The organism is Pseudomonas sp. p1(2021b), from assembly GCF_020151015.1.
GTDB classification, from domain to species: Bacteria; Pseudomonadota; Gammaproteobacteria; order Pseudomonadales; family Pseudomonadaceae; genus Aquipseudomonas; species Aquipseudomonas putida_K.
The window spans coordinates 4,547,298-4,604,774 of record NZ_CP083746.1; the positions used below are offsets into that span (position 1 = coordinate 4,547,298).

Consider the following 57,477-nt stretch of genomic DNA (forward strand, 5'->3'; position numbering starts at 1 on the left):
GCCAGGCCGGCGCGGTTGACCAGGTGGGTACCGCCGAACATCTTGTAGTACATACGGTTGGCAAAACGCGCCGGCGACACGAAGTCGCCTGGCTGGAAGCGCTCGCCCAGCAGCTGGATGACGTTGGTCTTGCCGCCGCGCACGTTCAGCTCGATGCGCCCGCCACTGGCCTTGTAGAAGCCGGTGAGGCAGTTGAACACGGTGGTCTTGCCGGCCCCGTTGGGGCCGATCAGGGCGAAGATCTGGTTGCGCCGGACCTTCAGGCTGACATCGCTGAGCGCCTTGATGCCGCCGAACTGCATCATCAGGTTGTCGACCGAGAGAATGATATCGTCGCTCATGGCGCCACTCCTTTACGCGGGACTACACCGGCACGGCTGATACGGATCAATCCGCGAGGTCGCCAGATCATCATCAACACCATCAGCACGCCGAACAGCAGCACCCGGTATTCCGAGAAGCTGCGCAGCAGTTCCGGTGCCACGGTCAGCACGAACGCTGCGATCACCACGCCCACGGTGGAGCCCATGCCACCGAGCACCACGATGGCCAGGATCAGCGCCGACTCGAAGAAGGTGAACGAGGATGGGTTGACGAAGCCCTGGTAAGTGGCGAAGAACACCCCGGCAAGGCCCGCGGTGGACGCGCCGATGGTGAAGGCCGAGAGCTTGACCAGCACATGGTTCAGGCCCATGGAGCGGCAGGCGATCTCGTCTTCGCGCAAGGCTTCCCAGGCACGGCCGACCGGCATGCGGGTCAGCCGGTGCTTGATGTACAGCACCGCCAGCACGACGATGAACAGCACCGCATAGATGAACACGAACTTGAGGTTGGCGTTGTAATCGAAGCCGAAGAATTCATGGATCGGCACGCCGCCGTCCTTGGCCCGGCGGCCGAACTCAAGGCCCAGGAAGGTCGGGGCCGGTGCCGGCATGCCGTTCGGGCCGCCGGTGAACGACAGCCAGTTGTTCAACACCAGGCGGATGATCTCGCCGAAGCCCAGGGTCACGATCGCCAGGTAGTCGCCGTGCATGCGCAGCACCGGGAACCCGAGTATGCACCCGGCCAGCGCCGCGGCGATCGCCGCCAGCGGCAACACGCTCCAGAAGCCCAGGCCCAGGTACTGGTAGCCAAGGGCCAAGCCGTAGGCGCCGATGGCGTAGAACGCCACGTAGCCCAGGTCGAGCAGGCCGGCCAGGCCCACCACGATGTTCAACCCCAGGCCCAGCAGCACGTAGATCAGGCCGAGGATGACCACCGTGAGCAGGTACTTGTTGGCGAAGATCGGGAAGACGATGGCGATGACGATCAGCGCCGGGATGATGTAGCGCAGCCGCGACTTGTAGTCCGGCGCCAGCACATGTACCCCCGAGCCGCCGCTTTCGAAGCCTTGGAGCATGCGTTGCCCCGTCGGGGACTGGAGGAACAGGCTGAGGATGAAGCGCCCGATCATCACTCCCCCGACCAGCCAGGCCACACGACGAGGCTCGGCATTGAAGCTGTAGCCATCGAGCACCACGCCGACCACGGGGCCGAACACGATCAGGGCGAGCAAGCCGGCGACGATGGTCTCCAGCAGGCTGCGCTTGATGTCGAAACCGGAAGAAACAGTATTGGGCGAAACAGGATTGGCAGCAGACATGTTCACACCTTAGCCACGAGCGGGCGACCCAGCAGGCCTTGGGGACGGAAGATCAGGATCATCACCAGCAGCGAGAAACTGAACACGTCCTTGTAGTCGGAGTTGATCAGGCCGGAGAACAACGACTCGGAGATCCCCAGGATGATGCCGCCGAGCATGGCGCCGGGGAGCGAGCCGATCCCACCGAGCACCGCGGCGGTGAACGCCTTGATGCCGATGATGAAGCCGGCATAGAAGTCGAAAGTGCCGTAGTTCATGGTGATCAACACGCCAGCCAGGGCGGCCATCACCGCGCCGATGACGAACACGTAGGAGATCACCCGGTCGGTGTTGATCCCCAGGATCGAGGCCATCTTGCGGTCTTGCTGGGTGGCACGGCACATGCGGCCGAGCTTGGTGTACTTGATGACGTAGGTCAGCAGGGCCATGCCGATGAAGGCTGCCACCAGGATGAAGATCTTGGTGTAAGTCAATTGCACGAAACCGGTGCCCACTTCGACGCGTACAGCACCTTCGAGCAGGGTTGGCACGCCTTGCTGGCGGGCGCCCTGGCTGATCTGCGCGTAGTTCTGCAAGATCAGCGAAATGCCGATGGCGCTGATCAAAGGTGCCAGGCGGGTGGAGTTACGCAGGGGCTTGTAGGCGATGCGCTCGATGGTGAAGCCGTAGACGCCGGTCACGACGATGGTGAACAACAAGGTTCCCAACATCAGCAGGGGAAACGACTCGATACCGAAATAGGCCAGCAATGCCAGACTGATCGCCGCGAGGTACGCGGAGATCATATACACCTCGCCGTGCGCGAAGTTGATCATGCCGATGATGCCATAGACCATTGTGTAGCCGATGGCGATCAGACCATAGACAGACCCGAGGGTCAGCCCATTGATCAGTTGCTGCAGGAAAATACCATCCATAACGCAATCTCACCTGATTGAGATTGCACGAGCGCCGACCACGGCGGACCACGGATGAAGCGGCCCTCGCAGCGCAGAACTGTGCAGATCTACGGATAAAGACAGGTACCGCGGGGCAGCGGCCCGGGGCAGTGCACGCCCGGGCCAGCAGCCATTGTTGTTATTTTTGTTTTTCCAGCTGGTGGTACTTGCCGTTGGCATCCCACTGGTAGACCACGTAGTCGGAAACGGTCAGGTCGCCCTTGCTGTCCCACTTCTTCTCGCCCATGACGGTCTTGACCGGGTTGGCCTTGAGCCATTCGGCGGCGTCTTCCCCCTTGTTCGACTTGGCGCCGTTGAATGCGGCGGCCAGCGCCTGCAGGGAGGCGTAGGCGTACAGGGTGTAGCCTTCAGGCTCGGTGCCGGCCTTGCGGAACTCCTCCACCACGGCCTTGCTGTCGGGCAACAGGCGCGGGTCGGCGCCGAAGGTCATGTACACGCCATTGACGTACTGGGCGCCGCCGGCGGTAGCCACCAGTTCGTCGGTGACGATGCCGTCGTCGGACATGAACTTGACGTCCTTCAGGCCTTGCTCGCGCAGTTGGCGTACCAGCGGGCCGGCTTCGGGGTGCAGGCCGCCGAAGTAGACGACGTCGGCACCGGCGGCGCGAATCTTGGTGACCACGGCACTGAAGTCCTTCTCGCCACGGGTCAGGCCTTCGTACAGCACCGGCTTCACGCCGCGCTTTTCCAGCTGTGCCTTGGTGGCGTCGGCCAGGCCTTGGCCATAGGTGTCCTTATCGTGCAGGACCACCACTTTCTTGCCCTTGAGCACGTCGACGATGTAGTCGCCGGCGACGATGCCTTGCTGGTCGTCACGGCCACACATGCGGAACATGGCGGTCAGGCCGCGCTCGGTGACCTGCGGGTTGGTGGAGCCTGGGGTGATGGCGATCACGCCCGCTTCGTCGTAGACCTCGGAAGCGGGAATGGTGTTGGAGGAGCAGAAGTGGCCCACCACGCCGATCACCTTGTCCTGGTCGACCAGGCGGTTGGCCACGGCCACGGCCTGCTTCGGCTCGCATGCGTCGTCACCCTTGACCAGGACGATCTTCTCGCCGTTCACCCCACCAGCGGCATTGATCTTGTCGGCCGCCGCCTGTGCACCTTTCATGTACTGTTCGCCAAACGCTGCGTTGGCACCGGTCATCGGGCCCGCGACGCCGATCTTGACGTCGGCTTGAACAAACGAAGAGACACCCAGTGCCGAAGCGACGGCGAGCGCCAGGAAACCTTTCTTGTAGAACGTCTGCGACATGAGGTGGTGCTCCTTAGAGTTTTTTTGGTTGGCACTACAACTTTCAGCATCAAGCTCAGAGCAAGCGGCGTGCCAGAGGTTTTGTCTTTGCGCAAAACGCACCCATGCGGCAGGCCAGAGGCGACCGGCGGCCTTTTCTTTATTGAGCGTGCAACCGTCTGCCACAGGCGTGGCGCCACCCTCTCCCCTAGACAAGGCGCAACCACATAGTGCCATCATCGCAACCACGGCAAGTGTTTACGTGCAACCGACCTGTAACCGCGAACGTCACCGAACTGCACACTGATAGTGCGCGACTGCTACAGCCGGCACCGTTTCAAGGCTAGCCAAGAGGTCGACTTGCGCCAGCCTGTGGGAGCGGGCTCGCCCCGCGATCAAGGGCGAAGCCCTTGCCGTCACCGTGACGGCAGGAAGGGCCAAGCGCGGGACAAGCCCGCTCCCACAAGCCCACCGACACCACAACCAGCAAAAGGCTGGCACAATGGCCCGCATTCCGCGCGTTCGCCCTCGTTACGCGAACGCCGCCACCTGGAGCCTTTCAATGAGCGAGAGCGCATTTGCCGAGCGCATCGTGCACAACCTGCTCGACACCGACTTCTACAAGCTGACGATGATGCAGGCCGTCCTGCACAACTACCCGGATGCCGACGTGGAATGGGAATTCCGCTGCCGCAACGGCGAGGACCTGCGCCCCTACCTGGGCGAGATCCGCAACCAGATCGAACGGCTCAGCGACCTGACCCTCGATGATGGCCAGCTGGAGTTCCTCGAACGCATCAGCTTCCTCAAGCCGGACTTCCTGCGCTTCCTGCGCCTGTTCCGCTTCAACCTGCGCTACGTGCACATCGGCATCGAGCATGACCAGCTGTACCTGCGCCTGCGCGGCCCGTGGCTGCACGTGATCCTCTTCGAAGTGCCCCTGCTGGCGATCATCAGCGAGGTACGCAACCGCCACCTGCACCCACGCATGCGCCTGGCCGAGGCGCGCGACCAGCTTTACCGCAAGTTCGATTGGCTGCGCGCCCATGCCAGCGATGAAGAACTGGCCGCCCTGCAGGTCGCCGATTTCGGCACCCGCCGGCGTTTCTCCAGCCGCGTCCAGGAAGAAGTGGTGAGGGTACTGCGCGATGACTTCCCGGCGCGCTTCGTGGGCACCAGCAACGTCGACCTGGCCTGGAAATTGGACGTGAAACCCCTGGGCACCATGGCCCACGAATGGATCATGGCCCACCAGCAGCTCGGCCCACGGCTGATCGACAGCCAGATCGCCGCGCTGGATTGCTGGGTACGCGAATACCGTGGGCTGCTGGGCATCGCCCTGACCGACTGCATCACCATGGATGCCTTCCTCACCGATTTCGACCTGTACTTCGCCAAGCTCTTCGACGGCCTGCGCCACGATTCGGGCGAACCGGTGGCCTGGGCGGAAAAGGCCATTGCCCACTATCAGAAACTGGGCATCGACCCGATGACCAAGACCCTGGTGTTCTCCGACGGGCTGAACCTGACCCGCTCGCTGGAAATCTTCCGCGCCCTGCGCGGTCGCATCAATGTGAGTTTCGGCATCGGCACCAACCTGACGTGCGACATCCCCGGGGTGGCGCCCATGAGCATCGTGCTTAAAATGACCGACTGCAACGGCTCGCCGGTGGCCAAGATCTCCGACGAAGCCGCCAAGACCCAGTGTCGAGACGCGAACTTCGTCGCCTACCTGCGTCACGTATTCAAAGTCCCCAGCAAGGAGTAACCCATGCAAGCCGTCCAGCGAGAGATTGCACAGCAACTCAAGGTGCAGCCGCCGTTCGCCGATGCCGCTGCGCTCAAGGCCGAAGTCACCCGGCGCGTGGCCTTCATCAAGCAGTGCCTGGCCAATGCCCGGCTCAAGACGCTGGTCCTGGGCATCAGCGGCGGAGTCGACTCGCTGACCGCTGCCCTGCTTGCCCAGCGCGCCATCAACGAGCTGCGCGCCGAGACCGGCGACGATGGCTACCGCTTCATCGCCGTGCGCCTGCCGTACCAGGTGCAGCACGACGAGCATGATGCTCAGGCCTGCCTGGAGGTCATCAAGGCCGATGAAGTCCATACCGTCGATATCGCCCCGGCGGTGCGCGCCCTGGCGAACGAAACCAAGGCGCTGGAAGGCGGCTCGCCGACCTTGGTGGATTTCGTGGTGGGCAACGTCAAGGCACGTATGCGGATGGTGGCCCAGTACGCCATCGCCGGCGCCCGCGCAGGGCTGGTGATCGGTACCGATCATGCGGCTGAAGCGGTCATGGGCTTTTTCACCAAGTTCGGCGACGGCGCCTGCGACCTGGCACCGCTGAGCGGCCTGGTGAAAAACCAGGTACGCGATATCGCCCGCAGTTTCGGCGCGCCCGAGGCGCTGGTGGAAAAGGTGCCGACCGCGGACCTGGAGGACCTTGCGCCGGGCAAGCCGGACGAAGCCTCCCACGGCGTGACCTACCAGGAAATCGACGCCTTCCTGCATGGGCAGCCGGTGCGCCAGGAAGCGTTCGACATCATCGTCGCCACCTACCGCAAGACCCAGCACAAGCGCGAGCTGCCGTTCGCGCCTTGAAAAGCATCGCGGGACAAGCCCGCTCCCACAAGGTCATTAGTGATCCCTGTAGGAGCGGGCTTGTCCCGCGATTGGAGGGCAAGGCCCTCCCCTAACCTCTTACTTGACGATGACCTTGCCCTTCATCATCGAGATGTGGCCCGGGAAGGTGCAGAAGAAGCTGTAGTCACCGCCGGCTTCCAGCTTCGACGTGTCGAACTTCACCTCGGTTTCCTTCTCCGGCGCGCCGATCATCTTGGTGTGGGCGATGATGTTGGCGTTGTCAGCCTTCAGGTAATCCTTGTCCAGGCCCTGGGACATGCCTTCGGTAGCGATGGCCTGCATGTCGGCAGTCTTGCTGATCACCAGGTTATGGCCCATGACGTTCTTCGGCAGGCTGCCGCTGTGGGTCAGCTTGACGGTGAATTCCTTGCAGCTCTTGTCTACGGTGAATTCCTTGGTGGTGTAGGACATCTGGTCGGTGGACTCGACAGTCACCGAGCACTCGGCTGCGAAGACAGAGGCGCTGGCGAGGGTCAGCAGGGATACCGCTACAGCTTTCGCAAACATCGTGAATCTCCTTGGCAGGGTTTTATCAATTGCGAGACTGCCTGAAACCTGTTTCCTCCTCGCTGATATGGGTCAAGGAGGATCGAGGGGCCAGCCAGTAGATTTGTTCAATGGATTGTATACAACCAATCTAAGTGCACATCATGCCCTCTTGAAGGACGATGGGACAACCTCTCATTACAGGAGCCATGACAATGTTTCTCTCGACCTTCATGAACAGCCTGCTCGCCGCCTATGCCCACGGGGCCACCGGCGCGCTGTGCGAGTTCTCCCGCCCGGAGTGAATCCGGCCTTGGAAGCGGCGGGCATGCGCCTTACCCTGTCAGCGCATGTGATTGGAGATAAGCAATGCCTGTACGTTCCGTTTGTGTCTTTTGTGGCGCCAGCACCGGCGCCAACCCAGCCTATCGGGAAGCGGCCGTGGCGCTCGGCCAGGCCATCGCCAAGCGCGGCCTGACGCTGGTGTACGGCGGCAGCGCGGTCGGCCTGATGGGCGCGGTCGCCGATGCGGCCATGGCCGCGGGTGGTGACGTCATCGGCGTCATGCCGCAGAGCCTGATCGACGCGGAAATCGGCCACAAGGGCCTGCCACGCCTGGAAGTGGTCGATGGCATGCATGCCCGCAAGGCGCGCATGGCCGAGCTGAGCGATGCCTTCATCGCCCTGCCCGGCGGCCTGGGGACGCTCGAGGAGCTGTTCGAAGTCTGGACCTGGGGCCAGTTGGGCTACCACGCCAAGCCGCTGGGCTTGCTGGATGTGAATGGGTTCTACGAGAAGCTTGGCGGGTTCCTCGACCACATCGTCGAGGAAGGTTTCGTGCGGCCCCAGCACCGGGCGATGCTGTTGCTGGGCAAGCAGCCCGATGAGCTTTTGGATGCGATGGGTGAATTCGTGGCGCCGGTGCTGCCCAAGTGGGTCGATAAGACGCCTGATTGAAGCTGGGAGCTTCGGGACCGCTTTGCGGTCCTTTCGCGGCACAAGGCCGCTCCTACAGGGGTATGCGCTCTCCTGTAGGAGCGGCCTTGTGCCGCGATGGGCTGCAAAGCAGCCCTAAAAAGGGATCAGTCAGCGCGGAATGACCGGCTGACGCGGCTTCCTCTTGCCCTTGCCGCCCTTGGCCGCTTCCTTGCGCTCCTTGGCCGCCTGCTGGTTGCGGGCGAACGCCTCGGCCTTGGCCTTCTCGCGCTTGTCCCACGGTTTGCTGCCATCGCTGGCACGCGGCGGTAGGCCGGTGTGCTGGGTGAGGATCTTCTGGTCCTTGCCCACCTTGTGGCTGCCGGCCGGGGTCGAGTTCTTGCGCCGGGCACTCTGGTAACTGTCGGTCTGCGGCTGGTGCAGCGGGATCAGCTGGTGCTTGCCCGGCCCGATCAGGTCGGCACGGCCCATGCGCTGCAGGGCCTCGCGCAGCATCGGCCAACCCTTGGGGTCGTGGTAGCGCAGGAATGCCTTGTGCAGGCGGCGCTGCTCCTCGCTCTTGACGATCTCCACCCCTTCGCTCTTGTAGGTGACCTTGCGCAGCGGGTTCTTGCCCGAGTGGTACATGGCCGTGGCCGAGGCCATGGGCGAAGGGTAGAACGCCTGCACCTGGTCGGCGCGGAAGCCATTGCCCTTGAGCCACAGGGCGAGGTTCATCATGTCCTCGTCGGTGGTGCCGGGGTGCGCGGCGATGAAGTACGGGATCAGGTACTGCTCCTTGCCCGCCTCCTTGGAGAACTTCTCGAACATGCGCTTGAAGCGGTCATAGGTGCCGATGCCCGGCTTCATCATTTTGTCCAGCGGGCCACGCTCGGTGTGCTCCGGGGCGATCTTCAGGTAGCCACCCACATGGTGGGTCACCAGCTCCTTGACGTATTCCGGCGATTCCACCGCCAGGTCGTAGCGCAGGCCCGAGGCGATCAGGATCTTCTTCACCCCCGGCAAAGCGCGGGCCTTGCGGTACAGCTCGATCAACGAACTGTGGTCGGTGTTGAGGTTCTCGCAGATACCCGGGAACACGCACGACGGCTTGCGGCAGTGCTTCTCGATGTCGTGGCTCTTGCAGGCGATGCGGTACATGTTGGCGGTCGGGCCACCCAGGTCGGAAACCACGCCGGTGAAGCCCGGTACCTTGTCGCGCATCTCCTCGATCTCGTGCAGGATCGACTCATGCGAGCGGTTCTGGATGATCCGCCCTTCGTGCTCGGTGATCGAGCAGAAGGTGCAGCCGCCGAAGCAGCCACGCATGATGTTCACCGAGAAACGGATCATCTCGTAGGCCGGGATACGTTCCTTGCCGTAGGCCGGGTGCGGCACGCGCGCGTAGGGCATGCCGAACACGTAGTCCATCTCTTCGGTGCTCATCGGGATGGGTGGCGGGTTGAACCACACATCCACCTCGCCATGCTTCTGCACCAGGGCACGGGCATTGCCCGGGTTGGTCTCCAGGTGCAGCACCCGGTTGGCGTGGGCATAGAGCACCGGGTCGTTACGCACTTTCTCGAACGACGGCAGGCGGATCACCGACTTTTCCCGGGTCATGCGCGGGCTGTCGAGGATCTGCACCACCTTGGCTTCGTTCGGGTCTTCGACCTCGCCCTTGGCCTGCTCGATGGCGCAGGCCTGGGTATCCTGGGTATTCACGTACGGGTTGATGATCTTGTCGACACGGCCCGGGCGGTCGATGCGGGTCGAGTCGATCTCGTACCAGCCCTCGGGCGTGTCGCGGCGCACGAACGCGGTACCGCGTACATCGGTGATGGTCTCGATCTTCTCGCCGCCTGCCAGGCGCTGGGCCACCTCAACCACCGCGCGCTCGGCGTTGCCGAACAGCAGAATGTCGGCGCTGGCGTCGATCAGGATCGAGTGGCGGACCTTGTCCTGCCAGTAGTCGTAGTGCGCGATACGGCGCAAGGAGGCCTCGATGCCGCCGAGCACGATCGGCACGTGCTTGTAGGCTTCCTTGCAGCGCTGGCTGTAGACCAGGCTGGCGCGATCCGGACGCTTGCCGGCCATACCTCCGGGCGTGTAGGCGTCGTCGGAACGGATCTTCTTGTCCGCGGTATAGCGGTTGATCATCGAGTCCATGTTGCCGGCCGCGACACCGAAGAACAGGTTCGGTTCGCCGAGCTTCATGAAGTCGTCCTTCGACTGCCAGTTCGGCTGGGCGATGATGCCCACGCGGAAGCCCTGGGCCTCCAGCAGACGGCCGATGATGGCCATGCCGAACGACGGATGGTCGACGTACGCATCACCGGTCACGATGATGATGTCGCAGGAATCCCAGCCGAGCAGATCCATCTCCTCCCTGCTCATCGGCAGGAAAGGCGCTGGCCCGAAGCATTCGGCCCAGTACTTGGGATAGTCGTAGAGTGGCTTGGCTGCTTGCATGTCAATGACCGGTATGGGTGTGCAGGGAAATCGCGGGCGCGGAATATAGCACAAATTTTGATCAAATCCGACGACAAAGGTCGGATTCATCGAAAGCCAGGCATGGCGCGACTTCAGGAGCGGCCTTGTGCCGCTCCCCTACCAGGATTCATTCGTCGTCGTCGAAGTTGTACATACCCGGCGCGAGGTTCTCGAAGCGGGTGTACTTGCCGATGAATGCCAGGCGAACGAAGCCGATGGGGCCGTTACGCTGTTTACCGATGATGATTTCCGCTACGCCCTTGTGCTCGGTCTCGGGGTGATACACCTCATCCCGGTAGACGAACATGATCACGTCGGCGTCCTGCTCGATCGCACCGGATTCACGCAGGTCGGAGTTCACCGGACGCTTGTTCGGGCGCTGCTCGAGGGAACGGTTGAGCTGCGACAGGGCGATGACCGGGCAGTTGAACTCCTTGGCCAAGGCCTTGAGCGAGCGGGAGATCTCGGAAATCTCGTTGGTCCGGTTGTCACCGGCAGAGCCCGGGATCTGCATCAACTGCAGGTAGTCGACCATGATCAGGGCGATCTCGCCATGCTCGCGCGCCAGGCGACGGGTACGCGCGCGCATTTCCGAAGGGCTGATGCCGGCGGTATCGTCGATGAACAGCTTGCGGTCGTTGAGCAGGTTGACTGCCGAGGTCAGGCGCGGCCAGTCGTCGTCGTCCAGTTGGCCGGAACGCACCTTGGTCTGGTCGATACGGCCCAGGGACGACAGCATACGCATGACCAGCGACTCACCTGGCATCTCGAGGGAGAACACCAGCACCGCCTTGTCGGTACGCAGCACGGCGTTTTCCACCAGGTTCATGGCGAAGGTGGTCTTGCCCATCGACGGGCGGCCCGCGACGATGATCAGGTCGGCGGGCTGCAGGCCACTGGTCTTCTCGTCCAGGTCGGTGAAACCGGTGGAAACGCCCGTGATGTCGCTGTCGGAGTTGAACAGCGTGTCGATCCGGTCGATCGCCATGGTCAACAGCTCGTTGACCCCTACCGGCCCGCCGGTTTTCGGACGGGCTTCAGCGATCTGGAAGATCTGCCGCTCGGCATCGTCGAGGATCTCTTCGGCACTGCGCCCTTGCGGGTTGAAGGCGTTGTCCGCGATATCGGTACTGATACTGATCAGTTGGCGCAAGGTGGCACGCTCGCGAATGATCGCGGCGTAAGCCTTGATGTTCGCCACCGACGGGGTGTTCTTGGCCAGCTCGGCCAGGTAGGCCAGGCCACCGACCTGGCTCGACAGCCCTTCCTTGTCCAGCTGCTCATGCAGGGTGACCACGTCGAACGGCTGGTTGGCGTCGGCGAGCTTGTGCACGGCACGGAAGATCAGGCGGTGGTCATGCCGGTAGAAATCGCCATCCGACACCTGGTCCAGCACCCGCTCCCAGGCGTTGTTGTCCAGCAGCAGGCCACCGAGCACGGCCTGTTCGGCCTCGATGGAATGCGGCGGCACCTTCAGGGCAGCGGTCTGCAGGTCGAGCTGTTCGGGGGTGGTGATCTCGTTCATGGCCACGAAAGAATTCTGGAGGATGAAAAAGACAAAGGGCACGGCCTGTGAAAGACAGGACCGTGCCCGATGTTAACCGGCGAGCCCATCAAGGGCTAGCCAGTCAGTGCAGCTTAGGCAGCTACGACGACCACGCGTACGGTGGCTTCGACGTCGCTGTGCAGGTGCACGGCTACGTCGTATTCGCCAACCTGGCGGATGGTGCCGTTCGGCAGACGAACTTCAGCCTTGGCCACTTCAACGCCGGAAGCGGTCAGGGCGTCAGCGATGTCGTGGGTGCCGATCGAACCGAACAGCTTGCCTTCGTCACCGGCGGTGGCAGTGATGGTCACTTCCAGCTCGGCCAGTTGGGCAGCACGGCTTTCAGCCGAAGCTTTACGGTCGGCAGCGGCCTTTTCCAGCTCGGCGCGACGTTCTTCGAACGCAGCCAGGTTGGCGGCGTTGGCAACGACAGCCTTGCCGAAAGGCAGCAGGAAGTTACGGCCGTAACCACCTTTAACTTTTACTTTGTCGCCCAGGTTGCCCAGGTTGGCGACTTTTTCCAGCAGGATCAGTTCCATTTGGTAAAACCTCTTAACTTTTAACCTTCACCGTTCGCGGAGTCGTCACCCTGGTGAGGGGACTTGCGACCGCGAAAATCAATCAGGCTATCGACAATGGCCAGGACCACGAGCAACGGATAGGTCAGCTGCATGAACAGCACCAGCGTCACGTACAACCCCACCAGCCAGAACCTGGCCAGGCGTTTCTGGGCCACCAACCCGTGCAGCAGGGCAATGCCCGCGAACATGAGCGGTACGCTGCACAGCGGCGTCAGCAATGCCAGGCCGGAACCGAGGTTCGGGCCGAACAGCATGCAGGCCAACAGCACCAGCATCGGCACCAGGGGAATCCGCACCGCTTGAAACTCGCGGCCGAAACCTCCCGGGTTGTACAACACGGCTTGCCAGTAGCGCCCCAACATCAGGGCCAGCACACTGACAACTTGCAACAGGGCCGCGATCAGGCCGCCGAGCACCGGTACGATGAGGCTTCCAAGATGTGCCTGTTCCTCTACCGATAACTGCTGGTAGAGGCCGTCGAGCATCTGCGGCAGGGCTTTTTCAAGCGCTCGCGCCAGAGCTTCGATCGGTTCGCGGAACACCGAACCAAGCACAACACCGTACAACAGGCCCAGGGCGATGCTGGACAACAGCACCCGGTTCCAGGAATGCCCGGCGCGCAACAGCGCAGCCAGCCCCAGCGTCCCCAGCAGCACCATCAAGGTGCGTGGCTCGCCGAAGACCCACCAGGCCAACGCCGGCAAGATGCCCCAGACGATGACCGAGGAAGCGTCCTTGAAACCGCGCCGCAGGAACACCAGGCTCCCGGCGGCGGCACTCAACCAGAACAACAGCGGCAATGCCGCACAACCGGCCACCACGATGGAGGCCTGCACACGACCGCGCATGATGAAATCAGCCAACGCTCGCATGCTTATCCCTTGCTACTTGTCGACGACCCGGTCTCAGCGGCCGTGGCTGTCGGTGTAGGGCAGCAGGGCCAGGAAGCGGGCGCGCTTGATAGCGGTAGCCAGCTGACGCTGATAACGAGCTTTGGTACCGGTGATACGGCTTGGAACGATTTTGCCGGTTTCGGATACGTAAGCTTTCAGGGTGTTGAGATCTTTGTAGTCGATCTCTTTCACGTCTTCGGCAGTGAAGCGGCAGAATTTACGACGACGGAAGAAACGTGCCATGTAATAGGCTCCTCAAAAAGGTCCGTGGATTACTCGTCAGCGTTATCGCTGTTGTCGCTGTCGTTGCTGTCGTCGCCTTCGGCGCCATCAGCAGCTTCAGGACGCTCACGACGCTCACGGCGCTCGCTGCGGTTCTCTTCGGCCTTCAGCATCTCGGACGGACCGGTGACGGCTTCGTCGCGACGGATGATCAGGTTACGGATCACGGCATCGTTGTAGCGGAAGTTGTCTTCCAGCTCGGCCAGGGCCTTGCCGGTGCACTCAACGTTCAGCATCACGTAGTGAGCCTTGTGAACGTTGTTGATGGCGTAGGCCAGCTGACGACGGCCCCAGTCTTCCAGGCGGTGGATCTTGCCGCCGTCTTCTTCGATCAGCTTGGTGTAACGCTCAACCATGCCGCCGACTTGCTCGCTCTGGTCCGGGTGAACCAGGAAGATGATTTCGTAATGACGCATGAATGCTCCTTACGGGTTAGTAGTCTGCCAGCACCCTGGTCAGACAAGGAGTGAATGACACTGTATGTCTTGCCTTGAAAAGAAGGCACATGCGCGCCTGCCTGCTTGGCAAGGGGCGCAATTGTAGAGAAGGCGGGGCGGACAAGCAAGGCGATTGGCGAATATTTGAACAGCCTGAAACATATTGGCCTGCCAGATCGCATTCGCGGATAAACCCGCCCCCACAGAGGTCTTGGCAAACCCTGTGGGAGCGGGTTTACCCGCGAAAAGACCGGCGCTACCTGTGGCTCAGCGCTTGCCCTGGCGCTGGCGTACGGCCTCGAACAGGCACACGCCGGTGGCCACCGACACGTTCAGGCTGCTCACGCTACCGGCCATCGGCAGCTTGACCAGGAAGTCGCAGTGCTCGCGGGTCAGGCGACGCATGCCCTTGCCTTCGGCCCCCATGACAATGGCGATCGGCCCGGTCAGGTCCTGCTGGTACAGCTCCTGCTCGGCCTCGCCGGCAGTACCGACGATCCACAGGCCGCGCTGCTGGAGTTTTTCCAGGGTGCGGGCCAGGTTGGTCACGGCCACCAGCGGGATCACCTCGGCGGCACCGCAGGCGACCTTGCGCACCACGGCGGTCAGGGTGGCCGACTTGTCCTTGGGAATGACCACTGCGGTGGCGCCGGCAGCATCTGCGGTTCGCAGGCAGGCGCCGAGGTTGTGCGGGTCGGTCACGCCATCGAGCACCAGGATCAGTGGCGGCTGCTCGGCACGCTCGAGCATCTCGTCGAGCATGGCCTCGCCCCAGACCTGGCTGGGGCTGACCTCAGCGACCACACCCTGGTGTACACCCTCGACCCAGGCGTCCAGCTCACGGCGCTCGGCCTGGCCGACCGGCACGCGGTTTTCCGCGGCCAGCGCGAGCAGGGCCTGGATACGCGGCTCGCTGCGCCCTTCCGACAGCCAGATCTGCTTGACCCGCTTGGGGTGGTGCTGCAGCAGCCCTTGCACGGCGTGTACGCCGTAGATTTTTTCCAGCTGGCTCATGACTTCTTGCCTTTACGTGGCGCGCCGGACTTAGACGGCCCCTTGCGGTGCTTGGTCGGCTTGCCGGACGCCTTGGCGCCCTTCTCCGACTTGCCGCTGGCGTGGCTGTGGCGAGCCTCGCTCATCAGCGCCTTCTTCATTTCGCGGCTCTTGCGCACCTCGGCGTTGCGCTGCACGGCATCCTTGGGGAAGTACGCCTCGGACGCCTCGCTCTTGCGGCTACGCGGCTTGGGCGAAATCTTCGGCTCCGGTGCTGGCTCGGCCGCGGTGGCAGCGGCCTGCGGGGCCGCACCGCGCGGTTTGCGGCCGACCGGGGCGGCGACGGCCTGCTCGGACATCTCGAAGTCGATCTTGCGCTGCTCCAGGTCGACGCGCATGACCTTGACCTCGACCGTATCGCCCAGGCGGAAGCTGCGCCCGCTGCGCTCGCCGGACAGGCGGTGATGCACCGGGTCGAAGTGGTAATAGTCGCCTGGCAGGGCGCTGACATGCACCAGGCCTTCGACATAGATGTCGGTCAGCTCGACGAACAGGCCAAAACCGGTCACGGCAGTGATCACACCCGGGAAGGTCTCGCCAACGCGGTCACGCATATATTCGCACTTGAGCCAGTTGACCACGTCGCGGGTGGCCTCGTCGGCGCGCCGCTCGGTCATCGAGCACTGCTCGCCCATCTGCTCGAGGGCGTTCTCGTCGTACGGGTAGATCCGCGCCTTCGGGATGCTCATGGCGCCGGCCCGCTTGACGTGCGGGGTATCGACCTTCGAGCGGATGACGCTGCGGATGGCGCGGTGGACCAGCAGGTCCGGGTAGCGGCGGATCGGCGAGGTGAAGTGGGTGTAGGCCTCGTAGTTCAGGCCGAAGTGGCCGTTGTTCTCGACGCTGTACACCGCCTGGCTCAGCGAGCGCAGCATGACGGTCTGGATCAGGTGGAAGTCCGGTCGCTCGGCGATGCTCGCCAGCAGGGCCTGGTAGTCCTTCGGCGAAGGCTCCTTGCCCTTGTGCAGCGACAGACCGAGCTCGCCCAGGAAGGCGCGCAGTTTTTCCAGGCGCTCCGGCGGCGGGCCGTCGTGCACGCGGTACAGGGCTGGAACGCCATGCTTCTGCAGGAACTCGGCGGTGGCCACGTTGGCCGCCAGCATGCATTCCTCGATCAGCTTGTGGGCGTCGTTGCGCACGGTCGGGCGGATCTCATCGATCTTGCGGTCTTCGCCGAAGATGATGCGGGTTTCCTGGGTTTCGAAGTCGATGGCGCCACGGGTATGGCGCGCGGCCACCAGCGCCTTGTACAGCGCATAGAGGTGCTTGAGGTCCGGCAGGACGGCGCTGTACTCCTCGCGCAGGGCCTTGCCTTCGCGGGTGCGGGCATGCTCGAGCATGCTGCTGACCTTGTTGTAGGTCAGGCGCGCATGGGAGTGGATGACGCCTTCGTAGAACTGGTAGTCGACCATCTGGCCGGCTTTGTTGATGGTCATTTCACAGACCATGGCCAGGCGATCGACATGCGGGTTCAGCGAGCACAGGCCGTTGGACAGCTCCTCGGGCAGCATGGGCACGACGCGCTCGGGGAAGTACACCGAGTTGCCGCGCTGCTGGGCCTCGACGTCCAGGGCCGAGCCCAGGCGCACGTAACTGGAGACATCGGCGATCGCCACATACAGGCGCCAGCCGCCGGAGAACAAGCGCAGCTTGCCCAGCGGCTCGCAATAGACCGCATCGTCGAAGTCGCGGGCGTCCTCGCCGTCGATGGTGACGAACGGCAAGTGGCGCAGGTCGACACGTTTCTCCTTGTCCTTTTCCTCGACTTCGGAGCGGAACCTGCGGGCTTCCTTGATCACCTCTTTGGGCCAGACATGCGGGATGTCGTAGCTGCGCAAGGCGACATCGATCTCCATGCCCGGCGCCATGTAGTTGCCGATGACCTCGACCACGTCGCCCTGAGGCTGGAAACGCGGCGTCGGCCAGTGGGTGATCTTGATCTCGACGAACTGGCCGATTTTAGCCCCGCCGTTGCGCCCGGCGGTCACCAGCACTTCCTGCTGGATCTTCGGGTTGTCGGGGGTCACGTAACCAATGCCGCCTTCCTCGAAGTAGCGGCCGACCACGCTCTCGTGGGCGCGGGAGATGATTTCCACCAGCACGCCCTCGCGGCGGCCACGGCGGTCGACACCCGAGACGCGGGCAAGGCCCCGGTCGCCGTCGAACACCAGGCGCATCTGCGCAGGGCTGAGGAACAGGTCCTCGCTGCCATCGTCGGGAATAAGGAAGCCGAAGCCGTCGCGGTGGCCGGAGACACGGCCGCAAATCAGGTCCAGCTTGTCCACCGGGGCATAGGTGCCGCGCCGGGTGTAGATCAGCTGGCCGTCACGCTCCATGGCACGCAGGCGGCGGCGCAGGGCTTCGATCTGGTCTTCGTCGTGCAGGCCGAACTCTGCGGCCAGCTCTTCGCGGGCGGCGGGTTCGCCACGGTCGGCGAGGCGCTGCAGGATCAGCTCACGGCTAGGGATGGGATTCTCGTATTTTTCCGCTTCGCGAGCGGCCTCGGGATCGAGGGATTGCCAATCGGCCATCAGAAGGGGTTCACCTTGGGGTATATAGATAGGAATTCTGGCATAGGCGTATTGAAACCGGAAATGTCAGCCTTGGACAGCCCCAGCGGCATGTCCGGTGTGCGGGAATAGGCCTGCGGAATCAACAAGTTGAATTTTTTGAAATTTTTTTGAGCTGGGGGCTTTACAGCCCTCAGGAGCGTCCGTATAGTGCGCACCACAACGACGGACAACCCCGAAGTTGTAGTAGAGATGAACGGCGCTGTAAAGCATCTTTTATCTCGAATGTGTGCCCAGGTGGCGGAATTGGTAGACGCGCTGGTTTCAGGTATCAGTGGCTTAACGGCCGTGGAAGTTCGAGTCTTCTCCTGGGCACCAATGATTTTCAAGTAACAGATGACCAAGGATCTGTTACTGCTGTGTGAAAGCGAACGGTTTTCGCCTCACCAGATGATGCAAAGCTTTGCCCAGGTGGCGGAATTGGTAGACGCGCTGGTTTCAGGTATCAGTGACTTAACGGTCGTGGAAGTTCGAGTCTTCTCCTGGGCACCATACAAAAACCCACTAGCTTGCTAGTGGGTTTTTTCTTGCCTGCGATTTTTACTCCCAGGTTTCACTCCTCCCCTGTAGGAGCGGCCTTGTGCCGCGATCGGGCGCGAAGCGGCCGTAACCCCCCCCATGCACGCCCCGCCTGCAGCAGTACATCACCCCATTGCGGCCGCTTCGCGCCCGATCGCGGCACAAGGCCGCTCCTACAAGGAACGCCAACCCCACCCTTTGGTCTATCCCTGAATTTTCCTTCACACGCCCATTTGAGAAACGATTTCGTTTACCATTGTTTCCAAATATGTAGCCGTAAGCGAGGAAATACCCGCATGACGATCCGCCCGCAATTGCTGATGCGCAGCCTGGCCGCCGCCCTGCTCGGCCTGGTGATCGGCGCACCGGCCGCCCTGGCTGACGACCCGGTCACCCTGACCCTGTACAACGGCCAGCACAAGGAAATCGGCGAAGCCATTGCCAAGGCCTACGAGGCCAAGACTGGCATCCACATCAATATTCGCAAGGGCAGCAGCAACCAGCTGGCCAGCCAGATCATCGAGGAAGGCGACCGTTCGCCGGCCGACGTCATCTATACCGAAGAATCCCCACCTCTGAACAACCTGGGCGAGCTGGGCCTGCTGGCCAAGATCGACGACGCCACCCTGAACATGCTGCCCAAGGAATATGTGGGCGCCAACGGCACCTGGATGGGCGTCACCGCACGCACCCGCGTGGTGGTGTACAACCCCAAGAAGGTCGACGAGAAAGACCTGCCGACCACAGTGATGGATTTCGCCAACCCCGAGTGGGACCGCCGGGTCGGCTACGTGCCCACCAGCGGCGCCTTCCAGGAGCAGGCCGTGGCCATCCTCAAGCTGCACGGCCGGGAAGCCACCGAGGAATGGCTGACCGGCCTCAAGGCATTCGGCAAGACCTACACCAACAACATGGTCGCCCTCAAAGCCGTGGAGAAAGGTGAAGTCGATGCCGTGCTGGTGAACAACTACTACTGGTATGCCCTCAAGCGCGAGCGCGGCCAGCTGGACACCCGCCTGTACTACCTGGCCGACGGTGACGCCGGCAACCTGGTGACCATCTCCGGCGCAGGCGCGGTCAAGGCCAGCAAGCACCCCAAGGAAGCCCAGGCCCTGCTCAACTGGATGGCCAGCGAAGAAGGCCAGCGCGTGATCACCCAGACCACCGCCGAATATCCGCTGCACAAGGGCATGGTCTCCGACCAGGGCCTGAAGCCATTCGAGGACCTGCGCCCACCAAAGATCACCCCGGCCGACTTGGGTAATGCCGAGGAAGCCCTGGAGCTCGAGCGCGAGGTCGGCCTGCTCTGATGACCGCCGCCCTGCCCCAAGCGGCCCTGCCGCGCTTCGTGCCACGCCGCAAACGCCCGTCCATCTGGGTGGTGCTACCGGTCCTGTTCCTGGTGGCGATGAGCGTGCTGCCATTGCTGTATGTCGGCACCAAAGCCTGGGAGGCCGGCTGGCATGAAGCCTTGCGCCTGCTCTGGCGGCCATTCGTCTGGGGCCTGCTGCGCAACACCCTGATGCTGATGGCCGGGGTGACGATACTGTGCATGGTCGCCGGCCTGGCCCTGGCCTGGCTGCTCGAGCGCAGCGACCTGCCGGGTCGACGCCTCTGGGGCGTGGTGCTGTGCCTGCCGTTTGCCGTGCCGTCGTTCGTCAGCAGCTTCACCTGGGTGTCGCTGAGCTCGGACTTCGAAGGTCTGGGCGGGGCGATCCTGGTCATGGCGCTGTCCAAGTACCCGCTGGTATTCCTGCCGGTGGCGGCCACCCTGCGCAACCTCGACACCTCCCTGGAGGAGTCGGCGCGCACCCTGGGCTGCAGCCGTTGGGGCGTGTTCATCAAGATCACCCTGCCGCTACTGTGGCCCTCGATGCTGGGCGGCGCACTGCTGATCGCCCTGCACATGCTGGTGGAGTTCGGTGCACTGTCGATCCTTGGCCTGCAGACCTTCACCACCGCGATCTACCAGCAGTTCGAACTCGAGTTCAGCAACGCCAACGCCGCGATGCTTTCTGCGGTGCTGTTGGCGCTGTGCCTGGCGATGCTCTGGCTCGAGCTGCGGGTACGCGGCAAGGCGCGTCATGTGCGCATCGGCCAGGGCGTGGCCCGACGCGCCCAACCGGTGAAGCTGCGCGGCTGGATGCCAGCGGCGCAACTGTTCTGCCTGGCGCTGGCCATACTGGGCAGCGGCATTCCCCTGGCGATGCTCGGGTATTGGCTGAGCGTGGGCGCCTCGGCAGCCTTCCCGGTCGCCGAGATCGGCAAGGCACTGCTCACCTCGCTGTCGGTCTCCCTGGGCGGCGCTGGCTTCTGCGTACTGCTGGCATTGCCGATCAGCTTCCTGGTGGTGCGCTACAAAGGCCGCCTGGCGATCTGGGCCGAACGCCTGCCCTATCTGCTGCATGCCCTGCCCGGCCTGGTGATCGCCCTGACCCTGGTGTTCTTCGCCCTGCACTACGTACCAGCGCTCTACCAGACCACCGCATTGCTCATCCTGGCCTATGCGCTGTTGTTCCTGCCGCTGGCCCAGGCGCCAGTGCGCACGGCACTGAACAAGGCCTCGCCAACCCTGGAAGAAGCCGCCCGCACCCTGGGCGCCAGCAGCTTCGGTGCGTTTTGCCGGGTGACGCTGCCGATCATCTTCCCAGCCCTGGCAGCAGCCTTTGCCCTGGTGTTCCTCGATGCCATGAAGGAGCTGACGGCCACCCTGCTGCTCAGCCCGACCGGCATGACCACCCTGGCGACTGAAGTGTGGGCACATACCGCCAACGTCGAGTTCGCGGCGGCGGCGCCTTACGCGGCGCTGTTGATCGTGGTTTCGGGGTTGCCGGTGTATCTGCTGACGACGCGGATGTATTTGAACAAGGCGTGAGCGCTAGCGCGGGCAAACCCGCTCCTATAGGGCAGCACCGTACCCGTGGGAGCACCTTGCCCGCGATAGCCTTAAAGCAAGAACCACGCATATTACAATCAGCCATCACTGGCGCCTATTAGCGCCAGTGGATTATCCAAATGCAGAATGTCACAAGAATAAAAAACAGCGACAAATGGAAAAACCATAAAGCAACCAAAAATCGCTTCAAACGAACTGGAAATCTACGCACGTCCTCAAAATCCAGTAGCCCTTTATGCACGCACATCTTGGCAGCCATCAACATTGCGGACACCGATCCTACTCGCACAATTCGCCCCAGAACTCCGGCTTGAGAAAAAACCCTTCTATTCTCCACCACCATTGGACTGTTTGAAAAAAAGGACTCGATGTGATCGAGGGATCTATTTGCAATCACTACCCAGACTGTAAATAGCACTACAGGCGAAGCAAATAAAAATACACCAAGCACAGCCACATACACGTCTGTCATTGCGCAACCCTCAACATGCCGAGACCGTCCTTGAGCGACTCGTAGGCTTGGGCTCTTTAGGAAAAGATAACATTAAGAATCTTACCCGCCGGAACTTATGTAAATCCACACACGAAAAAAGATCATTAACAAAAAACATAAGAAAACCCCCAACAAAAGCCCCACAATTAACCATTTTATGCCGCAGGGAACGCGTTTGACGTCATCCAAGTCAATAAGTCCCCTTCGCGCATAGGGGCCCGGAATCATTAGAACGCAACCTATGATACTCATCCGTAAAACCTTCCCTATCAGACCCGCCCCCGAAAAAATTGATTTCAGGCCCACGATATATTTTGAATTAATGAGCAACAATTCAATGGAATCGACATACCGATGAGCCACATACACAAACATCGACATAACAAAGCAACCAGGACCTAGAATAGACATCCATAGTACTGCAGGATCAATACTCATCCTGACACTTTCCTGTACAAATACTCCCCTATCATTTCGCCGCCTTCTGCGCCGATATTCCCCCCCACAACACCTCCAACCATGCCTCCCAAGACAGCACAGGCAAGTGCACCGGGTCCAGTGGTGATCCCAAGAACGAAGGTACAACCAGCGACGGCGAGAGCACCACCTATTGTCCCTCCTATACTTCCTCCACCCACCCCTGTCACGAGGGAACTTCCATGCACATACTTAGCTTTTTCACACTCTTCCTCTCGCCCCAATGCACATGCTCTATGTATATCGAGAGTTGTCGATGCGACATCCAGCCCAATCCCTACATAGGTTCCCTTCTTGATAAAAGCTGCCGCTTTAGAAACCCCAGCAATTTTTTCCGCATATCCAGCTATCTCACCCGAATGCAAATAACGTTTAGTAGATATCTCTAGCGTCCGCTTTGCTTTTCCTTTGTTACGTAAGGATGAACCATAAGCTGCTACCATGCTCAGCTGTTCCTCTAACTGTAGAAACAGCGCCTTTCGCTTCGCATAAAATTCATCGCGCGCCCTGATCGTACCGTTACCCAAGTACTCACGATAAAGTCGTTCAATCTGTTCCAACGTTTTCTTGATCGCCTCGAGATGCCTGCTCCAGCCGTCGGCAACCGCCCCGGCGCCCATAGAAGCATAAGCGAGCAGGCTTTTCAGCAAGTCATAATTATCCAGAAAGAAGTCATCCACCCCGATATTATTGACTTCTAGCTGATGATGTATCCCTACCGCCTTCGCCATCAAAAACGCTTCGTGACTTGTGCATGACGGAGTACTGGGATCTCCGACGATGACCAGCTCCCCTCCGACGACCACACTGTTGACGATATGTGCATTCAGCACATCAAACTTGGCTCGTTGATTCGCCGACATGGAAATACCAGCCTTCAACGATTCATAGGTTTGCGCCCGGGCGTTGATAAAACTGCGTGCTTCAGACATGGCCTTCCCTCACGCATATTTCTTGTTGTTTATGCGGTCCCAGCCGCCGGTCACATTGCCGCCGCCGCTGCCATCAAGGCGCTTCTGCCGTGTATAGGTGGTCTTGATACGGCCATAGTTCAGCTGCACGACTTCCACCGGCAGGCCATCGCCAGCGCTCTGGGCGTAGTCAGCGATGATCACTTCCTCGAGCACGACTTCGTAGTACTTGAGCTTTTCGGTGCCGGCCCGGCACACCACGAGCTTCACTTCCTTCAGGTGCTGGCCGGCACAGCTGGCTTCGAGAAGCTTGCTGCTGGCGCTATCGAGATATTTGGTGAAGGTGAAGTTGGTGAGCGTGGTCCGCCCGGAGGATGCGCCGCCTGCAGAGCTGGCTGTGGCGGACGTGCTTTGGTGGGCGCCAAACTTGTAGCCAGTGATCTCGATCCAGTTGGGATACTGCGCGTCCAGTGCTTCGCCATTGATGTGCGCGATTTGAATGTAGGCATCAAAAGCCATGCTTACCTCCCTGGTAGTAGATGGGCTGTTCATGAGATGGCGGAGACCGTCATCTTGAGTTCCCTGGGAACCTAGCCCCTCTATGAAGGCCGCCGCAACAGCTATGAGCCAGAAAGGTAAAATTCAGAAATTGCCTACATGTTCGCCGCTGAAAAGGGGTTGATCGCGTTTAAAATTGTTTCAATCAAGGCGTAGATTGCCCTGACTGTCATTTGCGGTTGCGTGACAGCTGTGCGGGAGCGGAGTCGGCTATTCAGCGGGCCAACCCAGCTCCGCGATTGCAGGACAAGGGCTTCGCCCTTGATCGCGGGACAAGCCCGCTCCTACAGGGTGGCGCCATATCCGTGGGCTTGCGCCGCGATGCGCTCAAGCCTTGAACTGACCCAGGCTGGCGCGCAGTTGCGCCGCCAGGTCGTCCAGCACCTTGCTGCTGGCGGTGGTCTGCATCACCACTTCAGCCGAGCGCTCGGCCTGGGCATGGATGGTCTCCACCCGTCCGCGCACCGCCTGTGCACCGTGGGCCTGCTGCTCGGCCGCGCGGGTGGCCAGGCCGATGGCCGAATGCACCTGCTCCACCGCCGCCTGCACCGACTGCTGGCGGCGTTCGTTGTCGCGCAACACCAGCAGGCCCTCGCTGGCCTGGCGCCCGGCCTGGCCGATGGTCGCGACAGCTTCCTTGGCACCTTGCTGCAAGGCGGCGATATGCGCCTGGATATCCCCGGTGGAGCTTTGCGTCTTGCTCGCCAGGGCGCGCACCTCATCGGCCACCACGGCGAACCCGCGACCGGTCTCGCCGGCGCGCGCCGCTTCGATGGCCGCATTGAGCGCCAGCAGGTTGGTCTGTTCGGCGATGCCATGGATAACGGTCAGCACCACCTCGATCTGCTCGCTCTGCTTGGCCAGGCGCTCGATCACCTGGGAACCGGTCTCCACTTCGCCGGCCAGGTTCTCGATCAACCGTGCCAACTGGGTCGAGGCGCGACTGTTTTCATCGGCAGCGCGACGGATGTCCACCACCTGCTGCAAGGCGGCCTGCATGGCCTGGCTTTCGGCCTGGGCTTCGTCGGCCATGCTGGAAAGATCGCGCAGGCTGGCGGCCACCTCGTCGCGCTGCAGCGCTGCGGCGGCATCGGCGCCGGCATTGCGCTGGGCCATGGTGCCGATTTCCACGCCCGTACGCTGGGCCACTTCGCCCGCCTCGCGCACGATGGGCTGCAACTTGTCGACGAAGCGGTTGACCGCCGAGGCCATGTCGCCGATCTCGTCACGGCTGTCGAGTGCCACTCGCTTGGTCAGGTCGCCTTCGCCTGCGGCGAGATCATCCAGCGCCCTGATCAACAGGCGCAGCTTGCTGACCACTCGTCGCCCCAGCACGATGGCCACCACCAGCAACACCCCCAGGCCCACAAGCACCAGACCGAGGCCTATGCGCCAGCGCAGCTCGGCAGCGGCATCGCGCACGGTTTGTGCGGTGTTGGCCTGCATGGCGGCAGCGCTGCCCTGGGCGGCCTCCAGCCGCGAACGCAATGCCTTGCCGCTGTCGGCCGCCGCCGCCACCAGGCTGTCGCCGACCAGCTGTTCGCCGCTCGCGATCAGGGCGGCGAATCGATCATCCAGAGCCTTGAGCTGTTGCTCCACCCCCGCCGTGGAAACCCCCATCACAACCTTGCCGATCTCGGCTCCGTTGGGGTTGATAGGGGCCTCGACGTAGTACACCGAGGGGTCCTTGCGCGCCGCATCGAGCACCTTGTCCAGCGCCCGCTCGCCCTGCCCCTTCTCGAGCAAGGCCTTGTTGATAGGGTTCTGCCGGTTCAGGTAGCGGGTGAGATGCTGGCCCTGGGCGTCGTCATAGATGACGAACAGTACGTTGGGGTTGCGCTGGGCGCGGCGGGCGAAGTCGGAAAGCGTGGGCACATCGTTGTCCCAGATGGCACGCGGTGCCACCGAGGCCAGCAGCTCGGCCATGTCATTGGCCGAGTCCTTGAGGTTCTTTTCAAGGGTGCTGCGCAACTGCTGTTGTTCGCTTTCAAGACGCGCCGACAGCCCTGCACTCAGACGCTGGCGGGTGCTGGCAGACAGGCTGTCCAGGCCCGAGCGAACGTCCTGGCCCGCTTGCTCAAGCTCCGTGGCGAGCTTGCGGCTGTCATGGCCCAGGCGCTCGCCCAATTGCACCTCCAGGGCGGTGACCGTGCTTCGAGTCAGTGCAACGGCGACCAGTACCTGCACCAGAAGAGCGATACCAAGCGCAACAAACACAGGCCGCAAGAGGCGGCTTCGTAACAGTGAGAGGATGGCAGACACGTTGTAACTCCCGTGTTCTTGGCGCCATTACTTTGATGGCACCTACGGGCGTTCCATGCAGCAAGGGTTGTGCCGGGGGAGGCGGGGAAAAGTGCCAAGGTTCAGCAAGGAATGCTTTGTACGGGCCTGATCGCCGGTACAGGCGAACCGGCAAACAAAAACGCCGCGACCTCTTTCAAGGCCGCGGCGTCGGATCAGCCGAAGGGCAGATCAGGCGAACGGATGACGCAGGACGATGGTCTCGTTGCGATCCGGGCCGGTCGAGATGATGTCGATCGGTGCGCCGATCAACTCTTCGATGCGCTTGATGTAGGCGCGGGCGTTGGCCGGCAGTTCTTCCAGGGTCTTGGCACCCAGGGTCGACTCGCTCCAGCCCGGCAGCTCTTCGTACACCGGCTCCAGGCCAATGTAGCTGTCGGCATCGGAAGGTGCGTCGATGACGGCACCGTTCTCGTCCTTGTAGCCCACGCAGATGTTGATGGTTTCCAGGCCGTCCAGCACGTCCAGCTTGGTCAGGCAGATGCCCGAGATGCTGTTGACGTCGATGGCGCGACGCAGGATCACGGCATCGAACCAGCCGCAACGACGGGCACGACCGGTGGTGGAACCGAACTCATGGCCGCGCTTGGCCAGGGTGGCGCCGGTCTCGTCGAACAGTTCGGTCGGGAACGGGCCGGAACCGACGCGGGTGGTGTACGCCTTGGTGATGCCCAGGATGTAGTCCAGGTACATCGGGCCGACGCCGGAACCGGTGGAGATACCGCCGGCGGTGGTGTTCGAGCTGGTGACGTACGGGTAGGTACCGTGGTCGATGTCCAGCAGCGAGCCCTGCGCGCCTTCGAACATGATGTCCTTGCCGGCACGGCGCAGGTTGTGCAGCTCGGCGGTGACATCGAGCATCATCGGCTTGAGCTGCTCGGCGTAGGCCATGCACTCGTCCAGGGTCTGCTGGAAGTCGATGGCCGGCTCTTTGTAGTAGTTCACCAGCTGGAAGTTGTGGTAGTCCAGCAGCTCGCCGAGCTTGGCGGCGAAGCGCTCGCGGTGGAACAGGTCGCCCACGCGCAGGCCGCGACGAGCCACTTTGTCTTCATAGGCGGGGCCGATACCACGGCCGGTGGTGCCGATCTTGGCTTCGCCACGGGCTTTCTCACGGGCCTGGTCCAGGGCCACGTGGTAGGAGAGGATCAGCGGCGCTGCCGGGCTGATGCGCAGGCGCTCGCGCACCGGTACGCCCTTCTCTTCCAGCTTGGTGATTTCACGCATCAGCGCGTCCGGGGCAACGACCACGCCGTTGCCGATCAGGCACTGGACGCCTTCACGCAGGATGCCGGAAGGGATCAGGTGCAGAACGGTCTTCTCACCATTGATCACCAGGGTGTGACCCGCGTTGTGGCCACCCTGGTAGCGCACTACGGCGGCAGCATGTTCGGTCAGCAGATCGACGATCTTGCCTTTGCCCTCATCACCCCACTGGGTGCCCAGGACGACGACATTCTTACCCATAACACTTGTCCTCATTCACGCAAACTTGGTTGCCGGCCTTTGCCGACGAAGAAACTCATTGGGTCAGCGGCAGTACCTGCCAGCGCCCGTCTTGCTGAATCAATTGCCGATCACAATCCGCCTCGAGAGCAGCACTCAACGGCTGGCCAGGCAGGGCCTGGACCACACGCTGGCCCTCGTTGCGCAACTGGCAGACCATCTGCCAGAGGGCCGCGTCGCCACTGTCGGGCATCCAGATGCCGCCAGCAGGCAATACGACCTCCGCTCGCCCCAGTGTGACCAGGGTCTTCAAATCCGTGGAGAAACCGGTGGCCGGGCGCGCCCGGCCGAAGTCGGCGCCGATGTCGTCGTAGCGCCCGCCCTGGGCGATCGACTGACCGACACCCGGCACGAACACGGCGAACACCACGCCGGTGTGGTAGTGATAGCCGCGCAGCTCGCCCAGGTCGAAATACAAGGGCAGGTCCGGGTAGCGCGCCGTCAGGCGGTCGGCGATCGCCAGCAGGTCGTCCAGCGCCGCCAGCACGCTGGCTGGGGCACGGCCCAGGCGCACGCGAGCCTCGGCCAGCACTTCGCGGCCACCGCACAGTTCGGTCAAGGCCCGCAGCATGCTGCCCAGGTCCTTGGGGAGGTCGGCGGTGAGGGCCTGCACTTCATCGACAGCCTTGCGCTGCAGAGCATCGAACAACTGCTGCTCGACCGCACCGGACAGGCCCGCGGCACGGGCCAGGCCGCGATAGATACCGACGTGGCCGAGGTCCATGTGCACATCGGCGACGTCGGTCAGCTGCAGCGTGGCGAGCATCAGGCTGATGACCTCAACATCGCTGGTGGGGCTGGCGTCGCCGTACAGCTCGGCACCGAGCTGGATCGGGCTACGCGAGGTGGACAGGGCTCGGGGCTGGGCATGCAGCACGCTGCCGGCATAGCACAGGCGGCTCGGGCCTTCGCGGCGCAGGGTATGGGCGTCGATGCGCGCCACCTGCGGGGTGAAGTCGGCACGAAAGCCCATCAGACGACCGGACTGCGGGTCGACCACCTTGAAGGTACGCTGGTCCAGGTCCTGGCCGGCACCGGTGAGCAGCGATTCCAGGTACTCGATATGCGGGGTGACGACCAGTTCGTAACCCCAACTCTGGAACAGGTCCAACACCTGGCGCCGCGCGATCTCGATACGCGCGGCCTCAGGCGGCAGTACTTCCTCGATGCCATCTGGCAGCAGCCAGCGGTCTACCGTTGCCATTACGCCATTTCCCCTCTGGTCCGGGCGGCCTGCCCACAGGCGAGCCGTAAGTGAAGCAGGCATTGGCGCACAGCAGCGGGCAGCACTGATCCCAGCGCCACCACCGTACCCAATACCCTCGAATTGCCTTGCGACCTGGCCAAGCCGTCAACCGGCGGCTTGCCAATCAACCTTGCAGACGCAAAAAAGCCGGGAATTTCCCGGCTGACTGATCATACACCGCTTTTCCTTCAGGATGCACCCCGCTTGGCATTTTAGCTGCCGGGCGGGGTGCCTTCCGGCCAGTTGCCGGGGCTGCTTTGCAACCCTTTCACGGCACAAGGCCGCTCCTACAGGGGGTGCACAATCCTGTAGGAGCGGCCTTGTGCCGCGAAAGGGCCGCACAGCGGCCCCGCCAATTCAAGCCAAGACGATCAAGGCTTGCTCTTGTCCAGGAAGCGGAAGAACTCGTTCTTCGGATCCAGGACCAGCACGTCGCTCTTGCTCGAGAAGCTCTCGCGGTACGCCTGCAGGCTGCGGTAGAACGCATAGAACTCCGCGTCCTGGGTGTAGGCCTTGGCATAGATGGCAGCCGCTTGGGCGTCACCATCACCGCGGGTCTCCTCCGCTTCGCGATAGGCTTCGGCCAGCAGTACGCGACGCTGGCGGTCGGCATCGGCGCGGATACCTTCAGCCAGTTCGTTACCCTTGGCACGATGCTCGCGCGCTTCACGCTCACGCTCGGTGCTCATGCGGTCGAACACGCTGCGGTTCACTTCCTTGGGCAGGTCGATGGCCTTGACGCGCACGTCGATGACTTCGATACCCAGCTCCTTGCTGGCCATGCGGTTCAGCGAAGCGGTGATGTCCGCCATCAATGCGTCACGTTCACCGGAGACCACTTCGTGCAGGGTGCGCTTACCGAACTGGTCACGCAGGCCGCTTTCCAGACGACGGGACAAACGCTCGTCGGCGATCTGCTTGAGGCCCGAGGTCGCGGTGTAGAAGCGCTCGGCATCCTTGACCCGCCACTTGGCGTAGGCATCGACCATCACCGCTTTCTTCTCCAGGGTCAGGAAGCGCTGGGTCGGGGCGTCCAGGGTCATCAGGCGAGCGTCGAACTTGCGCACCTGGTTGACGTAGGGAACCTTCACATGCAGGCCTGGCTGGACATCCGCCTGGACCACACGGCCGAATTGCAGCAATACCGCACGCTCGGTCTGGGACACGATGTAGAAGCTGTTCCAGGCCACGATGGCCAGTACGACAGCGGCGATCAGGGCGATCAGCGATTTATTGCTCATCAACGGCTCTCCCTAGAACGCAGCGACTGTTGCTGCTGTTGCATTTCCTGCGCTGCGCGCGCGGCCGCGTCGTTGACCGAGGCCGGTACGCTGCTGACCGGAGCGGCCGTGTTGCGGCTGCCTTCGACCATCTTGTCCAGCGGCAGGTAAAGCAGGTTGTTCTGCCCATCCTTGCTTGCCACCAGGACCTTGCTCGAGTTGCTGTAGACCTCTTGCATGGTCTCCAGGTACAGGCGCTGGCGGGTCACGTCCGGCGCCTTGCGGTACTCGGCGACCAGCTTGGTGAAGCGGTCGGCCTCACCCTTGGCGCGGGCGATGACTTCATCGCGGTAGCCGTTGGCGTCCTCGATGATGCGCTGGGCCTGGCCACGGGCTTCCGGCACCACGCCGTTGGCGTAGGACTCGGCCTGGTTGCGCGCACGCTGCTCGTCCTCACGGGCGCGGATCACGTCATCGAAGGCTTCCTGCACTTCACGCGGGGCTGCCGCGCTCTGTACGTTGACCTGGGTGACGGTGATACCGGTGCGGTAGGTGTCGAGGAAGCGTTGCAGGCGCTCGCGGATATCCACGGCCATCTGCTCACGGCCTTCGGTCAGCACCTGGTCCATCGAGGTGGAGCCCACCACGTGGCGCAGGGCGCTTTCGGTCGCATGCTGGAGGCTGACCTCCGGCTGGTCGACGTTGAGCACGAAGTCCTGCAGGTTGGTGATCTTGTACTGCACGGTCAGCGGCACCTCGACGATGTTCTCGTCCTCGGTGAGCATCTGGCCCTGCTTGCTGTAGGCCCGCTCGCGGGTCACGTTCTCGAGGTACTTGCGATCGATCGGCGGGAAGTAGATGTTCAGGCCCGGCCCGACCGTCTCGTAGTACTTGCCGAAGCGCAGCACCACGGCCTGCTCCTGCTCGTCCACCACGTAAACGGCGCTGTACAGCCAGATAGCCGCCAGCACGGCCAGGCCGATGCCCAGCAGGCCCAGGCCACCACCCTTGCCGATATTGCGGTCACCACCGCCACCGCGTTTCTTGCCGCTGCCGAACATGCCGTTCAGGCTGTCCTGCAGCTTGCGGAAGGCCTCGTCCAGATCCGGTGGACCTTTCTTGTCGCCACCACCGCCGCCACGGCGGCCGCCCCAGGGATCCTGATTGTTCGAGTTGCCACCCGGCTCGTTCCAAGCCATAGCGCTCTCCATCTGATAAAGCAAAGACGCGCCCACGGCGCGCCGTCCAATGCTACAGAATGCCTGCTTCGGCCGCCCGACGACCTCGACGGGCATTTATTGCAAAGTGTGTTGCTCGATGAACAGTTCAGGCTCCATGCCTTCGCGACTGACCAGGCGATTGAGCTCTACCCGGGGCAGCCGCACGCTCAGCAGGCTGCGACCTTCTTCATCGTGCTCTTCGCCTTGCACCGCGCCCAGAGCGAAGAATTGCGCGCGCAAGCGGGCAAGTCGCTGTTCCAGGCGCAGGGTTCCGACATACAGATCATCCCCCAGCAACTCGGCAATCGCCTGGCCAACCAGTTCCAGGCCACGTCCATCACGTGCCGATACCCAGACCCGTTGCGGCTTGCCGTCGGCATCGCGCTGGATCTGCGGCTCGACATCTTCGAGCAGGTCGAGTTTGTTATAGACCTCGAGGATCGGCAAGCCTTCGGCCCCGATCTCACCCAGTACCGCCAGCACCTGCTCGATCTGCTCCATGCGCTCGGGCTCATGGGCATCGATCACATGCAGCAGCAGGTCGGAGTTGCTCGATTCCTCGAGCGTAGCCCGAAATGCCTCGACCAGCTTGTGCGGAAGGTGGCGGATGAAGCCCACGGTGTCGGCCAGCACGATCGGACCCAGGTCGTTCAGCTCGAGCCGGCGCAGGGTCGGGTCGAGGGTGGCGAACAGCTGGTCCGCTGCGTACACCTCGGATTCAGTCAGGGCGTTGAACAATGTGGACTTGCCAGCGTTGGTATAACCCACCAGCGACACTGCGGGGATGTCCGCGCGCTTGCGCCCGCGGCGCGCCTGCTCGCGCTGACTGCGCACCTTCTCCAGGCGTGACTTGATCTGGCGAATGCGCACCCGCAACAGGCGGCGGTCGGTTTCCAGCTGGGTTTCACCCGGGCCACGCAGGCCGATACCGCCCTTCTGCCGCTCCAGGTGGGTCCAGCCCCGCACCAGCCGCGTGCTCATGTGCTCGAGCTGGGCCAGTTCGACCTGCAGCTTGCCTTCATGGGTACGCGCCCGTTGGGCGAAGATATCGAGGATCAGCCCGGTACGGTCGAGCACACGACACTCGAAAACGCGTTCGAGGTTGCGCTCCTGACTGGGCGTGAGGGTGTGATTGAAAATCACCAGGTCTACCTGCTCGGCATGGACCAGGTCGTGCAACTCTTCGACCTTGCCACTGCCAATCAGGTATTTGGCGGAAGGCTGATGCCTTGCTACCGAGACCAGCGAGACGATGTCGGCACCGGCCGACAATGCCAGCTCCTGAAACTCCTGCGGGTCTTCGCGCGCCTCAGGGTTCTGACCTTCCAAGTGAACGAGCAGCGCTCGCTCACCACCACCGTGGCGCTCAAAGAACAATGCAGGCTCCTATCAGGCGTTGCCTGGCTCGCTGTCGCCGTGTTCGGAATCGGACGGGCTTGGCAGGCGAACCGGACGGGCAGGAACCACGGTCGAAATGGCGTGCTTGTAGACCATCTGGCTGACGGTATTCTTCAGCAGTACCACGAACTGGTCGAAGGATTCGATCGAGCCCTGCAGCTTGATCCCGTTTACCAAGTAGATGGAAACCGGGACCTTTTCTTTTCTCAAGGTGTTCAAGTAAGGGTCTTGTAGCGAATGCCCTTTTGACATATGCCGCACTCCTGTAAGGATCAATAGTAAAAAAACAATAAAAATCGGTAATTCATGCCGCCCTTTCGCAAGAATAGACGGCAATTGCAGGGACTCAGCTCAATATGGAGACGGTCCCCAGGTATTTCAAGGTGCGGGACAGATTGTCGCAGGCCAGGCTGTCGAGCCACTCCACGCCGGACCAGCCGCGCAACCAGGTGAATTGCCGCTTGGCCAACTGGCGTGTGGCAATGATACCGCGCTCGCGCATCTCGTCGGCCGTGAGCTTGCCATCCAGATGATCCCAGACCTGCCGATACCCCACTGCCCGTATAGACGGCAGCCCGGCGTGCAAGTCACTTCTGGCGCGCAGTGCTCGGACCTCGTCGACGAACCCCTGTTCCAGCATTTGCGAGAATCGTAGCGCAATTCGTTGATGCAAAATGTGACGATCTGTAGGAGCAATCGCCAAACTGGCGACAGTATAGGGCAAATGCCCGCCCGCGCCTGCGTCTGCTGCGCGACTTTCCGCGAATTGACGTTGCCGGTGGGCCGTCATGCTCTGGCCGCTCACCCGGTAGACCTCCAGGGCGCGGATCAGGCGTTGGGGGTCGTTGGGGTGGATACGGGCCGCCGATTCGGGGTCGACCTCGGCCAACTGCCTGTGCAGCTCGGCCAGGCCGAGCTCGCGGGCCTGGGCCTCGAGCTCGGCGCGCACCGCGGTGTCTGCCGCGGGCATGTCCGCCAGGCCATCGACCAGCGCCTTGTAGTAGAGCATGGTCCCACCCACCAGCAGCGGGATCTTGCCGCGGGCGGTGATCTCGGCCATCGCTTCCAGGGCGTCGCTGCAGAACTGCGCCGCCGAATAGCTCTCGGCCGGGTCGAGGATGTCGATCAGCCGGTGCGGATGGGCAGCGAGCACCTCTTTCGACGGCTTGGCCGTGCCGATGTCCATGCCGCGATAGACCAGCGCCGAATCGACACTGATCAGCTCGCACGGCAACACCTTGGTCAGCTCGATGGCCAGGTCGGTCTTGCCGGCCGCCGTCGGGCCCATGAGGAATATTGCAGGGGGCTTGCCGCTCATGTCATCGACCGCGCAGGAAGAGTTTGTCCAGGTCATCCAGCCCAAGCTGGGTCCAGGTCGGGCGGCCGTGGTTGCACTGACCGCTGCGTTCGGTGTTTTCCATATCGCGAAGCAGCGCGTTCATCTCGGGAATGGCCAGGCGGCGGTTGGCGCGCACGGCGCCATGGCAGGCCATGGTGCCGAGCAGTTCGTTAAGGTGCGCTTGAATGCGGTCACTGGTGCCATACTCCATCAGGTCGGCCAGCACGTCCTGCACCAGGCGGTTGGCCTCGGCCTGCTTGAGCAAGGCGGGGATCTGCCGGATCGCCAGGGTTTCAGGCCCCAGGCGCTGCAACTCGAAGCCCAGGCGCTGGAACCATTGGGCATGTTCCTCGGCACAGTCGGCTTCGCGCTGGCTGAGCGCCAGCGACTCGGGCACCAACAGTGGCTGGCCACTCAGGCCCTCGCTGGCCATGGCCACTTTCAATCGCTCGTACATGATCCGCTCGTGGGCGGCGTGCATGTCCACCAACACCAGGCCCACGGCGTTCTCAGAAAGGATATAGATGCCCTTGAGCTGGGCCAGGGCGTAGCCGAGCGGCGGCACATCGCCTTGGCTCTGCGGCAATGCCACCGGCGCTGCCGCGCCGTTTTCCAGCGGGGCGAAGAACTCACGGTAGACCGCCTGGGCCTCGGCGGCAGGCACCGGTTGCGAAGGCCGAGGCGTGTACTGGTACTGGTAGCCCGCGCCACTACCACCGGCGAACGCCTGGCGCGGTTCAGCCTGGGGCTGTTCGAGCACCGGCGAGGCCAGGCGCATCTCGCCCTGGGGGCCGAATTCGCCAACCTGCAGCCCAGTGGGGCGTACGATCTCGGTGGCCGCGGCCGGCGCGGCCAGCTGGTCTTCCGGGCGCACGTCCGCCAGGGCACGGTGCAGCGTGCCATAAAGGAAGTCATGGACCATGCGCCCTTCGCGGAAGCGCACTTCGTGCTTGGTCGGGTGAACGTTGACGTCCACGCCGTTGGGCTCGAGCTCCAGGAACAGCACGAAGGTCGGGTGCCGGCCATTGAACAGCACGTCGCGGTACGCCTGGCGTACCGCGTGGGCCACAAGCTTGTCGCGCACGGCGCGGCCGTTGACGAAGAAGTACTGCAGGTCCGCCTGGCTGCGCGAGAAGGTCGGCAGGCCAACCCAGCCCCACAGCCGCAAGCCGTTGCGCTCGACATCGATCGGCAGCGCTTGCTCGAGGAAGCCTGGGCCACAGATGGCGCCCACCCGGCGTGCCCGGGTGATCTCATCGGGTGCCTCGTGCAGGCTCAGGACGCTCTTGCCGTTGTGGCGCAGGTGGAAGGCGACGTCGAAGCGCGCCAGGGCCAGGCGACGGATGACTTCCTGCAGGTGATCGAATTCGGTCTTCTCCGACTTCAGGAACTTGCGTCGGGCCGGGGTATTGAAGAACAGGTCGCGCACTTCCACCGAGGTACCGACAGGGTGTGCCGCCGGTTGCACCCGTGGGGTCATGTCGCGGCCTTCGGTCTCCACCTGCCAGGCCTCACCGGCACTGGCGGTGCGCGAGGTCAGGGTCAGGCGCGCCACCGAGCTGATCGAGGCCAGGGCCTCGCCGCGAAAGCCCAGGCTCAGCACCCCTTCGAGATCCTCCAACTCACGGATCTTGCTGGTGGCGTGGCGGGCCAGAGCCAGCGGCAGGTCGTCGGCAGCGATACCGCCACCGTCGTCACGCACACGCAGCAGCTTCACCCCGCCCTGCTCGACCTCCACGTCGATGCGACGGGCACCGGAGTCGAGGCTGTTCTCCAGCAGTTCCTTGGCCACCGAGGCGGGGCGCTCGACCACCTCGCCGGCGGCGATCTGGTTGGCCAGCCGCGGGCTGAGCAGCTGGATGCGCGAACCACCACTCATCGCTGCGACGCCAGGGTAGTGCCGGGAATGTCGAGGTGCTGGCCGACCTTCAGCTCATCGCTCTTGAGGCTGTTGGTGCTGCGCAGGCTGGCCACGCTGACCTGGTAGCGCACGGCGATCATGGCCAGGGTTTCGCCCGGGCGCACGGTGTGCTCGCGCGGCCCCTGGGCGATCTTGCCGCTGTCACGCAGCCAGGCGATGTAGGTGCCCGGCGGCGGGCTCTGCTGGAAGTACTGGCGCACCCCGGTATGGATCGAGCGGGCCAGGGCCTGCTGGTGGCTCTTGGTCGCCAGCTTGGCCGCTTCGTTGGCATTGGAAATGAACCCGGTTTCGACGAGGATCGACGGAATGTCAGGCGACTTCAGCACCATGAAGCCGGCTTGCTCCACACGCCGCTTGTGCAGCGGGGTGATGCGGCCCATGTTGCCCAGCACTTTCTGCCCCACATCGAGGCTGGAACTCAAGGTAGCGGTCATCGACAGGTCCAGCAGCACGCCGGCGAGCATGCGGTCCTTGTCGTCCAGGCTGACGTTGCCGGCACCACCGATCAGGTCCGAGCGGTTTTCCGTGTCGGCCAGCCAGCGCGCGGTCTCGGACGTTGCACCGCGGTCGGACAGGGCGAACACCGAGGCGCCGAAGGCGGCCCGCGACGGCGCGGCATCGGCATGGATCGAAATGAACAGGTCGGCACCCTTCTTGCGGGCGATCTCGGTGCGCTTGCGCAGTGGGATGAAATAGTCGCCGGTACGGGTCAGCTCGGCGCGGTAGCCCTTCTCGGTATTGATCTGGCGCTGCAGCTCGCGAGCGATCTGCAGCACGATGTCTTTTTCGTGCTGGCCACGCGAACCGGAGGCGCCCGGGTCCTCCCCGCCATGGCCGGCATCAATGGCGACGACGATGTCACGTTTGCCGCTCGGCACCGGTGGCAGCTTGATCGCCGGTTGCGTCGGGGTCACCGGCACGGCCGGAGTGCTGGCGGGCGTACGCGTGGTCGGGGGTGGAGGTGGTGCGCTGGCAGCGATGGCGTCGGCCTCCTGGTCGTACAGGTCGACCACCAGGCGGTTGCCGTACTGGGCATTGGGCGCCAAGGTGAAGCTCTTGGGCGTGACGGCCTTCTTCAGGTCGACCACCACCCGCAGGTCGGTGGGGGTACGCTGGGCCGAACGTACGCTGCTGATCGGCGTATTGGAGGTGGCCACGTTCAGGGCGCCACCCAGGGTGGCCCCGTTGATATCGATGACCAGGCGGTCTGGCGCGGTCAGGGTGAAGACGCTGTGCTGCACAGGGCCTGACAGGTCGAAGACCAGCCGCGTGTTGTCCGGTGCGCGCCACAGACGCATGCTCTTGACTTGTGTGACGGCCAGAGCGTCAACGGTCACCGCTGTCAGCAGCAGCCCCACGACGGCGACCAGTGCGCGTATGCGCATACCTAACCCCATTTACTGTTTGAATTCTGTGGCCAGGGCGGCGCACCAGGCCTCACCGCGCTCCCCCTGCGGCGAAAGGGTCAGCGAACGTCCGTTCGCTTGCGGGCTTATGGTAATGGTCAGGTCGGGCTTTGGCAAAACGCCCGCGCCCTTCTCTGGCCATTCGAACAGGCACAAGGGGTCCCCTTCGAAGTAATCGCGGATGCCCATGAACTCCAGCTCTTCCGGGTCGACCAGGCGGTACAGGTCGAAATGATAGGCGCGCACCTCGCCGATTTCGTAGGGTTCGACCACAGTGAAAGTCGGGCTCTTGACCGCACCTGTGTGGCCCAGGCCACGGATCAACCCGCGCGAAAGCGTAGTCTTGCCGGCGCCCAGGTCGCCTTCGAGAAAGATCACGCCATGACCGCCGGTCACCTCGGCCAGGCGTGCGCCGAATGCCACGGTGGCCGGTTCGTCGGCCAGAAACAAGGTTATACCTGACACGCTGAATGCTCCTCCAACAATTCACGAATGACCGGAACCAGGTCGCTGGCTGCCAGGCCTCTGCCCTTGGCCCCCAGACGCTCGCCGGCGCAGGCATGCAGCCACACACCCAGGCATGCGGCAGCCCAGGCGTCCAGCCCCTGGGCCAGCAGGGCCGCCAGCACGCCGGTCAGCACATCGCCCAGGCCCGCGCCGGCCATCGCCGGGTGACCACGCCCGCACAGGGCCAGCTCGCCGCTCGGCGCGGCCACCAGGGTACCGGCCCCCTTGAGCACGCAGATGCTGGCATGCTTGCGCGCCAGCTTGCGGGCCGCGCCCGGCCGGTCGGCCTGCACCGCCTCGGTGGAAATACCCAGCAGGCGCGCGGCCTCGCCCGGGTGCGGGGTGAGGATGCTGCCACTGGGCAGGGCCAGAGGCCGATGCGCCAGCAGGTTCAGGGCGTCGGCGTCCCAGACCTGCGGCAGGTGGGCATTGGCCGCCGCCGACAACAGGCTGCCCCCCCAGGCAGCCTGGCCCAGCCCGGGGCCGACCACCAGCACCGAAGCACGCTCGAGCACGCCCATCAGCTGGTTGGCCGACTCCACCCCTCGCCACATGGTTTCCGGCAGGCGGGTCAGGCCAGCGGCTACATGCTCAGGCCGAGTGGCCACGCTCACCAGGCCGGCGCCGCAACGCAAGGCGGCCTCGGCGCTGAGCATCACCGCTCCGCCGGTGCCCAGGTCGCCGCCGACCACCAGCACATGGCCGAAATCGCCCTTGTGGGCGTCGGCGCGGCGTGGCGGCAGATGGGCGGTGTTCACGCTGCTGAGCAGTTGCGGGGCATTACCGGGGTGTTTGGTCTGGGGCATGGGGTCAAAGGCTCCGATGTCTGGCAGAATTATACGCACCTCCGCCTGTATTGCCTTGTCCATCCATGTCCGCTTGCCTTCCTGACCTTCCCACGCTGGCCCAATCGATCAAGGATTGGGGCCGCGAACTCGGATTCGCCCACATCGGCATCGCCGGCGTGGCGCTTGGCGAGCATGAGCAACACCTGCAACGCTGGCTGGCAGCCGGCTACCAGGGCGAGATGGACTACATGGCCGCCCATGGCAGCAAGCGCGCCCACCCAGATCAGTTGATACCCGGCACCTTGCGGGTGATATCGCTGCGCATGGACTACCTGCCCGGCGACACCCTCATGGCCCAGCGGCTGGCGCAGCCTGAAAAAGCCTATATCTCCCGCTACGCCCTGGGGCGCGACTACCACAAGCTGGTGCGCAAGCGCGTGCAGCACTTGGCCGAACGCATCCAGCAGGCAATCGGCCCCTTCGGTTTTCGCGCCTTCGTCGATAGCGCCCCGGTACTGGAGAAAGCCATCGCCGAGCAGGCCGGCCTCGGCTGGATCGGCAAGAACACCCTGTTGCTCAACCGCAAGGCGGGCAGCTACTTCTTCCTCGCCGAGCTGTTCGTCGACCTGCCACTGCCGGTCGACGAGGCCCAGGTGACCGAGCATTGCGGCCGCTGCCAGGCGTGCCTGGACATCTGCCCGACCAAGGCCTTCGTCGGGCCGTATGTACTCGACGCCCGGCGCTGCATTTCCTACCTGACCATCGAACTCAAGCAGGCGATTCCGATCGAGTTGCGCCCAATGATCGGCAACCGGGTGTTCGGCTGCGACGATTGCCAGATCGTCTGCCCCTGGAACCGCTTTGCCCGGCCGACCCAGGAAAACGACTTCAAACCCCGCCATGGCCTGGACAACGCTGAGTTGGCCGAGCTGTTCCTGTGGGACGAGGCCACGTTCCTGGCCCGGACGGAGGGCTCGCCGCTACGCCGTGCCGGCTATGAACGCTGGCTGCGCAACCTGGCGGTGGGGCTTGGGAATGCGCCGACCAGCATCCCCGTGGTGGAAGCCTTGCGCGCGCGGCGTGAGCACCCGTCGGAGCTGGTGCGCGAGCATGTGGAGTGGGCATTGGCGCAGCATGAGAAATAAGCGTGGCTGAAGCGACGCCATCGCGGGACAAGCCCGCTCCCACATAGGCCGAGTAGGAGCGGGCTTGTCCCGCGATTGGGCCCGAAGGCCGTGCTCACTGCTGGTCGTTGTAGTGGAACTTGGGCATCTCCCAATGGAACCGGATCGCCAGCAGGCGCACCAGGAACCCGCCGAACAAGGTCAGCAGCATGGCCTGCTCGGCCGGCACCTTGAAATACACGCACCCCAGGTAGAACCAGGCCGCGGCGAACGACACGCTGGCATACAGCTCGCGGCGGAACACCAGGGGAATGTCGTTGCAGAAGATATCCCGCAGGATGCCGCCGAACACCCCGGTGATCACCCCGCTGATCGACGCCACCAGCATGCCCTGGCCCATCTCCAGGGCCGTCATGCAGCCGATCAGGGTGAAGGCCACCAGCCCCAGGGCGTCGAGCACCAGGAATAGCGAGCGCAGGTGGCGCATCAGCGGCGCGATGAAGATGGTCAGCAGCGCCGCGAAGCTGGTCAGCACCAAGTACTCAGGGTGCTTCACCCAGGTCAATGGGTAATGCCCCAGCAACACGTCGCGCACCGACCCGCCGCCCAGGGCGGTGACGCAGGCGATCAGCACCACGCCGAACCAATCCATGCCGCGACGGCCTGCCGAAAGCGCGCCGGTCATGGCTTCGGCGGTGATGGCGACGAGATAGAGCATCAACAACATGGTGCGTGTCCGTGGGAAAAAGGCGCGCAGTCTACCCACTCCCGGTGCGTCTAGCCATGTGCCATGCGCACCCGCCGAGGGTTACAGCTTGATGAAGTGCTCGCGGTAGTGGCGCAGCTCGGCGATCGACTCGCGAATGTCGTCCAGGGCCAGGTGGGTCCCGCCCTTCTTGAAGCTGTCACGCACCTGCGGTGCCCAGCGCGCGGCCAGCTCCTTGAGGGTGGAGACGTCCAGGTTGCGGTAGTGGAAGAAGCCTTCCAGCTTCGGCATGTGGCGATAGAGGAAACGCCGGTCCTGGCAGATGCTGTTGCCGCAGATCGGCGACTTGCCCTTGGGTACCCACTGCTCGAGGAAGGCCAACGTCTGCGCCTCAGCCTCGGCCATGTCGATACGGCTCTCGCGCACGCGCTGGGTCAGGCCCGAAGCGCCATGGGTGCGGGTGTTCCAATCGTCCATCCGCGCCAGCACCTCGTCGCTGTGGTGGATGGCGATCACCGGGCCTTCGGCCAGGGTGTTGAGCTCGCTGTCGGTAACGATGGTGGCCATCTCGATGATGACGTCGTTGTCCGGATCCAGGCCGGTCATTTCCAGATCGATCCAGATCAGGTTCTGTGGGTTCTGCATGAAGGGGCTCCTCGAATAGGCCGTCATATTAGCCTAGGCGCGGCCTTTCGTGCCGCAAACACCAGCCGAAGTGTCCGCGCCGGGCCGTGCTAAACTGCCAGCCGTTTTCTTCCTGCCCCGCCAATACGGAACATTCATGGCCAAACGCCAGCTCAACCGCCGCCAGAACTGGCGCATCGAAAAAATCCAGGGCGAGCGCGCCGCTCGCGCCGCCAAACGCGAACAACATGCCCTGCAGGAGCTGGAGGGCGGCGACCTCGGCCCTGAACAGCTGGGGTTGGTGATCGCCCATTTCGGTGTGCAAGTGGAAGTCGAAGCCCAGGATGGCGAAGCGGCGGGCCAGGTGTTTCGGTGCCATCTGCGGGCCAACCTGCCGGCACTGGTCACCGGTGACCGCGTGGTGTGGCGTGCCGGCAACCAAGGCAATGGCGTGATCGTCGCACAGATGCCACGCACTGCCGAACTGTGTCGGCCGAACAACCATGGCCAGCTCAAGCCGGTGGCGGCCAATGTCGATCTGATCGTGATCGTCTTCGCCCCGGCGCCCGAGCCCCAGGCCAACCTGATCGACCGCTATCTGGTGGCCGCCGAGCATGCAGGCATCCGGCCATTGCTGCTGCTGAACAAGGCCGACCTGATCGATGAGCGCAACGGCCCGACCATCGAGGCCCTGCTGGCGGTCTACCGCGACCTGGGCTACCCGCTGCTGGAGGTTTCGGCTCATCAGGGCGATGGCATGCAGCGCCTTCAGCAGATGCTCGATACGCACACCAGCGTGTTCGTCGGCCAGTCGGGCGTGGGCAAGTCTTCGCTGGTCAACAGCCTGCTGCCCGAGGTACAGACCCGTGTGGGCGACCTCTCCGAGTGGTCTGGCCAGGGCACGCACACCACCACCACCGCGCGCCTGTACCACTTCCCCAACGGCGGCGACCTGATCGACTCGCCGGGCATCCGCGAATTTGGCCTGGGCCATGTCAGCCGTGATGACGTCGAAGCCGGGTTCATCGAGTTTCGCGACCTGATCGGCCATTGCCGCTTCCGCGATTGCAAGCATGCCCGGGAGCCTGGGTGCGCCTTGCTCCAGGCCCTGGAGGATGGGCGCGTCACGCCGCAGCGCATGAACAGCTACCGCTCGATCATCGCCAGCTTGCCGCAGGATAGCTACTGACGCGGGTGATCTTGGGGCCGCTTTGCGGCCCATCGCGGCGCAAGGCCGCTCCTACAGGTGTTACGCGGCCATCATTCCTGGGCGTCGTCCATCTTCAATACACCATCCTCGAAGATGTTCAGCTTCTGGCGCAGCTCCCGCGGCTGCATCGGTGCCTGGGCGCTGTCGCCCTGGGCAGGTGCTGCCGGCGCCTGGGCGCCCGGCGGAGCCGGTTCGGCCGGCGTCTGGGGCGCGCTCTGTTCCCCCTCGATGTCGCGTTGGGCCTTCTTGGTCAGGACGATGATGTCGATGCGGCGGTTGACCGGGTTGAACGGGTCCTTGCGGTCGAACAGCGACGACGAGGCATAGCCGACCACGCGCGCCACCTGTGCATCAGGGTAGCCACCGGCCACCAACGCCCGGCGCGCCGCGTTGGCGCGGTTGGCCGACAGCTCCCAGTTGCCGAACTCCCCGGTGCCGGCATAAGGCTTGGCATCGGTATGGCCACTGATGCTGATCTTGTTCGGCACCGCCTTGATGGTGTCGGCCATGGCCAGCAGGATGTCCTCGAAGTAAGGCTGCAGACGCGCGCTGCCCAGGTCGAACATCGGCCGGTTCTCGGCATCCATGATCTGGATCCGCAGGCCATCCTGGGTGATCTCGAACAGGATCTGGTCCTTGAACTTCTGTAGCTGCGGGTTTTCCTCGACCTTGTTCTGCAGCTCCTGCAACAGCAGCTGCAAGCGCTCCTGTTCGACCTGGTCGGCCAAGGTCTCGACCTGGTCCTTGTCCAGCTGGATGCTGGTGTTCGGCGTCGGCTCGGACTTCTCCTCGGGGTTGATGGTCTTCTCCGGCGCCAGCTGCGGCGAGCCGCCGAGGTCGATCACGTAGGGCGTGCCGCTCTCGGAGAAGCCGATCGGGTCCTTGAAGTAACCGGCGATGGCGATCTTCTGCTCGGGCGTAGCCGTGGACAGCAGCCAGAGCACCAGGAAGAACGCCATCATCGCCGTGGCGAAGTCGGCGAAGGCGATCTTCCAGGAGCCGCCGTGGTGGCCGTCGCCATAGCGCTTGACGCGTTTGACGATGATGGGTTGGTTGTTCTCCATGGCTTAGCGACCGCGGACCACTTGTTCCAGCTCGGCAAAGCTTGGGCGGTGCAACGGGTACAGCACCTTGCGACCGAACTCTACGGCCAACGACGGCGGCATGCCCGATGCCGAGGCCACCAGCGAGGCCTTGATCGCCTCGTACACGTTCAGTTCTTCCTTGGCGTCGTGGCGCAGGGCATTGGACAGCGGGCCGAAGAAACCGTAGGCGGCGAGGATACCGAAGAAGGTACCGACCAGCGCCGCCCCCACATGCAGGCCGATGGACTTCTGGTCGCCATCGCCCAGGGACGCCATGGTCACCACGATACCCAGCACCGCCGCGACGATACCAAAACCCGGCATGGCGTCGGCCACGCTGGTGACGGCATGGGAAGGATGCTCCAGCTCTTCCTTCATGCTCAGCAGCTCCATGTCGAACAGCCCCTCGAGCTCATGGGGCGCCATGTTGCCGGTGGACATGATGCGCAAGTAGTCGCAGATGAACGCGGTCATGCGCTCATCGCCTAATACCGCCGGGTACTTGGCGAAGATCGGACTCTCTTGCGGTTCTTCGATGTCGCCTTCGATGGCCATCATGCCTTCGCGGCGGCTCTTGTTGAGGATCTCGTAGACCAGGCCCAGCACCTCCAGGTAGAAGGTATGGGTGAAACGGGTGCCGAACATCTTCAGCGACTTCTTGATCACATGCAGGGTCATGTGACCGGGGTTGGCCTGAAGGAACGCACCGAAGGCCGCACCGCCGATGATCAGCACTTCGAACGGCTGGATCAATGCCGCGATCTTGCCGTGGGAAAGTACGTATCCGCCGAGCACGCTCGCGAATACGACGATGATGCCGATAATTTTAGCCATAGGTTCAGGGCACTTGCTGTCGTGGTCGGGATGAGGGACGGGAGCTTTGAAACTCTTCTTCTACTTATCGGCAGAACTGCGCCAGACTATAGCCACAAATAACGAAAAGCCAGTTTGGACTGATGTCAAAATGCCAATGGACGCTAAGGTGCCAAGCCAGATTCCGCGTACGCTCGATGCCTGGGTAAAGCTGCTCGATGGCATCCGCCTGCCGGTGCCCAAGGAGAGCCACGACCGGGTGTTGTCGGCCATCAACGACAGCCGCCGCTCCCTGCGGGACATTGCCGAACTGATGCAAGACAGCCCCGCCCTGGTGCTGTCGGTGATGCGCGAGGCCAACCACCCGGCCAATGCCAGCCAGGCCGAGCCTGCCGAAAGCCTCGAGATCGCCCTCAACCGCCTGGGCCTGGCGCGCAGCGCCAGCCTGCTGGCACGCCTGCCCGCGGTGCCAGGCCAGGACATCCCGCCGGTGCTGCGCCAGTTCCTGCTGATCAGCCAGCATGCCGCGCAACAGGCCAGCGGCCTGTTCGCCAGCCGCCTGGCACGGCTGTGGCAGGAGATCCATTGGGGTAGCCTGCTGTTCCTGTCACCGCTATGGCCTATGGCACAAGCCTTTCCCAAGCTGCTCGATACCTGGGAGCTGCGGGTTATCCACAAGGGCGAGGACGCCGCCGAAGTCGAGCTCGCGCTGTTCGGCGTACGCATCATGCAACTGTGCCAGGCCGTGGCCGAACACTGGCGGCTGCCGGAATGGGTGACCCAGGGCTATCGCCTGCTGCTCGATGAGCGCGCACAACTGGCCCAGGTGCTGGCCATCGCCCGCGAGCAGGACAGCTTCACCCAACAGCAGCGCCTGGACAACGAGCCCGGGCTGCGCCGCTGGTTCAACCAGCCGGCCAATACCGTGCTGCTGGCCAACGGCCTGGCGCTGGCCGCCCAGGTGGGCTGGGACAACCCGCACCTGCTGCGCTGGCAACTGCTGACCGCCCTGTACCTGCAGACATCGCTCGACGATGTGCAACAGCAGGTCCACCAGCAGGCCGCCGCCAGCGCCCGCCATCATGCCCGTCATGCCCTGTTCCACCCCGCCGAGGCGCTGATCTGGCCCTGGCAGCAACGCCGACCGCATCCGGACATGCTCGAACCGCCACCGCCCACCACCCAGGACCTGGCGCGCTGGCGCACGCTGTGTGGCGAGCTGCTGGCCCAACCCAGCCCGTTCGGCACGAGCCTGCACCTGTGCACCCAGGCCCGCGACGCTCTGCTGGCCTGCGGTATGCAACGGGTGATTCTGCTGACCCTGGACAAGGCCACCGAATCCCTGCGCGTGCAACAGACCGCCGGCCTGCCAACGGAGGTCGCGGCCCTGGTGCTGCCCCTGGCCGGCAGCAAATTGCTGCAACGCCTGATGACCCAGGCGGCGCAGCTGCGCCTGACACCAGACAACCACGCCCAGTTCTCGGCCTTGCTGCCAGCCCCGCTGTGGGCCGCCATCGGCAGTGAACATGTGCTGCTGCGTTCGCTGGCGGTCAATGGCCAAACGGTGATGCTGGTGATCGCAGACCAGGGCGGCAAACCGTTGGCCGATGTCAGCGTGCAAGCCTTTGGCAAGACCGCGCAATGCACCGAGCGTGCCCTGGCTGCCTTTGCCAACCGCAACGCCTGAGCCTTGCGCTACAATCGCTCCCTCAATTCCACCCTGGAGACCGTGGATGACTGACTTTTCCGGCTTGCCCCTGGTGATCGAACCGGCCGACCTGCTGCCGCGCCTGGGTTCGCCACAGCTGATCGTGGTCGACCTGACCAGCGCCAACCGCTACGGCAGCGGTCATGTCCCCGGCGCGCGCTTCGTCGACCCCAAGCGCACCCAGCTGGGCCAGCCACCGGCGCCAGGCCTGCTGCCGGCGCGCGCCGACCTGGAAAAGCTCTTCGGCGAGCTCGGCCACCGCGACGACGCGGTCTACGTGGTGTACGACGACGAGGGCGGCGGCTGGGCCGGGCGCTTCATCTGGTTGCTCGACGTCATCGGCCACAAGGGCTACCACTACCTCAACGGCGGCATCCAGGCCTGGCCGGCTGACAAGCTCTCAACCGATGTACCTGCCAGCGCGGCTGGCCCGGTCAGCCTGCAACTGCATGCAGAGCCCACCGCCACCCGCGAATACCTGCAAAGCCGACTGGGCGCGGCCGACCTGGCCATCTGGGACGCCCGCAGCCCCGGCGAGTACAAGGGCGAGAAAGTCCTGGCCGCCAAAGGCGGGCACATTCCCGGCGCGGTCAACTTCGAGTGGACCGCAGGCATGGACCTGAACGACCACCTGCGCATCCGCCCGGACATGGCCGACATCCTGCAGCAACTCGGCATCACCCCGGACAAGGAAGTGATCACTCACTGCCAGACCCACCACCGTTCCGGCTTCACCTACTTGGTGGCCAAAGCCCTCGGCTATCCACGGGTCAAGGCCTATGCCGGCTCCTGGGGCGAGTGGGGCAACCACCCGGACACGCCTGTAGAAGTTTGAATTTCCAAGGAAACCCAATGAAATCCCGCTTGTTCATCATCAGCCAGTACCTGCTGCCGCACCACCTGCTGTCGCGGCTGGCCGGCTGCGTCGCCGAGTGCCGTGCGCGCTGGTTCAAGAATGCCTTCACCGCCTGGTTCGCCAAGCGCTACCAGGTGAACATGTCCGAGGCGCTGGTCGAGGACCTGACCGCCTACGAACACTTCAACGCCTTCTTCACCCGCGCGCTCAAGCCAGGTGCACGCCCACTGGACGAGACCCCGGGCGCCATCCTCTGCCCGGCAGACGGTGCGGTCAGCCAGCTCGGCCCGATCGAGCATGGCCGTATCTTCCAGGCCAAGGGCCACAGCTTCAGCGCCCTCGAGCTGCTGGGCGGCGACCCGCTGATGGCCGCGCCGTTCATGGGCGGCGAGTTCGCCACCATCTACCTGTCGCCCAAGGACTACCACCGCGTGCACATGCCGCTGGCCGGCACCCTGCGCGAAATGGTCTACGTGCCGGGCCGGCTGTTCTCGGTCAACCAGACCACCGCCGAGAACGTCCCGGAACTGTTCGCCCGTAACGAGCGGGTGGTGTGCCTGTTCGACACCGAGCGCGGGCCAATGGCCGTGGTACTGGTCGGGGCGATGATCGTCGCCTCGATCGAAACGGTGTGGGCCGGTTTGGTCACGCCGCCCAAGCGTGAGGTGAAGACCTTCCGCTACGACGAAGGCAGCCGTGCGCCGATCCATCTGGAAAAAGGCGCGGAACTGGGGCGTTTCAAGCTGGGATCGACCGCCATCGTGCTGTTCGGGCCCGAGCAGGTGAAGTGGGCCGAGAGCCTGGGCGCGGGTTCGGCGGTACGCATGGGTGAGTTGCTGGCGCAGCCTGCCCAGGGCTGAGTGCTTGCCGCGAGGGTTTCGGCGCCTGTGAGAACGAGCGCCGCCCGCGCGGCGCTCGATATCAAAATAGCCGAAGTCCTCCCGCCGAACCTTCAGCTACGGGCATCACGATCGCGCATGCCCAGCAGGTACAGCACGCCATCGAGCCCCAGAGTGGAGATGGCCTGTTTAGCCGACTGGCGCACCAACGGCTTGGCGCGGAACGCGACGCCCAGGCCGGCCAGCGAGAGCATCGGCAGGTCGTTGGCGCCATCGCCCACGGCAATGGTCTGTTCCAGTTGCAGGCCCTCCTCACTCGCCAGTTGCTGAAGCAGCTCGGCCTTGCGCTGCGCATCGACGATCGGCTCGACCGCCACACCAGTGACCTTGCCGTCGATCACTTCCAGCTCGTTGGCGAAGACGTAGTCGATACCCAGGCGCGCCTGCACCTGCTTGGCGAAATAGGAGAAACCACCGGAAAGGATGGCCGTCTTGTAGCCCAGGCGCTTGAGCTCGGCGAACAGGTGCTCGGCACCTTCGGTCAGGCGCAGGGACGCGCCGATCTCGTCCAGCACGCCAACATCCAAGCCTTTGAGCAGCGCCATACGCTCCTTGAAGCTGGCGCGGAAATCCAGCTCGCCACGCATGGCGCGCTCGGTGATCGCAGCCACCTGCTCGCCCACCCCGGCAGCCTTGGCCAGCTCGTCGATCACCTCGGCCTCGATCAGTGTCGAATCCATATCGAACACCGCCAGGCGGCGATTGCGGCGGAACAGGTCGTCTTTCTGGAAGGCGATGTCGATGTCGAGCGCCTCGGCCAGGGCGAAGAAGTCGGCGCGCAGGGCCTGGGCATCGCTCGGCTCGCCACGCACGGAAATTTCCAGGCTGGCCTTGCTCTTCTCCACCGGAGCATCCAGCGCCACGCGCGAGGACAGGCGCTCGATACGCTCGATCGTCAGGCCGTACTGGCTGATCACGGCGCTCACTCGCTGCAGCTGCTCGGGCGTCACCTTGCGGCTGAGCAGGGTGACGATATGGCGCGCCTCGCCCTGGCTGTCGGCCCAGTGCTGGTAGTCGCCCTCGGAAATCGGCGTGTAACGGGCTTGCAGGTTCAGCTCGTGGGCCTTGGCCTGCACGCTTTGCAGCAGCTGGGTGGCCACTTCGTTGTCTGGAATGTCGACCAGGATGCCGAAGGACAGGGTACCGTGCATCACCGCCAGGCCGATGTCGAGGATGTTCACACCGCCCTGGACCAGGACGCCGGTAAGGGCCGCGGTGAGACCTGGACGGTCTTCACCAGTGATGTTGATCAGGACGATTTCGCGCAAGACCGGGCTCCGACTTCGATGAAAAATGCGCATTCTACCGATTTTCCGTGATGATCGGGCAGCATCGATACTTTGCCGACAAAACACGGCTCGCTATACTGCGCAACACCTTTTTCGCCATAAAGAGCCGCGCTCTGTGAACCGGCCCACGCCCGTCAAACCTGATAATTTCTTCGTGATGATCTTCCGAGCCCTCAGCCAGCGTCGCGTGCCCCTGGCCCTGCGCATCGCCAGCACCAATATCTTCCTGGTGGCCCTGGCGCTGGTGATCTATGCCTGCGTCATGGGCCTGCAGTTCCGGCAGGCCATGCATGAACAGGCGGATGCCCTCGGCCAGAGCCTGACCATCCAGACCGCCACCTCGGCGACCGAGCTGCTGGTGTCCAACGACATCCTCAGCCTCAACGTGCTCCTGGGCAACCTGGTGAAGAACCCACTGGTGGCTCATGCGGCCATCTACAGCGTGGACAACCGCATCCTCGCCGAGGCTGGCCAGCGGCCGAAGAACAGCCTGCTGGGCGAGGCCGAAGGGCTCTACCAGACCAAGATCACCTTCCAGGATGTGACCGCCGGGCAGTTGCGCATCAGCCTGGACATGACCCAGTTCCGCCAGCCGATGACCATCAGCCTGCAGAGCATGGGTATCCTGGCTGCAATTCTGTTGGCCTTGGCGCTGGCCCTGAGCCTGCGCCTGGGGCGTCACATCTCCACGCCGCTGCTGCAGCTGCGCGTATGGTTGCGTGACCCGCACCACCACACCCCTGGCACCGACCGCCAGGACGAGATCGGCGACCTGGCCCGCCAACTGCACACCCGTCTCGCCCCTCCGCCGCCGGAGCCTGAGGAAGTGGAAGAGGACGATTTCGACGTGGACGAAGTGGATGAGCACGCCGCCGTGCCCAAGCCCTCGGCAAAAGCCAAGGCCACGACCAGCGATGACGAAGACGACGATGCCTTCGCCGACCTGATCGACACCGAGCAGAGCCCGGCTAAAGCGGCCGCGGCCGAGTCCGACGAACCGCAATACAGCGCCGTGCTGGCCGTGCAGCTGGGCTCCCAGGAGCAACTGCGCCGCTTGCCGCGCACCCGCCTGACCGAACTGCTGGAGCGCTACCGCGACTGCCTGGAGCAGGCAGCATCGCTGTACGAAGGGGAAACCCACACGCTCAAGGACGGCAGCACGCTGTTGCTGTTCCATAGCCGCGACTGCGGCGAAGACTACCTGACCAACGCCATCTGCTGCGGCGAGCTGCTGCGCGCCTTGGGCCATGCCCTGCAGATCGAGGTGGCCGACAGCGGCATCACCCTGCAGCTGCAACTGGGCCTGACCCTGGGTGACGACCTGCAAGGCCTGGAGCAGGTAGACCTGCTGATGGCGGAAAAGGCCCAGGACGCCCTGGCGCTGTCCCAGCACAGCCGCAACCTGCTGCTGGTGGAACGCAAGATCAGCGACGACGCCCTGATCCGCCAGCGTGCCCGTATCCGTCCTATCGCCAGCCCAGAAGGCGCCTGCTGCGTCGAGCGCCTGATGGAGCCCTACCCGTCCATGCTCGAACGCCAGCTGGCCCGCATGCACGAACGCCGGGCCTAGTAGGAGCGGCCTTGCGCCGCGATGGGCCGCGAAGCGGCCCTGCCCCATGCAACCTCGATGCACCTGCATCAATGAACGAGACGCCTGGTTTACGGCCGCTTCGCGCCCGATCGCGGCGCAAGGTGATCTGGTCAAGTAATTTTGGACACCGGTTAAGGTTCATGCCGCTGCCCTGAGCTTTTCCTCCATGGCTACCGGGGTCTCGTAGCCGTTGTAGCTGTGGAGGCGCTTGAGGTTGTAGCGCACCAAATAAGCCATGATGTCGGCCTTGGCTTCAGATTCGGACTCATAGCCTCCTGGTGGCACCCATTCTGATTTCAATGCCCCAAAGAATCGCTCCATGGCGGCGTTGTCCCAGCATTGGCCACGGTGGCTCATGCTCTGCTTCAGGCTGCACTCTTCAAGCACAGACCTGAATTTGTGGCTGGTGTACTGGCAGCCTTGATCTGAATGAAACATCACGCCCGCAGGCCTGCCCCTGGACTCAGACGCCATACGCAGCGCGTCACAGGCCAGCCTGGCATCGGCAGTCATTGAAAACGCCCAGCCCACGACTCGGCGTGCATACAAGTCGATTACTGCGGCTAAATACAGCCAACGCCTGCCAACCTGGATATAAGTTACATCGCCACACCAAACCTCGTTGATTGTCGAAACTTTGAAGTTTCGCTTCAGTTGGTTTTCCGCAATCAATGCTTCCGTGCCGGATGACCGATACCGGTGCGGTCTACGCTGCCGGCATTTCAGGCCAGCTTCACGCATAAGCGCACGCACTTTGTAACGCCCAATCTCATGGCCTTCACGCCGCAGCTCCTGCATCAACGTGCGTGAACCGGCAGAGCTTCGTGACGCCTTAAAACGATCGATTACACGCGAGCGTAGAGCATCCCTGCCGGGATTCTCACGCCCTTGGCGTTTGCGCCATGCATAGAAACTGCTGCGTTTGACCCCAAGCACGCGACAGCAGTCGACAACACCATATTGCTCACTCAGCTCGTTGATCAGCGAGAACGATCTTTGGAGTCCCGAAGCAGGAGAGCACTGGCCTTTTTTAGGATTTCGATATCCCGATCCTTTTGACGAACCAGCGCTTCCAGCTCTTCAATACGTTGCTGCTCCGGAGTGATGGCTTTGGCTCCAGCCGGCACCTTGCCCTCTCTCTCCTGCCTTACCTGCTCAACCCAACGACGAAGAGCTGTGCGGCCAATCCCGAGGATTTCGCATACCTCAGGAACCGACTGGCCGGCATCCAGCACCATTTCAGCTGCTCGGATTTTGTGTTCTCTCGAATAAGACTTGCGCACTGATTTTGCCTCCAATTGGGCGCCATCATAGCGCCCGAAGAAGGTGTCCAAAATCATTAGGCCAGTTCAAGGCCGCGCCTACAGGGGGATTGGTCGTAATAGCCACAAAAAAGCCCGCATCGCTGCGGGCTTTTTTTGCGTCTGCCGGTCAGAACCGATAGACCTCCATGTCGGTCCGAATGGGCGAAGCCATGGGGATCTTCGGCTTCTCTGGCCCTTTCTTGACCTGGGTCGGTGCGGACTTCTTTGGCGGTGCTTCCTCGGCGATGGCCGGCTGGTTGGCCAGCGGCTTGACCGCCGCGCTGAGCTGCTCGGCCAGCTTCTGCAGCAATTGCCCCTGGGCCTGCACCTGGGACGACTCAGAGCCCTCGTGCGGTTGCTCCAGGTGCACGATGCGGTTGTCCCGCACCTTGCCGCGGCGATCGAGCAGACGCCATTGGGCATCCAGGATCGCCGGCTGGTTGCGGCCGGAATCCAAGCGGGTGATCGACAGCAACACCTGCACATCCGGCGAGAAACCAGCGGTGGCCGGTGCCAGGACGACACGCTGGCTGTCCAGGCGCCAGGCGAGCTGACGCACCAGCAGTTGGTCGATGTCCGCCGAAAGACTGCCCGCCCAACGACCGTCGGTCGCGGACGTCAGGCTGCCATCAGGCTGACGCTGCAAGAAAGTTTCACGCTGAAGGTAATCGGCTACCGATACCGGGCCGAGTACGACGGCCATGCCGGCACTCTGCGAGGGCTGGCCTGGGTCACCACTGTCCAGCTGATACAAGGCCACCGGCTGATGCATGCTGCATCCGCTCAGTCCCAGCAGACCCGTCATCAACAGCGCAAATGGAAGGCGCAGAAATTTCATTCATCCCATCCAAGCGGTCGCCCCGAGGCAAACCGCAGTGATACTCATGTAGATACTTGCAGGCACACAGCCACGCCGGCGCCGCAAGGGCACTATCATCCGCGAAATAACCGCGCGACTCCAGCATTTCTGCCTGGAATGACGCTGAAATTGCCGCTCCAGACAGACAGCCGGTTCACTCGGGGCGTTCCACCGCCATGCCATCGACCCGCTGGAAGCCGCGTGGCAGCTTGCTGCCACGTCGGCCACGCTCACCTTTGTAGTGCTCAAGGTCGTCGGGCTTGAGAGACAGAGTACGCTTGCCAGCCTGCAATACAAGCGTCGCACCCTCGCCCACGACGGCCAGATCGGTGACGAACTCTTCCCGGTTGGCGACCCGGTCCCCGGGTACGCCGATGATCTTGTTTCCCTTGCCCTTGCCCAACTGCGGCAGGTCGCTGACCTTGAAGATCAGCAGGCGGCCCTCGGTGGTCACGGCTGCCAGCCAGTCCTGCTCGCGGTCGGCGACCGGCCGCGGCGTCATCACCTTGGCGCCGTTGGGCAGGCTGAGCAGGCCCTTGCCGGCCTTGTTCTTGGCCTGCAGGTCCTCGCCCTTGACCACGAAGCCATAGCCGGCATCGGACGCCACCACGTAGAGCGCATCGTCCTCAGGCAACAGCACGCACTCGAAGGTCGCCCCTGGCGGCGGCGTCAGGCGCCCGGTCAGGGGCTCGCCCTGGCCGCGTGCCGACGGCAGGCTGTGGGCGGCCAGCGAGTAGCTGCGCCCAGTAGAGTCGATGAATACGGCGAACTGGTTGGAACGACCGGCGGCAGCGCCTTTGAAGCCATCCCCGGCCTTGTAGGAAAGCCCGGTGGCGTCGATATCGTGGCCCTTGGCGCAGCGCACCCAGCCTTTTTCCGACAAGACGACAGTGACCGGCTCGGTCGGCATCAGCTCGTTTTCCGACAGCGCCTTGGCCTCGGCACGCTCGACGATCGGCGAACGGCGGTCGTCGCCATAGGTCTCGGCATCCTTGATCAGCTCGCTGCGCACCAGCTTGCGCAGCTTGGCGTCGCTGCCCAGCAGGGCCAGCAGCTTGGCCTGTTCCTTGAGCAGCTCGTCCTGCTCGCCGCGGATCTTCATTTCCTCCAGGCGCGCCAGCTGGCGCAGGCGGGTCTCGAGGATGTAGTCGGCCTGGATCTCGGTCAGGTCGAAGCGGGCGATCAGGGCCTGCTTGGGGTGATCTTCGGTACGGATGATGTGGATCACTTCATCCAGGTTGAGGAAGGCGGTGAGCAAGCCTTCCAACAGGTGCAGGCGCTTCTCGACCTTGTCCAGGCGGTGCTGCAGGCGGCGGCGCACGGTGCCGATGCGGAACTGCAGCCACTCTTGCAGCAGGGCCCGCAAGTTCTTGAGCTGCGGGCGCCCATCGAGGCCGATGATGTTGACGTTGACCCGGTAGCTGCTTTCAAGGTCGGTGGTGGCGAACAGGTGTTGCATCAGTTCGTCGGCATCCACGCGGTTGGAGCGCGGGATGATGACGATGCGGCACGGGTTCTCGTGGTCGGACTCATCCCGTAGGTCGGCGACCATCGGCAGTTTCTTGGCCTGCATCTGCGCGGCGATCTGCTCCAGCACCTTCGCCCCGGAAACCTGGTGCGGCAACGCGGTGACGACGATGTCGCCATCCTCGACCCGGTATACGGCACGCATGCGGATCGAGCCGCGGCCGCTCTCGTAGAGCTTGAGGATTTCGGCACGCGGCGTGACGATCTCGGCCTCGGTGGGGTAGTCCGGGCCCTGGATGTGCTCGCACAGCTGCTCGATGGTGGCCTTGGGCTCATCCAGCAGGCGCACGCAGGCACTGGCGACTTCCCGCAGGTTGTGCGGCGGCACGTCGGTGGCCATGCCCACGGCGATACCGGTGGTGCCATTGAGCAGGATGTTCGGCAGGCGCGCCGGCAGCACCGCAGGCTCCTGCAGGGTGCCGTCGAAGTTCGGCACCCAGTCGACGGTGCCCTGGCCCAGCTCACTGAGCAGCACTTCGGAGTAGCGTGACAGGCGCGCCTCGGTGTAACGCATGGCGGCGAACGACTTCGGATCGTCCGGCGCCCCCCAGTTGCCCTGGCCGTCGACCAGGGTGTAGCGGTAGCTGAACGGCTGCGCCATCAGCACCATGGCCTCGTAGCAGGCCGAGTCGCCGTGGGGATGGAACTTGCCGAGCACGTCGCCGACGGTGCGCGCCGACTTCTTGTGCTTGGCGTCGGCATCGAGCCCCAACTCGCTCATGGCATAGACGATACGTCGCTGCACCGGCTTCAGGCCGTCGCCGATATGCGGCAGGGCCCGGTCCATGATCACGTACATGGAATAGTTGAGGTAGGCCTGTTCGGTGAAGTCAGCCAAGGATCGGCGTTCGACGCCTTCGAGACTGAGTTCCAGTGAGTCGCTCATGCGGGCCTCGTCATTTCAAGTTCTGGCGCAGCAGCAAGGTACCGCCACGCTGGGTAAATTCAAGTTGTTTCAGGGCGCTCATGCCCAGCAGCACCTGCTCGCCATCGAGCCCCGGCACCACCAGGGCACGCACGTCGCGCAGCTGGATATCGCCCAGTTGCAAGGTGCTCAGCCGGGTACGGTAGCCCTGGGTACGGCCGTTGGCGGTGCTGAGGATCACCGGTGCGCCGGGCTGCAGGTCGAGGTCGCGGGCCAGCGACTCGGGAATCGCCACGTCGGTCGCCCCGGTGTCGAGCATGAAGCGCACGCCACGGCCGTTGATCGCGCCGTCGGCGACGAAGTGGCCCTGGCCATTGCTCAGCAGGCGCACCTCGATGAAGCCTTCGCCGTGCTCGGACTGCACCTGGGTATTGGGGTTCTGCTGACGCTCCTCCCATTGCCCGAAGAAGCGCGTGGCGAGGAACATCGCCCCCGCCCAGGCCACCACCAGCAGGACCCGCCCCGCACGCTTGCCCGGCGGCTGGCTCACGGCTTGGCGCTCCAGCCGCCTTCAGGTGCCGCGAAACGCCATACGATCGGCCGCTTCTCGCCGTCGGCACGGTCGCCGCTGTTGTTGTCCAGGCCGATCCAGGCACCGGATGCATCGATGACCAGCGCTTCGGCCAAGCCATATGGTTGATCGTAGCGACGCGAGTCGACCAGCGCATCGGCGGCGAACGACCAGCAGCGCTCGACCTTGCCGCTGTCGGGGTCGCGGCGGCAGATCCGGTAGGCATTGCGCTCGAGGGTGAACAGCTTGCCCTCGTACCAGGCAAGGTCCGAGAAGTCGCGCGACATGGCCTGGGGTTCGGGCATCTGTGGCGGCTGCATCTCGACCCCGGCTTCGCTGAGCAGCACGCAGCTGCGCCCACAGTTCCACACCGACTGCTGGCGCTCGATGGCGACCAGGCCACGCCGTTCACGCTCGGCGGCCAGCCACAGGCGGTCGCCCGCCGGGTTGATCGCCAGGCCTTCGAACAACGCGTTGAAGTGCAGCAACATACCACTGGCACGGGCCTGCCGAACCATGGTCGGGTCGATTCGCAGCCATTCAGGCTCACCCTCGACAGGTACTTGCAGTACCGCCGCATGGGCTTCGCTGACCAGGTAGAAATTGCCAACCTGATCACAGGTGATGCCTTCGAAGTCCAGCTCGCCGCCGCGTATGTAGGACACCGCCCAGTTGCGCGACCGGAGCCCCCATGGCAAGCCACTCTGCGGCACCGGCGGCGGGGTGAAGGTCAGCGGCTGGGCGCGCCACACTTCGCCCTGCCGGTCGAGGCGGTAGATGCGATCATCGTCACGGTCGGACACGGTCCACAACGCCCCACGGCACCAGGCCAACCCCGAGAGGTTGCCGCCACGCATGCCTTCGACCGGGTACTCTGCGCCGAGCTTGAGCTCCGGCCAGCTGCCCGCCTGGCTCGGCAGGGCCAGCAAGGCCAGGCAGACGGCGGCCAGCAGGCGGATCAAACCAGGACCTCGGCGAGGTTACCCTTGGTTTCCAGCCAGCTCTTGCGATCACCGGCGCGCTTCTTGGCCAGCAGCATGTCCATGATCTCGGTGGTGCCCTGCACATCGTCCAGGGTCAGTTGCACCAGGCGCCGGGTGTTCGGGTCCATGGTGGTCTCGCGCAGTTGTGGTGGGTTCATCTCGCCCAGGCCCTTGAATCGGGTGACCTGCGGCTTGCCGCGCTTCTTCTCGGCGACCAGTCGATCGAGGATGCCATCGCGCTCGGCTTCGTCCAGGGCGTAGTAGATTTCCTTGCCCAGGTCGATGCGGTACAGCGGCGGCATGGCCACATAGACGTGGCCGGCCTCCACCAGCGGGCGGAAATGCTGGACGAACAGCGCGCACAGCAAGGTAGCGATGTGCAGGCCGTCGGAGTCGGCATCGGCCAGGATGCAGATCTTGCCGTAGCGCAGCTGCGAGAGGTCGGCGGCACCAGGGTCCACGCCGATGGCCACGGCGATGTTGTGCACCTCCTGACTGGCCAGCACCTCGCCGCCATCGACTTCCCAGGTGTTGAGGATCTTCCCGCGCAGCGGCAGGATCGCCTGATACTCCTTGTCTCGCGCCTGCTTGGCCGAACCGCCGGCCGAGTCACCCTCGACCAGGAACAGCTCGGCACGCATCGGGTCCTGCCCAGCGCAATCGGCCAGTTTGCCTGGCAGCGCCGGGCCCTGGGTGATGCGCTTGCGCTCGACTTTCTTGCTCGCCTTCAGGCGCCGGCCGGCGTTGCTGATGGCCAGTTCCGCCAACTGCATGCCCAGTTCCGGGTGGGCGTTGAGCCACAGGCTGAAGGCGTCCTTGACCACGCCGGAGACGAACGCCGCCGCCTCGCGGGACGACAGGCGCTCCTTGGTCTGGCCGGAGAATTGCGGCTCCTGCATCTTCATCGACAGAACGAAGGTGATGCGCTCCCACACGTCTTCAGGCGCCAGCTTGACGCCCCGGGGCAGCAGGTTGCGGAACTCGCAGAATTCGCGCATCGCATCCAGCAGGCCCTGGCGCAGGCCGTT

At 63.6% G+C, this 57,477-nt stretch carries 51 protein-coding genes, 2 tRNA genes and 1 pseudogene (2 of these 54 running past the window's edge); 13 read left to right on the forward strand and 41 right to left on the reverse strand.

Features of this window, described 5'->3' with window-relative positions; all coding sequences use genetic code 11:
• The 4 genes from K8374_RS21165 to K8374_RS21180 all read right to left on the reverse strand — a co-directional run.
• Positions 1-341 carry the beginning of an ATP-binding cassette domain-containing protein gene (locus K8374_RS21165; RefSeq protein WP_084854238.1) on the reverse strand. Its footprint begins 535 nt before the window's first position, so only the first 341 of its 876 coding nucleotides appear in the window; its start codon is at positions 339-341; its stop codon lies beyond the left edge, outside the window.
• Positions 338-1,642 (reverse strand): high-affinity branched-chain amino acid ABC transporter permease LivM, encoded by a 1,305-nt coding sequence (livM, locus tag K8374_RS21170; RefSeq protein WP_224457076.1) that lies wholly within the window; start codon positions 1,640-1,642, stop codon positions 338-340. The genes K8374_RS21165 and livM overlap by 4 nt, the downstream gene beginning before the upstream one ends.
• 2 nt (positions 1,643-1,644) lie before the next feature.
• On the reverse strand, positions 1,645-2,559 hold the full coding sequence (locus K8374_RS21175) for an ABC transporter permease subunit (RefSeq protein WP_084854233.1): 915 nt from the start codon (positions 2,557-2,559) through the stop codon (positions 1,645-1,647).
• 160 nt (positions 2,560-2,719) lie between these two features.
• Positions 2,720-3,856: a branched-chain amino acid ABC transporter substrate-binding protein gene (locus tag K8374_RS21180; protein WP_084854231.1), complete on the reverse strand. Its 1,137-nt coding sequence runs from the start codon at positions 3,854-3,856 to the stop codon at positions 2,720-2,722.
• A gap of 541 nt (positions 3,857-4,397) precedes the next feature.
• On the opposite strand from K8374_RS21180, the gene pncB reads away from it, so the two are divergent.
• Both pncB and nadE read left to right on the forward strand, forming a co-directional pair.
• On the forward strand, positions 4,398-5,603 hold the full coding sequence (gene pncB / locus K8374_RS21185; RefSeq protein ID WP_224457077.1) for a nicotinate phosphoribosyltransferase: 1,206 nt from the start codon (positions 4,398-4,400) through the stop codon (positions 5,601-5,603).
• A gap of 3 nt (positions 5,604-5,606) precedes the next feature.
• A complete protein-coding gene (gene nadE / locus K8374_RS21190) occupies positions 5,607-6,434 on the forward strand; it encodes an ammonia-dependent NAD(+) synthetase (RefSeq protein ID WP_224457078.1) in 828 nt (275 codons plus the stop codon).
• A gap of 99 nt (positions 6,435-6,533) precedes the next feature.
• Here the strand turns inward: nadE and azu are convergent, their stop codons facing one another.
• Positions 6,534-6,983, reverse strand: a complete 450-nt coding sequence (gene azu, locus K8374_RS21195; protein ID WP_224457079.1) for an azurin — start codon at positions 6,981-6,983, stop codon at positions 6,534-6,536.
• A 348-nt stretch (positions 6,984-7,331) separates the two neighbouring features.
• Here azu and K8374_RS21200 point away from each other — a divergent pair, with 348 nt between their 5' ends.
• Positions 7,332-7,919: a TIGR00730 family Rossman fold protein gene (locus K8374_RS21200; protein WP_224457080.1), complete on the forward strand. Its 588-nt coding sequence runs from the start codon at positions 7,332-7,334 to the stop codon at positions 7,917-7,919.
• A gap of 129 nt (positions 7,920-8,048) precedes the next feature.
• Here the strand turns inward: K8374_RS21200 and K8374_RS21205 are convergent, their stop codons facing one another.
• From K8374_RS21205 to rnr, 8 genes are all read right to left on the reverse strand, one after another.
• Positions 8,049-10,349: a YgiQ family radical SAM protein gene (locus K8374_RS21205; RefSeq protein ID WP_224457081.1), complete on the reverse strand. Its 2,301-nt coding sequence runs from the start codon at positions 10,347-10,349 to the stop codon at positions 8,049-8,051.
• A gap of 148 nt (positions 10,350-10,497) precedes the next feature.
• Positions 10,498-11,895: a replicative DNA helicase gene (dnaB, locus tag K8374_RS21210; protein ID WP_084854211.1), complete on the reverse strand. Its 1,398-nt coding sequence runs from the start codon at positions 11,893-11,895 to the stop codon at positions 10,498-10,500.
• Positions 11,896-12,008: 113 nt separating this feature from the next.
• Positions 12,009-12,455, reverse strand: coding sequence for a 50S ribosomal protein L9 (gene rplI / locus K8374_RS21215; RefSeq protein WP_084854208.1), 447 nt, complete (start codon positions 12,453-12,455; stop codon positions 12,009-12,011).
• Positions 12,456-12,475: 20 nt separating this feature from the next.
• Positions 12,476-13,369, reverse strand: coding sequence for a hypothetical protein (locus K8374_RS21220; RefSeq protein WP_084854206.1), 894 nt, complete (start codon positions 13,367-13,369; stop codon positions 12,476-12,478).
• 33 nt (positions 13,370-13,402) lie between these two features.
• Positions 13,403-13,633 carry a 30S ribosomal protein S18 gene (gene rpsR, locus K8374_RS21225; protein WP_009403887.1) on the reverse strand — a complete coding sequence of 77 codons (231 nt, stop codon included), beginning with the start codon at positions 13,631-13,633 and terminating at the stop codon, positions 13,403-13,405.
• A 29-nt stretch (positions 13,634-13,662) separates the two neighbouring features.
• On the reverse strand, positions 13,663-14,088 hold the full coding sequence (gene rpsF, locus K8374_RS21230) for a 30S ribosomal protein S6 (RefSeq protein ID WP_084854204.1): 426 nt from the start codon (positions 14,086-14,088) through the stop codon (positions 13,663-13,665).
• A 288-nt stretch (positions 14,089-14,376) separates the two neighbouring features.
• Positions 14,377-15,123, reverse strand: coding sequence for a 23S rRNA (guanosine(2251)-2'-O)-methyltransferase RlmB (gene rlmB / locus K8374_RS21235; RefSeq protein ID WP_084854201.1), 747 nt, complete (start codon positions 15,121-15,123; stop codon positions 14,377-14,379).
• Positions 15,120-17,693 (reverse strand): ribonuclease R, encoded by a 2,574-nt coding sequence (rnr, locus tag K8374_RS21240; RefSeq protein WP_224457082.1) that lies wholly within the window; start codon positions 17,691-17,693, stop codon positions 15,120-15,122. Before rnr ends, rlmB begins: the two co-directional genes overlap by 4 nt.
• Positions 17,694-17,963: 270 nt before the next feature.
• Here rnr and K8374_RS21245 point away from each other — a divergent pair.
• The 4 genes from K8374_RS21245 to K8374_RS21260 all read left to right on the forward strand — a co-directional run bounded on the left by K8374_RS21245 (position 17,964) and on the right by K8374_RS21260 (position 21,126).
• Positions 17,964-18,050: transfer RNA gene (locus K8374_RS21245), tRNA-Leu, on the forward strand.
• Positions 18,051-18,137: 87 nt separating this feature from the next.
• A tRNA-Leu gene (locus K8374_RS21250) sits at positions 18,138-18,224 on the forward strand.
• Between the two features lie 323 nt (positions 18,225-18,547).
• Positions 18,548-19,561 (forward strand): extracellular solute-binding protein, encoded by a 1,014-nt coding sequence (locus K8374_RS21255; RefSeq protein WP_224457083.1) that lies wholly within the window; start codon positions 18,548-18,550, stop codon positions 19,559-19,561.
• A complete protein-coding gene (locus K8374_RS21260) occupies positions 19,561-21,126 on the forward strand; it encodes an ABC transporter permease (RefSeq protein WP_224457084.1) in 1,566 nt (521 codons plus the stop codon). Before K8374_RS21255 ends, K8374_RS21260 begins: the two co-directional genes overlap by 1 nt.
• 118 nt (positions 21,127-21,244) lie before the next feature.
• Here the strand turns inward: K8374_RS21260 and K8374_RS21265 are convergent, their stop codons facing one another.
• The 16 genes and pseudogenes from K8374_RS21265 to K8374_RS21335 all read right to left on the reverse strand — a co-directional run bounded on the left by K8374_RS21265 (position 21,245) and on the right by K8374_RS21335 (position 38,453).
• A complete protein-coding gene (locus tag K8374_RS21265) occupies positions 21,245-21,619 on the reverse strand; it encodes a hypothetical protein (protein ID WP_224457085.1) in 375 nt (124 codons plus the stop codon).
• A 455-nt stretch (positions 21,620-22,074) separates the two neighbouring features.
• Complete coding sequence (locus tag K8374_RS21270; RefSeq protein ID WP_224457086.1) at positions 22,075-23,049, reverse strand: hypothetical protein; 975 nt, start codon at positions 23,047-23,049, stop codon at positions 22,075-22,077.
• A 9-nt stretch (positions 23,050-23,058) separates the two neighbouring features.
• Complete coding sequence (locus K8374_RS21275) at positions 23,059-23,547, reverse strand: Hcp family type VI secretion system effector (protein WP_224457087.1); 489 nt, start codon at positions 23,545-23,547, stop codon at positions 23,059-23,061.
• A 366-nt stretch (positions 23,548-23,913) separates the two neighbouring features.
• Positions 23,914-24,798 carry a methyl-accepting chemotaxis protein gene (locus K8374_RS26620; RefSeq protein WP_411969666.1) on the reverse strand — a complete coding sequence of 295 codons (885 nt, stop codon included), beginning with the start codon at positions 24,796-24,798 and terminating at the stop codon, positions 23,914-23,916.
• Positions 24,799-24,819: 21 nt separating this feature from the next.
• Positions 24,820-25,512 (reverse strand): annotated as a pseudogene (locus K8374_RS26625) (methyl-accepting chemotaxis protein); the annotation flags it as partial.
• Positions 25,513-26,058: 546 nt separating this feature from the next.
• Entirely contained in the window at positions 26,059-27,351 is a 1,293-nt protein-coding gene (locus tag K8374_RS21285) for an adenylosuccinate synthase (protein ID WP_224457089.1), read from the reverse strand.
• 55 nt (positions 27,352-27,406) lie between these two features.
• On the reverse strand, positions 27,407-28,594 hold the full coding sequence (locus K8374_RS21290; RefSeq protein ID WP_224457090.1) for an ATP phosphoribosyltransferase regulatory subunit: 1,188 nt from the start codon (positions 28,592-28,594) through the stop codon (positions 27,407-27,409).
• A gap of 413 nt (positions 28,595-29,007) precedes the next feature.
• On the reverse strand, positions 29,008-29,877 hold the full coding sequence (gene hflC, locus K8374_RS21295) for a protease modulator HflC (RefSeq protein WP_224457091.1): 870 nt from the start codon (positions 29,875-29,877) through the stop codon (positions 29,008-29,010).
• Complete coding sequence (gene hflK, locus K8374_RS21300; RefSeq protein WP_224457092.1) at positions 29,877-31,055, reverse strand: FtsH protease activity modulator HflK; 1,179 nt, start codon at positions 31,053-31,055, stop codon at positions 29,877-29,879. The genes hflC and hflK overlap by 1 nt, the downstream gene beginning before the upstream one ends.
• Positions 31,056-31,151: 96 nt before the next feature.
• Entirely contained in the window at positions 31,152-32,453 is a 1,302-nt protein-coding gene (gene hflX, locus K8374_RS21305; protein WP_224457093.1) for a ribosome rescue GTPase HflX, read from the reverse strand.
• 12 nt (positions 32,454-32,465) lie between these two features.
• A complete protein-coding gene (gene hfq / locus K8374_RS21310; RefSeq protein WP_003258160.1) occupies positions 32,466-32,726 on the reverse strand; it encodes an RNA chaperone Hfq in 261 nt (86 codons plus the stop codon).
• 94 nt (positions 32,727-32,820) lie between these two features.
• Positions 32,821-33,792 carry a tRNA (adenosine(37)-N6)-dimethylallyltransferase MiaA gene (gene miaA, locus K8374_RS21315; RefSeq protein ID WP_224457094.1) on the reverse strand — a complete coding sequence of 324 codons (972 nt, stop codon included), beginning with the start codon at positions 33,790-33,792 and terminating at the stop codon, positions 32,821-32,823.
• A 1-nt stretch (position 33,793) separates the two neighbouring features.
• A complete protein-coding gene (mutL, locus tag K8374_RS21320; RefSeq protein WP_224457095.1) occupies positions 33,794-35,692 on the reverse strand; it encodes a DNA mismatch repair endonuclease MutL in 1,899 nt (632 codons plus the stop codon).
• The gene (locus tag K8374_RS21325) at positions 35,689-37,131 is read right to left on the reverse strand and encodes an N-acetylmuramoyl-L-alanine amidase (protein WP_224457096.1); all 1,443 of its coding nucleotides are present in this window, start codon (positions 37,129-37,131) and stop codon (positions 35,689-35,691) included. Before K8374_RS21325 ends, mutL begins: the two co-directional genes overlap by 4 nt.
• The gene (tsaE, locus tag K8374_RS21330) at positions 37,132-37,605 is read right to left on the reverse strand and encodes a tRNA (adenosine(37)-N6)-threonylcarbamoyltransferase complex ATPase subunit type 1 TsaE (protein ID WP_224457097.1); all 474 of its coding nucleotides are present in this window, start codon (positions 37,603-37,605) and stop codon (positions 37,132-37,134) included.
• Positions 37,593-38,453, reverse strand: a complete 861-nt coding sequence (locus K8374_RS21335; protein ID WP_224457098.1) for an NAD(P)H-hydrate dehydratase — start codon at positions 38,451-38,453, stop codon at positions 37,593-37,595. Before K8374_RS21335 ends, tsaE begins: the two co-directional genes overlap by 13 nt.
• A gap of 65 nt (positions 38,454-38,518) precedes the next feature.
• Between K8374_RS21335 and queG the strand changes: the two genes are divergently transcribed.
• Positions 38,519-39,580 (forward strand): tRNA epoxyqueuosine(34) reductase QueG, encoded by a 1,062-nt coding sequence (gene queG, locus K8374_RS21340; protein WP_224457099.1) that lies wholly within the window; start codon positions 38,519-38,521, stop codon positions 39,578-39,580.
• Positions 39,581-39,674: 94 nt separating this feature from the next.
• On the opposite strand, the gene K8374_RS21345 is transcribed toward queG, so the two are convergent.
• Together K8374_RS21345 and orn are read right to left on the reverse strand one after the other, a co-directional pair.
• Positions 39,675-40,286, reverse strand: a complete 612-nt coding sequence (locus K8374_RS21345; RefSeq protein WP_070571131.1) for a trimeric intracellular cation channel family protein — start codon at positions 40,284-40,286, stop codon at positions 39,675-39,677.
• 81 nt (positions 40,287-40,367) lie between these two features.
• The gene (gene orn, locus K8374_RS21350) at positions 40,368-40,910 is read right to left on the reverse strand and encodes an oligoribonuclease (RefSeq protein WP_084854159.1); all 543 of its coding nucleotides are present in this window, start codon (positions 40,908-40,910) and stop codon (positions 40,368-40,370) included.
• Positions 40,911-41,046: 136 nt separating this feature from the next.
• On the opposite strand from orn, the gene rsgA reads away from it, so the two are divergent.
• Complete coding sequence (gene rsgA, locus K8374_RS21355; RefSeq protein ID WP_084854157.1) at positions 41,047-42,078, forward strand: small ribosomal subunit biogenesis GTPase RsgA; 1,032 nt, start codon at positions 41,047-41,049, stop codon at positions 42,076-42,078.
• A gap of 71 nt (positions 42,079-42,149) precedes the next feature.
• Here the strand turns inward: rsgA and motB are convergent, their stop codons facing one another.
• Together motB and motA are read right to left on the reverse strand one after the other, a co-directional pair.
• Entirely contained in the window at positions 42,150-43,163 is a 1,014-nt protein-coding gene (gene motB, locus K8374_RS21360) for a flagellar motor protein MotB (protein WP_224457100.1), read from the reverse strand.
• Positions 43,164-43,166: 3 nt separating this feature from the next.
• On the reverse strand, positions 43,167-44,018 hold the full coding sequence (gene motA / locus K8374_RS21365; RefSeq protein WP_224457101.1) for a flagellar motor stator protein MotA: 852 nt from the start codon (positions 44,016-44,018) through the stop codon (positions 43,167-43,169).
• 130 nt (positions 44,019-44,148) lie between these two features.
• On the opposite strand from motA, the gene K8374_RS21370 reads away from it, so the two are divergent.
• The 3 genes from K8374_RS21370 to asd are packed head-to-tail and all read left to right on the forward strand — an operon-like array spanning position 44,149 to position 47,421.
• Positions 44,149-45,684 (forward strand): HDOD domain-containing protein, encoded by a 1,536-nt coding sequence (locus tag K8374_RS21370; RefSeq protein WP_224457102.1) that lies wholly within the window; start codon positions 44,149-44,151, stop codon positions 45,682-45,684.
• A 46-nt stretch (positions 45,685-45,730) separates the two neighbouring features.
• Positions 45,731-46,540 (forward strand): rhodanese-like domain-containing protein, encoded by an 810-nt coding sequence (locus tag K8374_RS21375; RefSeq protein WP_084854150.1) that lies wholly within the window; start codon positions 45,731-45,733, stop codon positions 46,538-46,540.
• Between the two features lie 17 nt (positions 46,541-46,557).
• A complete protein-coding gene (asd, locus tag K8374_RS21380) occupies positions 46,558-47,421 on the forward strand; it encodes an archaetidylserine decarboxylase (RefSeq protein WP_196145068.1) in 864 nt (287 codons plus the stop codon).
• A gap of 92 nt (positions 47,422-47,513) precedes the next feature.
• On the opposite strand, the gene serB is transcribed toward asd, so the two are convergent.
• Positions 47,514-48,728 (reverse strand): phosphoserine phosphatase SerB, encoded by a 1,215-nt coding sequence (gene serB, locus K8374_RS21385; RefSeq protein ID WP_224457103.1) that lies wholly within the window; start codon positions 48,726-48,728, stop codon positions 47,514-47,516.
• A gap of 136 nt (positions 48,729-48,864) precedes the next feature.
• On the opposite strand from serB, the gene K8374_RS21390 reads away from it, so the two are divergent.
• Entirely contained in the window at positions 48,865-50,319 is a 1,455-nt protein-coding gene (locus K8374_RS21390) for a histidine kinase (RefSeq protein WP_224457104.1), read from the forward strand.
• A gap of 159 nt (positions 50,320-50,478) precedes the next feature.
• On the opposite strand, the gene K8374_RS21395 is transcribed toward K8374_RS21390, so the two are convergent.
• The 7 genes from K8374_RS21395 to parE form a co-directional block, all read right to left on the reverse strand.
• Complete coding sequence (locus K8374_RS21395) at positions 50,479-51,324, reverse strand: IS3 family transposase (RefSeq protein WP_224459279.1); 846 nt, start codon at positions 51,322-51,324, stop codon at positions 50,479-50,481.
• Positions 51,321-51,680, reverse strand: a complete 360-nt coding sequence (locus K8374_RS21400; protein ID WP_224456644.1) for a transposase — start codon at positions 51,678-51,680, stop codon at positions 51,321-51,323. Before K8374_RS21400 ends, K8374_RS21395 begins: the two co-directional genes overlap by 4 nt.
• A 91-nt stretch (positions 51,681-51,771) precedes the next feature.
• Positions 51,772-52,482 (reverse strand): membrane integrity-associated transporter subunit PqiC, encoded by a 711-nt coding sequence (locus K8374_RS21405; protein ID WP_084854142.1) that lies wholly within the window; start codon positions 52,480-52,482, stop codon positions 51,772-51,774.
• 175 nt (positions 52,483-52,657) lie between these two features.
• Positions 52,658-54,916: a DNA topoisomerase IV subunit A gene (gene parC, locus K8374_RS21410; protein WP_224457105.1), complete on the reverse strand. Its 2,259-nt coding sequence runs from the start codon at positions 54,914-54,916 to the stop codon at positions 52,658-52,660.
• A gap of 10 nt (positions 54,917-54,926) precedes the next feature.
• Positions 54,927-55,445, reverse strand: a complete 519-nt coding sequence (locus K8374_RS21415; protein WP_224457106.1) for a TIGR02281 family clan AA aspartic protease — start codon at positions 55,443-55,445, stop codon at positions 54,927-54,929.
• Positions 55,442-56,428 (reverse strand): esterase-like activity of phytase family protein, encoded by a 987-nt coding sequence (locus tag K8374_RS21420; protein WP_224457107.1) that lies wholly within the window; start codon positions 56,426-56,428, stop codon positions 55,442-55,444. The genes K8374_RS21415 and K8374_RS21420 overlap by 4 nt, the downstream gene beginning before the upstream one ends.
• On the reverse strand, positions 56,425-57,477 hold the 3' portion of the coding sequence (parE, locus tag K8374_RS21425; RefSeq protein ID WP_084854134.1) for a DNA topoisomerase IV subunit B. Its footprint extends 852 nt past the window's final position; 1,053 of the gene's 1,905 nt are visible here — the last part of the coding sequence; the start codon falls outside the window, past its right edge — the gene reads right to left on this strand; the stop codon is at positions 56,425-56,427. The genes K8374_RS21420 and parE overlap by 4 nt, the downstream gene beginning before the upstream one ends.

Coding starts and splice junctions, on each gene's coding strand:
- K8374_RS21400 (WP_224456644.1), bottom strand. CDS start 51,680: ATGATTTTGGACACCTTCTTCGGGCGCTATGATGGCGCCCAATTGGAG.
- miaA (WP_224457094.1), bottom strand. CDS start 33,792: ATGAGCGGCAAGCCCCCTGCAATATTCCTCATGGGCCCGACGGCGGCC.
- K8374_RS21375 (WP_084854150.1), top strand. CDS start 45,731: ATGACTGACTTTTCCGGCTTGCCCCTGGTGATCGAACCGGCCGACCTG.
- motB (WP_224457100.1), bottom strand. CDS start 43,163: ATGGAGAACAACCAACCCATCATCGTCAAACGCGTCAAGCGCTATGGC.
- rpsF (WP_084854204.1), bottom strand. CDS start 14,088: ATGCGTCATTACGAAATCATCTTCCTGGTTCACCCGGACCAGAGCGAG.
- rpsR (WP_009403887.1), bottom strand. CDS start 13,633: ATGGCACGTTTCTTCCGTCGTCGTAAATTCTGCCGCTTCACTGCCGAA.
- asd (WP_196145068.1), top strand. CDS start 46,558: ATGAAATCCCGCTTGTTCATCATCAGCCAGTACCTGCTGCCGCACCAC.
- K8374_RS21370 (WP_224457102.1), top strand. CDS start 44,149: ATGCCAATGGACGCTAAGGTGCCAAGCCAGATTCCGCGTACGCTCGAT.
- rsgA (WP_084854157.1), top strand. CDS start 41,047: ATGGCCAAACGCCAGCTCAACCGCCGCCAGAACTGGCGCATCGAAAAA.
- parC (WP_224457105.1), bottom strand. CDS start 54,916: ATGAGCGACTCACTGGAACTCAGTCTCGAAGGCGTCGAACGCCGATCC.
- K8374_RS21175 (WP_084854233.1), bottom strand. CDS start 2,559: ATGGATGGTATTTTCCTGCAGCAACTGATCAATGGGCTGACCCTCGGG.
- K8374_RS21200 (WP_224457080.1), top strand. CDS start 7,332: ATGCCTGTACGTTCCGTTTGTGTCTTTTGTGGCGCCAGCACCGGCGCC.
- pncB (WP_224457077.1), top strand. CDS start 4,398: ATGAGCGAGAGCGCATTTGCCGAGCGCATCGTGCACAACCTGCTCGAC.
- K8374_RS21205 (WP_224457081.1), bottom strand. CDS start 10,349: ATGCAAGCAGCCAAGCCACTCTACGACTATCCCAAGTACTGGGCCGAA.
- K8374_RS26620 (WP_411969666.1), bottom strand. CDS start 24,798: ATGGCCTCGGCGGTCAACCGCTTCGTCGACAAGTTGCAGCCCATCGTG.
- hflK (WP_224457092.1), bottom strand. CDS start 31,055: ATGGCTTGGAACGAGCCGGGTGGCAACTCGAACAATCAGGATCCCTGG.
- K8374_RS21265 (WP_224457085.1), bottom strand. CDS start 21,619: ATGACAGACGTGTATGTGGCTGTGCTTGGTGTATTTTTATTTGCTTCG.
- K8374_RS21285 (WP_224457089.1), bottom strand. CDS start 27,351: ATGGGTAAGAATGTCGTCGTCCTGGGCACCCAGTGGGGTGATGAGGGC.
- K8374_RS21180 (WP_084854231.1), bottom strand. CDS start 3,856: ATGTCGCAGACGTTCTACAAGAAAGGTTTCCTGGCGCTCGCCGTCGCT.
- K8374_RS21220 (WP_084854206.1), bottom strand. CDS start 13,369: ATGCGAGCGTTGGCTGATTTCATCATGCGCGGTCGTGTGCAGGCCTCC.
- K8374_RS21290 (WP_224457090.1), bottom strand. CDS start 28,594: ATGGCAACGGTAGACCGCTGGCTGCTGCCAGATGGCATCGAGGAAGTA.
- K8374_RS21345 (WP_070571131.1), bottom strand. CDS start 40,286: ATGTTGTTGATGCTCTATCTCGTCGCCATCACCGCCGAAGCCATGACC.
- rplI (WP_084854208.1), bottom strand. CDS start 12,455: ATGGAACTGATCCTGCTGGAAAAAGTCGCCAACCTGGGCAACCTGGGC.
- K8374_RS21405 (WP_084854142.1), bottom strand. CDS start 52,482: ATGAAATTTCTGCGCCTTCCATTTGCGCTGTTGATGACGGGTCTGCTG.
- hflC (WP_224457091.1), bottom strand. CDS start 29,877: ATGAGCAATAAATCGCTGATCGCCCTGATCGCCGCTGTCGTACTGGCC.
- K8374_RS21270 (WP_224457086.1), bottom strand. CDS start 23,049: ATGTCTGAAGCACGCAGTTTTATCAACGCCCGGGCGCAAACCTATGAA.
- K8374_RS21275 (WP_224457087.1), bottom strand. CDS start 23,547: ATGGCTTTTGATGCCTACATTCAAATCGCGCACATCAATGGCGAAGCA.
- orn (WP_084854159.1), bottom strand. CDS start 40,910: ATGCAGAACCCACAGAACCTGATCTGGATCGATCTGGAAATGACCGGC.
- azu (WP_224457079.1), bottom strand. CDS start 6,983: ATGTTTGCGAAAGCTGTAGCGGTATCCCTGCTGACCCTCGCCAGCGCC.
- K8374_RS21335 (WP_224457098.1), bottom strand. CDS start 38,453: ATGCCCCAGACCAAACACCCCGGTAATGCCCCGCAACTGCTCAGCAGC.
- K8374_RS21255 (WP_224457083.1), top strand. CDS start 18,548: ATGACGATCCGCCCGCAATTGCTGATGCGCAGCCTGGCCGCCGCCCTG.
- queG (WP_224457099.1), top strand. CDS start 38,519: ATGTCCGCTTGCCTTCCTGACCTTCCCACGCTGGCCCAATCGATCAAG.
- nadE (WP_224457078.1), top strand. CDS start 5,607: ATGCAAGCCGTCCAGCGAGAGATTGCACAGCAACTCAAGGTGCAGCCG.
- livM (WP_224457076.1), bottom strand. CDS start 1,642: ATGTCTGCTGCCAATCCTGTTTCGCCCAATACTGTTTCTTCCGGTTTC.
- K8374_RS21325 (WP_224457096.1), bottom strand. CDS start 37,131: ATGGGGTTAGGTATGCGCATACGCGCACTGGTCGCCGTCGTGGGGCTG.
- K8374_RS21260 (WP_224457084.1), top strand. CDS start 19,561: ATGACCGCCGCCCTGCCCCAAGCGGCCCTGCCGCGCTTCGTGCCACGC.
- dnaB (WP_084854211.1), bottom strand. CDS start 11,895: ATGAACGAGATCACCACCCCCGAACAGCTCGACCTGCAGACCGCTGCC.
- motA (WP_224457101.1), bottom strand. CDS start 44,018: ATGGCTAAAATTATCGGCATCATCGTCGTATTCGCGAGCGTGCTCGGC.
- hfq (WP_003258160.1), bottom strand. CDS start 32,726: ATGTCAAAAGGGCATTCGCTACAAGACCCTTACTTGAACACCTTGAGA.
- rnr (WP_224457082.1), bottom strand. CDS start 17,693: ATGGCCGATTGGCAATCCCTCGATCCCGAGGCCGCTCGCGAAGCGGAA.
- rlmB (WP_084854201.1), bottom strand. CDS start 15,123: ATGAGCCAGCTGGAAAAAATCTACGGCGTACACGCCGTGCAAGGGCTG.
- mutL (WP_224457095.1), bottom strand. CDS start 35,692: ATGAGTGGTGGTTCGCGCATCCAGCTGCTCAGCCCGCGGCTGGCCAAC.